At 66.1% G+C, this 56,283-nt stretch carries 53 protein-coding genes, 1 tRNA gene and 1 pseudogene (1 of these 55 only partly in view); 26 read left to right on the top strand and 29 right to left on the bottom strand.

The genetic code is table 11. The annotated features are described in order from the left end of the window. The 5 genes and pseudogenes from moeZ to nudC all read left to right on the top strand — a co-directional run. On the top strand, positions 1-717 hold the 3' portion of the coding sequence (gene moeZ / locus WKF39_RS13300; protein WP_340389182.1) for an adenylyltransferase/sulfurtransferase MoeZ. Its footprint begins 456 nt before the window's first position; 717 of the gene's 1,173 nt are visible here — the last part of the coding sequence; its start codon lies beyond the left edge, outside the window; its stop codon occupies positions 715-717. A gap of 89 nt (positions 718-806) precedes the next feature. Beyond that, positions 807-959: pseudogene (locus WKF39_RS13295) on the top strand (MGMT family protein); the annotation flags it as partial. Positions 960-1,134: 175 nt separating this feature from the next. Next, entirely contained in the window at positions 1,135-4,335 is a 3,201-nt protein-coding gene (locus tag WKF39_RS13290; RefSeq protein WP_340389180.1) for an ATP-dependent DNA helicase, read from the top strand. Next, entirely contained in the window at positions 4,332-7,505 is a 3,174-nt protein-coding gene (locus WKF39_RS13285) for an ATP-dependent DNA helicase (RefSeq protein WP_340389178.1), read from the top strand. Before WKF39_RS13290 ends, WKF39_RS13285 begins: the two co-directional genes overlap by 4 nt. Positions 7,506-7,515: 10 nt before the next feature. After that, positions 7,516-8,376, top strand: a complete 861-nt coding sequence (nudC, locus tag WKF39_RS13280) for an NAD(+) diphosphatase (protein ID WP_340389176.1) — start codon at positions 7,516-7,518, stop codon at positions 8,374-8,376. A gap of 175 nt (positions 8,377-8,551) precedes the next feature. On the opposite strand, the gene WKF39_RS13275 is transcribed toward nudC, so the two are convergent. Further along, complete coding sequence (locus tag WKF39_RS13275; RefSeq protein ID WP_340389174.1) at positions 8,552-8,794, bottom strand: mycoredoxin; 243 nt, start codon at positions 8,792-8,794, stop codon at positions 8,552-8,554. A gap of 85 nt (positions 8,795-8,879) precedes the next feature. Here WKF39_RS13275 and WKF39_RS13270 point away from each other — a divergent pair, with 85 nt between their 5' ends. After that, positions 8,880-10,928: an ATP-dependent DNA helicase UvrD2 gene (locus WKF39_RS13270; protein ID WP_340389172.1), complete on the top strand. Its 2,049-nt coding sequence runs from the start codon at positions 8,880-8,882 to the stop codon at positions 10,926-10,928. Here WKF39_RS13270 and WKF39_RS13265 read toward each other — a convergent pair. The 3 genes from WKF39_RS13265 to WKF39_RS13255 all read right to left on the bottom strand — a co-directional run bounded on the left by WKF39_RS13265 (position 10,896) and on the right by WKF39_RS13255 (position 13,517). Then, positions 10,896-12,290 carry an AarF/ABC1/UbiB kinase family protein gene (locus tag WKF39_RS13265; protein WP_340389170.1) on the bottom strand — a complete coding sequence of 465 codons (1,395 nt, stop codon included), beginning with the start codon at positions 12,288-12,290 and terminating at the stop codon, positions 10,896-10,898. The genes WKF39_RS13270 and WKF39_RS13265 overlap by 33 nt on opposite strands. A gap of 27 nt (positions 12,291-12,317) precedes the next feature. Continuing rightward, positions 12,318-13,205 (bottom strand): hypothetical protein, encoded by an 888-nt coding sequence (locus tag WKF39_RS13260; RefSeq protein WP_340389168.1) that lies wholly within the window; start codon positions 13,203-13,205, stop codon positions 12,318-12,320. 153 nt (positions 13,206-13,358) lie between these two features. Then, positions 13,359-13,517 (bottom strand): DUF5679 domain-containing protein, encoded by a 159-nt coding sequence (locus WKF39_RS13255; protein ID WP_162891075.1) that lies wholly within the window; start codon positions 13,515-13,517, stop codon positions 13,359-13,361. Positions 13,518-13,941: 424 nt separating this feature from the next. Here WKF39_RS13255 and WKF39_RS13250 point away from each other — a divergent pair, with 424 nt between their 5' ends. Continuing rightward, positions 13,942-14,433, top strand: coding sequence for a YgjP-like metallopeptidase domain-containing protein (locus WKF39_RS13250; protein ID WP_340389164.1), 492 nt, complete (start codon positions 13,942-13,944; stop codon positions 14,431-14,433). On the opposite strand, the gene WKF39_RS13245 is transcribed toward WKF39_RS13250, so the two are convergent. Then, a complete protein-coding gene (locus tag WKF39_RS13245) occupies positions 14,393-14,947 on the bottom strand; it encodes an NUDIX domain-containing protein (RefSeq protein WP_340389163.1) in 555 nt (184 codons plus the stop codon). The two genes, WKF39_RS13250 and WKF39_RS13245, sit on opposite strands and share 41 nt — an antisense overlap. Continuing rightward, a complete protein-coding gene (locus WKF39_RS13240) occupies positions 14,944-16,260 on the bottom strand; it encodes a zinc-dependent metalloprotease (protein WP_340389161.1) in 1,317 nt (438 codons plus the stop codon). The genes WKF39_RS13245 and WKF39_RS13240 overlap by 4 nt, the downstream gene beginning before the upstream one ends. Before the next feature lie 66 nt (positions 16,261-16,326). Here WKF39_RS13240 and WKF39_RS13235 point away from each other — a divergent pair, with 66 nt between their 5' ends. From WKF39_RS13235 to WKF39_RS13215, 5 genes are all read left to right on the top strand, one after another. Further along, positions 16,327-16,776, top strand: a complete 450-nt coding sequence (locus tag WKF39_RS13235; RefSeq protein ID WP_340389159.1) for a molybdenum cofactor biosynthesis protein MoaE — start codon at positions 16,327-16,329, stop codon at positions 16,774-16,776. 9 nt (positions 16,777-16,785) lie between these two features. Further along, entirely contained in the window at positions 16,786-17,856 is a 1,071-nt protein-coding gene (locus tag WKF39_RS13230) for a PDZ domain-containing protein (protein ID WP_340389157.1), read from the top strand. Further along, positions 17,856-18,356: a PPA1309 family protein gene (locus WKF39_RS13225; RefSeq protein WP_340389156.1), complete on the top strand. Its 501-nt coding sequence runs from the start codon at positions 17,856-17,858 to the stop codon at positions 18,354-18,356. Before WKF39_RS13230 ends, WKF39_RS13225 begins: the two co-directional genes overlap by 1 nt. Positions 18,357-18,386: 30 nt before the next feature. Then, positions 18,387-21,317 (top strand): UPF0182 family protein, encoded by a 2,931-nt coding sequence (locus WKF39_RS13220; protein WP_340389154.1) that lies wholly within the window; start codon positions 18,387-18,389, stop codon positions 21,315-21,317. A gap of 57 nt (positions 21,318-21,374) precedes the next feature. Then, positions 21,375-21,451, top strand: a tRNA-Met gene (locus tag WKF39_RS13215). Positions 21,452-21,565: 114 nt separating this feature from the next. Here the strand turns inward: WKF39_RS13215 and WKF39_RS13210 are convergent. Further along, complete coding sequence (locus WKF39_RS13210) at positions 21,566-22,507, bottom strand: helix-turn-helix domain-containing protein (RefSeq protein ID WP_340389152.1); 942 nt, start codon at positions 22,505-22,507, stop codon at positions 21,566-21,568. Positions 22,508-22,573: 66 nt separating this feature from the next. On the opposite strand from WKF39_RS13210, the gene WKF39_RS13205 reads away from it, so the two are divergent. After that, entirely contained in the window at positions 22,574-23,242 is a 669-nt protein-coding gene (locus tag WKF39_RS13205) for an isochorismatase family protein (RefSeq protein WP_340389150.1), read from the top strand. A 477-nt stretch (positions 23,243-23,719) separates the two neighbouring features. On the opposite strand, the gene WKF39_RS13200 is transcribed toward WKF39_RS13205, so the two are convergent. The 7 genes from WKF39_RS13200 to WKF39_RS13170 all read right to left on the bottom strand — a co-directional run bounded on the left by WKF39_RS13200 (position 23,720) and on the right by WKF39_RS13170 (position 29,848). Beyond that, positions 23,720-24,067, bottom strand: a complete 348-nt coding sequence (locus WKF39_RS13200) for a hypothetical protein (protein WP_340389148.1) — start codon at positions 24,065-24,067, stop codon at positions 23,720-23,722. Beyond that, positions 24,064-24,456, bottom strand: a complete 393-nt coding sequence (locus WKF39_RS13195; protein WP_340389146.1) for a VOC family protein — start codon at positions 24,454-24,456, stop codon at positions 24,064-24,066. Before WKF39_RS13195 ends, WKF39_RS13200 begins: the two co-directional genes overlap by 4 nt. Before the next feature lie 10 nt (positions 24,457-24,466). Beyond that, complete coding sequence (locus tag WKF39_RS13190) at positions 24,467-24,739, bottom strand: metalloregulator ArsR/SmtB family transcription factor (protein ID WP_340389144.1); 273 nt, start codon at positions 24,737-24,739, stop codon at positions 24,467-24,469. Between the two features lie 622 nt (positions 24,740-25,361). After that, positions 25,362-26,309, bottom strand: coding sequence for a class II glutamine amidotransferase (locus tag WKF39_RS13185; protein WP_340389142.1), 948 nt, complete (start codon positions 26,307-26,309; stop codon positions 25,362-25,364). A 352-nt stretch (positions 26,310-26,661) separates the two neighbouring features. Next, complete coding sequence (locus tag WKF39_RS13180; RefSeq protein ID WP_340388430.1) at positions 26,662-27,831, bottom strand: IS481 family transposase; 1,170 nt, start codon at positions 27,829-27,831, stop codon at positions 26,662-26,664. 542 nt (positions 27,832-28,373) lie between these two features. After that, positions 28,374-28,706 (bottom strand): NifU family protein, encoded by a 333-nt coding sequence (locus tag WKF39_RS13175; protein WP_340389140.1) that lies wholly within the window; start codon positions 28,704-28,706, stop codon positions 28,374-28,376. Next, on the bottom strand, positions 28,703-29,848 hold the full coding sequence (locus WKF39_RS13170) for an amidohydrolase family protein (RefSeq protein WP_340389138.1): 1,146 nt from the start codon (positions 29,846-29,848) through the stop codon (positions 28,703-28,705). Before WKF39_RS13170 ends, WKF39_RS13175 begins: the two co-directional genes overlap by 4 nt. Before the next feature lie 44 nt (positions 29,849-29,892). On the opposite strand from WKF39_RS13170, the gene WKF39_RS13165 reads away from it, so the two are divergent. Both WKF39_RS13165 and WKF39_RS13160 read left to right on the top strand, forming a co-directional pair. Then, entirely contained in the window at positions 29,893-30,675 is a 783-nt protein-coding gene (locus tag WKF39_RS13165; RefSeq protein WP_340389137.1) for an IclR family transcriptional regulator, read from the top strand. Next, a complete protein-coding gene (locus WKF39_RS13160) occupies positions 30,665-31,414 on the top strand; it encodes an IclR family transcriptional regulator (protein WP_340389135.1) in 750 nt (249 codons plus the stop codon). Before WKF39_RS13165 ends, WKF39_RS13160 begins: the two co-directional genes overlap by 11 nt. Here WKF39_RS13160 and WKF39_RS13155 read toward each other — a convergent pair. From WKF39_RS13155 to WKF39_RS13145, 3 genes are read right to left on the bottom strand one after another with little or no spacing between them, the layout of a single operon-like run. Continuing rightward, positions 31,403-32,407, bottom strand: a complete 1,005-nt coding sequence (locus tag WKF39_RS13155) for a transketolase C-terminal domain-containing protein (protein WP_340389133.1) — start codon at positions 32,405-32,407, stop codon at positions 31,403-31,405. The genes WKF39_RS13160 and WKF39_RS13155 overlap by 12 nt on opposite strands. Further along, positions 32,404-33,267 (bottom strand): transketolase, encoded by an 864-nt coding sequence (locus WKF39_RS13150; protein ID WP_340389131.1) that lies wholly within the window; start codon positions 33,265-33,267, stop codon positions 32,404-32,406. The genes WKF39_RS13155 and WKF39_RS13150 overlap by 4 nt, the downstream gene beginning before the upstream one ends. 55 nt (positions 33,268-33,322) lie before the next feature. Then, positions 33,323-33,607, bottom strand: a complete 285-nt coding sequence (locus WKF39_RS13145; RefSeq protein ID WP_340389129.1) for a Dabb family protein — start codon at positions 33,605-33,607, stop codon at positions 33,323-33,325. A 188-nt stretch (positions 33,608-33,795) separates the two neighbouring features. Here WKF39_RS13145 and WKF39_RS13140 point away from each other — a divergent pair, with 188 nt between their 5' ends. From WKF39_RS13140 to WKF39_RS13110, 7 genes are all read left to right on the top strand, one after another. Next, positions 33,796-34,719, top strand: coding sequence for a transketolase (locus WKF39_RS13140; RefSeq protein WP_340389127.1), 924 nt, complete (start codon positions 33,796-33,798; stop codon positions 34,717-34,719). Continuing rightward, positions 34,719-35,666 carry a transketolase C-terminal domain-containing protein gene (locus WKF39_RS13135; protein WP_340389125.1) on the top strand — a complete coding sequence of 316 codons (948 nt, stop codon included), beginning with the start codon at positions 34,719-34,721 and terminating at the stop codon, positions 35,664-35,666. Before WKF39_RS13140 ends, WKF39_RS13135 begins: the two co-directional genes overlap by 1 nt. After that, complete coding sequence (locus WKF39_RS13130; RefSeq protein WP_340389123.1) at positions 35,659-37,176, top strand: sugar ABC transporter ATP-binding protein; 1,518 nt, start codon at positions 35,659-35,661, stop codon at positions 37,174-37,176. The genes WKF39_RS13135 and WKF39_RS13130 overlap by 8 nt, the downstream gene beginning before the upstream one ends. A 127-nt stretch (positions 37,177-37,303) precedes the next feature. Then, a complete protein-coding gene (locus tag WKF39_RS13125) occupies positions 37,304-38,206 on the top strand; it encodes an ABC transporter permease (RefSeq protein WP_340389121.1) in 903 nt (300 codons plus the stop codon). A gap of 88 nt (positions 38,207-38,294) precedes the next feature. Further along, positions 38,295-39,311 carry a sugar ABC transporter substrate-binding protein gene (locus WKF39_RS13120; RefSeq protein WP_340389119.1) on the top strand — a complete coding sequence of 339 codons (1,017 nt, stop codon included), beginning with the start codon at positions 38,295-38,297 and terminating at the stop codon, positions 39,309-39,311. Between the two features lie 76 nt (positions 39,312-39,387). After that, positions 39,388-40,317, top strand: coding sequence for an NAD-dependent epimerase/dehydratase family protein (locus tag WKF39_RS13115; RefSeq protein WP_340389117.1), 930 nt, complete (start codon positions 39,388-39,390; stop codon positions 40,315-40,317). Between the two features lie 147 nt (positions 40,318-40,464). After that, positions 40,465-41,259, top strand: a complete 795-nt coding sequence (locus tag WKF39_RS13110) for an SDR family oxidoreductase (RefSeq protein ID WP_340389114.1) — start codon at positions 40,465-40,467, stop codon at positions 41,257-41,259. Positions 41,260-41,383: 124 nt separating this feature from the next. On the opposite strand, the gene WKF39_RS13105 is transcribed toward WKF39_RS13110, so the two are convergent. After that, the gene (locus tag WKF39_RS13105) at positions 41,384-41,980 is read right to left on the bottom strand and encodes an XRE family transcriptional regulator (RefSeq protein ID WP_340389113.1); all 597 of its coding nucleotides are present in this window, start codon (positions 41,978-41,980) and stop codon (positions 41,384-41,386) included. A 77-nt stretch (positions 41,981-42,057) separates the two neighbouring features. On the opposite strand from WKF39_RS13105, the gene WKF39_RS13100 reads away from it, so the two are divergent. Together WKF39_RS13100 and WKF39_RS13095 are read left to right on the top strand one after the other, a co-directional pair. After that, on the top strand, positions 42,058-43,260 hold the full coding sequence (locus WKF39_RS13100; protein WP_340389111.1) for an FAD-dependent oxidoreductase: 1,203 nt from the start codon (positions 42,058-42,060) through the stop codon (positions 43,258-43,260). Between the two features lie 120 nt (positions 43,261-43,380). Beyond that, positions 43,381-43,857: a VOC family protein gene (locus WKF39_RS13095; RefSeq protein WP_340389109.1), complete on the top strand. Its 477-nt coding sequence runs from the start codon at positions 43,381-43,383 to the stop codon at positions 43,855-43,857. Between the two features lie 104 nt (positions 43,858-43,961). Here WKF39_RS13095 and WKF39_RS13090 read toward each other — a convergent pair whose 3' ends face one another. From WKF39_RS13090 to WKF39_RS13045, 10 genes are all read right to left on the bottom strand, one after another. Next, a complete protein-coding gene (locus tag WKF39_RS13090) occupies positions 43,962-44,423 on the bottom strand; it encodes an SRPBCC domain-containing protein (RefSeq protein WP_340389108.1) in 462 nt (153 codons plus the stop codon). A 9-nt stretch (positions 44,424-44,432) separates the two neighbouring features. Then, positions 44,433-45,077, bottom strand: a complete 645-nt coding sequence (locus WKF39_RS13085) for a dihydrofolate reductase family protein (RefSeq protein WP_340389106.1) — start codon at positions 45,075-45,077, stop codon at positions 44,433-44,435. A gap of 28 nt (positions 45,078-45,105) precedes the next feature. Beyond that, a complete protein-coding gene (locus tag WKF39_RS13080; protein ID WP_340389104.1) occupies positions 45,106-45,432 on the bottom strand; it encodes a metalloregulator ArsR/SmtB family transcription factor in 327 nt (108 codons plus the stop codon). Positions 45,433-45,473: 41 nt separating this feature from the next. Next, the gene (locus WKF39_RS13075) at positions 45,474-46,730 is read right to left on the bottom strand and encodes a DUF222 domain-containing protein (RefSeq protein WP_340389102.1); all 1,257 of its coding nucleotides are present in this window, start codon (positions 46,728-46,730) and stop codon (positions 45,474-45,476) included. 98 nt (positions 46,731-46,828) lie between these two features. After that, complete coding sequence (locus WKF39_RS13070) at positions 46,829-47,683, bottom strand: metal-dependent hydrolase (protein WP_340389100.1); 855 nt, start codon at positions 47,681-47,683, stop codon at positions 46,829-46,831. 61 nt (positions 47,684-47,744) lie between these two features. Next, entirely contained in the window at positions 47,745-48,926 is a 1,182-nt protein-coding gene (locus WKF39_RS13065; RefSeq protein ID WP_340389098.1) for a lipase family protein, read from the bottom strand. A 214-nt stretch (positions 48,927-49,140) separates the two neighbouring features. Continuing rightward, entirely contained in the window at positions 49,141-50,292 is a 1,152-nt protein-coding gene (locus WKF39_RS13060) for a zinc-binding dehydrogenase (protein WP_340389096.1), read from the bottom strand. A 32-nt stretch (positions 50,293-50,324) separates the two neighbouring features. Next, positions 50,325-51,095 (bottom strand): SCO1664 family protein, encoded by a 771-nt coding sequence (locus WKF39_RS13055; protein WP_340389094.1) that lies wholly within the window; start codon positions 51,093-51,095, stop codon positions 50,325-50,327. Then, positions 51,092-51,643, bottom strand: a complete 552-nt coding sequence (locus WKF39_RS13050) for a DUF3090 domain-containing protein (RefSeq protein ID WP_340389092.1) — start codon at positions 51,641-51,643, stop codon at positions 51,092-51,094. The genes WKF39_RS13055 and WKF39_RS13050 overlap by 4 nt, the downstream gene beginning before the upstream one ends. Before the next feature lie 10 nt (positions 51,644-51,653). Further along, the gene (locus WKF39_RS13045) at positions 51,654-52,361 is read right to left on the bottom strand and encodes a histidine phosphatase family protein (protein WP_340389090.1); all 708 of its coding nucleotides are present in this window, start codon (positions 52,359-52,361) and stop codon (positions 51,654-51,656) included. Positions 52,362-52,506: 145 nt separating this feature from the next. Here WKF39_RS13045 and WKF39_RS13040 point away from each other — a divergent pair, with 145 nt between their 5' ends. Both WKF39_RS13040 and WKF39_RS13035 read left to right on the top strand, forming a co-directional pair. Continuing rightward, on the top strand, positions 52,507-52,761 hold the full coding sequence (locus WKF39_RS13040) for a hypothetical protein (protein ID WP_340389088.1): 255 nt from the start codon (positions 52,507-52,509) through the stop codon (positions 52,759-52,761). A 140-nt stretch (positions 52,762-52,901) separates the two neighbouring features. Then, positions 52,902-54,491, top strand: a complete 1,590-nt coding sequence (locus tag WKF39_RS13035; RefSeq protein ID WP_340389086.1) for a phospholipase D family protein — start codon at positions 52,902-52,904, stop codon at positions 54,489-54,491. A gap of 9 nt (positions 54,492-54,500) precedes the next feature. Here WKF39_RS13035 and WKF39_RS13030 read toward each other — a convergent pair whose 3' ends face one another. Continuing rightward, positions 54,501-56,132 carry a serine/threonine-protein kinase gene (locus WKF39_RS13030; protein ID WP_340389084.1) on the bottom strand — a complete coding sequence of 544 codons (1,632 nt, stop codon included), beginning with the start codon at positions 56,130-56,132 and terminating at the stop codon, positions 54,501-54,503. Positions 56,133-56,283 lie beyond the last annotated feature (151 nt).

Below are 56,283 nucleotides of genomic sequence, written 5' to 3'. Positions count from 1 at the left end.
CTCGGCAAGCCCTACGTCTGGGGCTCGATCTACCGTTTCGAGGGCCAGGTGTCGGTCTTCTGGGCGCAGGAGGGGCCGCAGTACCGCGATCTCTATCCCGAGCCGCCGCCGCCGGGCATGGTCCCGTCGTGCGCCGAGGGTGGCGTGCTGGGCGTCCTCTGCGCCTCGATCGGCTCGATCATGGTGACCGAGGCGATCAAGCTCATCACCGGCATCGGCGACCCGCTGATCGGGCGGTTGATGGTCTATGACGCGCTCGAGATGCGCTATTCGACCCTCAACATCCGCCGCGATCCCACCGGTGAGCCCATCACGGCGCTGATGAGCGACTACGAGGCGTTCTGCGGCGCGATCAGCGAGGAGGCCGCCGATGCGGCAGCCGACTCGACGATCTCGGTCACGACCCTCGACGGGTGGCTCAAGGAGCGAGGCGACGGCGGCCGTGACTTCGTGCTGGTCGACGTGCGCGAGCCGGGTGAGTACGAGATCAACCAGATCCCGGGCTCGGTCCTGATCCCCAAGGGCGAGTTCCTCAACGGCAAGGCACTCGAGCAGCTGCCCAGCGACAAGCAGATCGTCCTGCACTGCAAGTCAGGCGTACGTTCGGCCGAGGCGCTGGCGGTGCTCAAGGGCGCCGGCTACAAGGACTCGGTCCACGTCGGCGGCGGGGTCGTGGCATGGGTCAACCAGATCGACCCGAGCCAGCCCACGTACTGACATTTCCCTTGCGCTGGGAGTGACACTTTTGATGCGACACGCCGCACCCGGCCTCAAAAGCGTCACGCCCAGCGGGGAGGGTGGCTGGCATGAGGGGTGACTTCGCGGATCGGGTCCTGGACCTGGTGGAGCAGATCCCGCCCGGCCAGGTCCTGTCGTACGGGATCATCGCCGAGATTCTGGAGGACGGCGGCCCGCGACAGGTCGGCCGCGTCATGGCCCTCGAGGGTGGCGCCGTTGCGTGGTGGCGGGTCGTGCGGGCAGATGGCTCCTTGCCACTGTCGCACGGCGTGGGCGCCCAGGAGCACTACGCGCTGGAGGACACTCCGATGCGCAACAACGGCTCGGCTGTGGACATGTTCGAGCGCTCTGGCGGTTCGAGGACTGACTGTCCGCCCTGTCTGGTGGGATGGGGTCATGCCCGAGTACGTCCTGCGCCGGCCCGATGCCGCGTCGACCACCCCTCCGGTGCTCGACGACAGCCAGCAGGCCGTGCTCGATCACTTCGCCTCCGGTCCCGGTGGACCACTTCAGGTGCTGGCCGGTCCCGGCGCCGGCAAGACCACTGCACTCGTTGAGCTCGTGGTCGATCGGGTCGAGAACGGTGGCCTGAGTCCCGATCAGATCCTGGTCCTCACGTTCAGCCGCAAGGCGGCGCAGGAGATTCGCTCCCGCATCGCCCGTCGCCTCGCGCGCACGACGAGCACGACGCCGGCCATGACCTTCCACGCGTTCTGCTACGCCCTGCTTCGCGCCGAGCAGTCGCCCACCGACTTCGCCAACCCCATACGGCTGCTCAGCGCTCCCGAGAACGACGCGATGATCGCCGAGGTGCTCGCGGGGGTGGATGCCGAGCTGTGGCCTGCGGTGCTGCGACCGGCGCTGCGCACACTCGGACTGGCGTCGGAGCTCCGATCGCTCATCGCCTCGGCTCGCGCGCTGGGCATGGATGATGCCGATCTTGCCCACGTGGCAGCCAAGGTCGATCGGGACGACTGGAGGTCAGCCGCTCGGTTCTTCGACGAGGTCACCGCTGTGGCAGCCCTGGCCAACACGATCGACCACACTGATCTCATCTTCGCGGTGGTCAACACGCTCAAGGACCCCGAAGTCCGCGACCGCTGGCGATCCAAGCTCGCCCTGGTCGTGGTCGATGAATACCAGGACACTGACCCTCTCCAGGTCGAGCTCCTGCAAGCGCTGGCAGGCGATGGTCGCGACCTCGTGGTCGTGGGCGATCCCTACCAGTCGATCTACGGATTTCGTGGCGCCGATGTGCGCGGCATCGTCGACTTCCCCGAGATGTTCGGCACGGGTACAGCTCCGGCCCCGCGGCTCACTCTGGGCTACACCAATCGGTACGGCGCCAACATCGCTGCAGCGGTGCGGTCGATCGTCGACAACAGGGGTGCACTCGGCGCTGTCGACGGGACGGCATATGCCGCACTACGCAACCCCTCGAGCAAGGTGGACGACCCCGGTGTCGCAGACGTGCACACCTACTCGACGCCCACCGCCGAGTGCGAGCACATCGCATTGATGCTGCGCGAAGCACACCTGCACGACCACGTCCCGTGGCACGACATGGCTGTCCTGGTGCGCTCCGGTGCCCACCTCATGCGGCTGCAGCGGGCCATGGTCGCCGCGAGCGTGCCGGTAGAGATGGCCGGCGACGAGCTCCCGCTCGCGGTCGAACCGGCCGTACGTGCGCTGCTTTCTGCCCTGCACGCGGCAGACTCCCTGAGCCGTGGCGAGCAGCTCACCCCTGATGTCGCGCACTCTTTGCTCACCGGCCCACTGGGTCATCTGGATGCGGCCGGTGTGCGACGACTCGGCCGCACTCTCCGCCGGGCCGACGCCGCGGACGGAGAGACCCCGCGGGCTTCACGCATCCTCATCGCCGAGGCGCTGGGCGATCCGGTGCGCCTTGTGACCCTAGAGGTGCAGGGTCCGCCGGCCCGGGCTGCCGAGGCCGCGGCCAAGCTGAGCGATCTGCTGCGGATGGCCGCCGACCAGATCACGGCGGGTGAGCCCGCCGAACAGGTGCTGTGGACCGTCTGGGACGGCACGCGGTGGCCCACGCGGCTGCAGGCGGAGGCTGAGGGTGACGGGGACGGCAGCGCCCGGGCCAGTCACGATCTCGACGCGGTGTGCGCTCTGTTCGCGGAGGCGGCACGTGCCGAGGAGCGCGAGGCACACCGGTCCGTGGCCGAGGTCGCGCGGGCCCTGGAGGCGCAGCAGATCCCGGCCAGCTCGATCGCGCAGAGCGGCGACGCAGGCGAAGCGGTACAGCTGATGACCGCGCACCGATCCAAGGGGCTGGAGTGGCCTTTGGTGGTCGTTGCGGGCGTCCAGGACGGCGAGTGGCCGGACCTGCGAACCCGCGGCAGTCTGCTGCAAGGTGATCGTCTCTCAGCCGACGGTGTGCTGCCGCCTCCTTCGCCCTGGGCCGCGGTGGCGGAGGAGCGGCGCCTGTTCTACGTGGCTTGCAGCAGGGCCAAGGCTCGACTGGTCGTCACGGCGGTCGCCAGCGGCTCAGACGAGGGGGATCAGCCTTCCCGCTTCGTGGGTGAGCTGCACGCATTTCTCTCCGGTGCCACCATCCGCAGCCTCCCTGAGGCGCAGCCCCGGCCACAACGATCCCTCTCGGTCCGTGGCGCGATCGCCGAGCTGCGTCGGATCGGCGAGTCCACCGACGACCAGTTTGTACGTGAGCGAGTCGCGGCCCAGCTGGCCCGAGTGGCCGAGCATCCCGCAGGTCGGTCTGCTCACCCCGACCGCTGGTGGGGGCTGTCCGAACGCACCGCGACAGACATACCCGTGCGTGATCCGGCGGAGCCCTTGCGGTTGTCCGGCAGTCAGATGAACACGCTCAGCAAGTGCGCGCTGCAATGGTTCGCCGGCCACGAGGCCAAGGGCGACCGCGGCACATCGGCGGCGCAGGGCTTCGGATCCATCGTCCACGCACTTGCGGCCGAAGCCGTTCGCAGCGGAGTGGAGCCGGATGTCGATGAGCTGTCGTCGCATCTCGATGCCGTGTGGGACGCACTGGGGCTGGCGCCCTGGATCAGCCTGCGCGAACGTCGAGAAGCCGTCGAGGCGTTGGAGAAGTTCGCCCAATGGCATCGATCCAACCCCCGCGAGGTGCTTGCCGTCGAGCACGAGTTCGATGTCACGCTCGACGTCGACGGCAGAGAGGCCAGGTTCACGGGTTCGATGGACCGCGTGGAGCGCGCCGACGATGGCATACATGTCGTCGACTTCAAGACATCCAAGTCCGCCGTGACCGTCAAGGAAGCCGCCTCCAACGCGCAGCTGGGCGTCTACCAGCTGGCGGTTGAGGCCGGCGGTACCGATGACATCGCTCCGGCCGCCCGCTCGGCCGGTGCCGAACTGGTGTATCTCCGCACCGGCACCAAGACGGCAGCCATACGCACCCAGCCGGGCGCTCCTGAGGGCACCACCACAGCACTCGAGCAGGTGAGTGAGGCGGTCCGCCTGATCGGGGCTGAGGAGTTTGCCGCAACAGTCGGTGATGCGTGTGGCTATTGCGAGTTCAAACGGATCTGTCCGGCTCATGACGAGGGCGCGTCGATCCTGATCGAGGAGAAGTCATGATCGTGCCCTTGGTGCGCGACGAGCAGCATCTGGTCGACCTTCTCGACCGTCAGTTCTCGCGCGCCCAGCTCGATGCGATCACGTTGGGCCTCGATGCTCCGAGCGCGATCATCGCCGGCGCGGGCTCGGGCAAGACCACCGTCATGGCGGCGCGCGTGGTGTGGCTCGTCGGTCACCTCGGCATCCCGCCCGAGCGGATACTCGGCCTCACGTTCACCAATAAGGCCGCTGCCGAGCTGGGTCAGCGCATCAGGTCCAGCCTCGAGCTGCTGGGCGTCGACCATGCCGAGGCCGGCTGGGGTGAGGTCACGGCGTCGACGTATCACGCGTTCGCCGGTACGTTGATCGCGGAGCACGGACTGCGACTGGGCATCGAGCCCGACCTTCGCGTGGTCACCGACGCGTCGCGATTCCAACGCTTTGCTCGGGCGATCGAGTCGTTCGAGGGACCGCTCGACCTCGTGACCACCTACGTCCCGCGGCTCGTGCCCGATGCGATGAAGCTCGACTCCGAGCTCTCCGAACATCTCGTCACACCGGCAGCGCTACGGGCATACGACGAACTCATCACGGCGTTTGCCGACGGTGGGCTGTCCGACCAGAAGGTCGTGGCCACGGCGGCCGCCACAGCGCGCAAGCGATCGGAGCTGAGCCGGCTGGTGGACGCCTATCGGGCCGCCAAGCATGCAGACGGCGTCATGGACTTCTCCGACCAGATGGCGTGGGGCGCCGAGTTGGCGCTCCTGCCCGCAGTGCGTGACTCGATGCTCGAAAAGTACGACGTCGTCCTCCTCGACGAATACCAGGACACCTCGGTGGCGCAGCGTGACCTGCTGGTGGGCCTGTTCGCGGGTCTGCCGGTCACCGCTGTCGGCGATCCGGCCCAGGGGATCTACGGATGGCGTGGTGCCGCAACCGGCAATCTGGAGGATTTTCTTGACGACTTCGCGATCGAGGGTGTCCTCGGTCGCCGACTGACGTTGCGCCAGACCTATCGGTGCAGGCCCGAGATCATCGGCGCCGCCAACCACATCATCTCGGCGTTCTATGAGGACGCCAGGGTCACCAGGAGCGTCGAACCCCTGATGTCCGGCAAGGAGCCGGGCGGACGGGTCGAGGTCGCGCTGCACTCGACGGTGTCCCAGGAGATCGACGCCATGGTGCGCCAGATCGAGCAGATCCGCGAGGAGGGAGCCGTGCCATTGCGCAGCGTAGCGATCTTGGTGCGGGTGGCAGCCGAGAACGGCGAGATCGTGAAAGCCCTGCGCGACTCGCACATCCCGTTCGAGATAGTCGGTCTGCAGGGCCTGCTCGCACAGCCGGAGGTGCGAGACGTCGTTTCCTTGCTCGAGGTCGTCGATGACGTCACGGCCAACCCGGCGACCTTACGGCTCCTGACTGGTCCACGATGGAACATCGGCCCACGCGATCTCGCGCTGCTGGGTCGGCGAGCCTCGCAGCTGAGCCGATCGGTGGGATCCGAGGATGCCGCCGAGGCATCGCTGGCAGCGGACCTGGCGCATGCTGTCGAGGGCACCGACCCCACCGAGATCGTCGCGTTGGCCGATGCCCTAGAGGATCTTGGCGATCTTGCCTACTCCAGCGATGCCCGCCAACGATTCGCCGAGCTGTCCAGCATCATTACGTCCGTGCGCCGGCACAGTAGCGAGCCGTTGATTGACCTGGCACGACGAGCGGTCCGGGTGCTCGATCTCGACATCGAGCTGGAGGCCGGCGATGTCGAGGGTGCAGGCGACAACCTTGCCCTGTTCCTCGACGCTGTGGCCACATACGCCGAGAGTGATCGCTACGCCTCGCTAGCGGGCCTGCTGTCGTACTTCAACGCCGAGGAGGTCTACAACCAGGGCATGGAGGTGTTCACGCCCTCGGAGGCGGAGTCGGTCAAGCTCCTGACGATCCACCGCGCGAAGGGGCTCGAGTGGAACACCGTCTTCGTGCCATTCATGTCAGCCAATGTCTTTCCCACCGGACAGGGACGCGCCAACTGGATCACCACCGCGTCGGCGGTGCCGACAGCCCTGCGCGGCGATCGATCGAGCCTGCCTCAGATGGCTGATGGTCCGGGGGACTGGACCGACGAGTCCCGCTCCGTCCACGACAGCCTCAACAAGGGGCTCGGACACATGGAGGAGAGACGCCTGGCCTATGTGGCCTACACAAGGGCCGAGGAACGCTTGGTGCTGTCGGGTCATTGGTGGGGTCGCACCCAGATCAAACCGCGGGGCCCGTCGGAGTTCCTGCTGGCGACTCGTGAGTGGCTGGTCGTGAGTGGCTCCGACGCAACCACATGGGCACCCGCACCCGCTCCCGGTGCCACCAATCCGCATCTCGATACCGTGCAGCGGGCCGACTGGCCGGCGGCACCGCCTCAACTGGCGCGCCGCCGAGCGTTGGCCGCGGCGGTGCGTCAGGCCTTGGATCGGCCCGACCGACCTGCCGTCGACCAACCGCTGCTGGCGACGGACCGTCTCGACGAGCTGTGTGCAGACGTCGATCTCCTGCTCGCCGAAGCGGACGCCGTGGCCTCCCAGGAGCGCGTCGTGACGCTCCCAGGATCGTTCTCGACTACGTCGATGCTGGGGCTCGCAGACGACGAGGCGAAGTTCGCGCGCGAGCTGGCTCGCCCCATGCCTCGGCGCCCGTCCTCGGCTGCGAGATTTGGCACGCGGTTCCATGCCTGGGTGGAGGCGCACTACGGCCAGCAGGTGCTGCTCGACCCGGCCGAGCTGCCGGGGCAGGGAGATGTCGACCTCAACTCTGACGCCGAGCTCGACGAGGTCATCCGGCTGTTCAGTGAGGGCGAGTACGGCCAGCGAGATCCCTTCGCCATCGAGGCACCGTTCTCGATCATTCTCGCGGGTCAACAGGTGATCGGGCGCATCGACGCTGTGTTCGCCACGACCCTCGAGGACGGCCGCACTGGCTTCCAGGTGGTCGATTGGAAGACCAACAAGAAGGCCACAGCCGATCCGTTGCAGTTGTCGGTCTATCGGCTGGCCTGGGCTGAGCTCAACGGCGTCGCGCCGGAGGACGTCACCGGCGCCTTCTACTACGTGCGGCTGGGCAGGACGGTGCGCTACGGAGCCGCTCAGCTGCTGGACCGCCCCGCTCTCGAGGTGCTTCTCCGTGGCGGCGGAGGGCCGGACTAGCCTTGGCGACGTGAACTACGCCTTCGACCGCACCCAGCACGACCGGTCTGCGTACCTGCGCACGGACGATGCGTGGCGTACGCCTGATGTGCGGGTCATGGTGATCGGCGGCGAGCACGTCGCCACGGTGGGTGGTCGGGGCATCCGGTGGACCGGGATCGACGAGGCTCCGGATGGGGAGTGGTTGTTCCTCGGGGTCAAGGACGATGTCCGCTATGCCGCGGTGATGGTCGACCGGATCCCCACGGAGCTGGAGCCGGTCAGCCTGCGAGCGCTGGGGCCAACGATCGCTCCCGACGAGGCCTCGCTCGGGGTGCACGCGGTGGGAATCGCCCGCTGGCACCAGAACCACCGGTTCTGCGCGAAGTGTGGCCAGCCGTCGGAGGCGGCCCAGGCCGGTCACGTCCGGCGCTGTCCGGCGTGCGGGACGAACCACTTCCCGCGTACCGACCCGGCCGTCATCATGTTGATCACCGACGGCGACGACCGCGCCCTCCTCGGTCGGGCGCCGGCATGGCCGGAGGGTCGCTTCTCGACCCTGGCCGGGTTCGTCGAGCCGGGGGAGTCGCTCGACGACGCGGTGCGCCGCGAGGTCATGGAAGAGGTCGGCATCAGAGTCGGTGAGGTGTCGTATGCCGGCAGCCAGCCGTGGCCGTTCCCGTCGAGCCTCATGCTGGGGTTCTTCGGCGAGGCCCTGAGCTCGGACATCGTGATCGATGAGGACGAGATCGCCGAGGCTCGCTGGTTCACCCGCGACGACGTCACCGAGATGACCGGCTCGACCGAGCTGATGCTGCCGCCCACGGTGTCGATCTCCCGCTGGCTGATGCAGAAATGGCACGGCGGGACGATCCACGGCAAATGGACCTAAGAACCCTCCGCTGACGGGTCACTTCTTGTCCCCTGACGGGTCAGTTGTTGCACCGTGTGGCAACGGCTCGCGACAGGTTTGTGCCCTCGCCGGACGGCTTGTGACCCGTCAGCGGACGGTAGGTGACCCGTCAGGGGGCAAGAAGTGACCCGTCAGCGGGGGTGGTGGCGGGGGCCTACGAGGCGAGCTGGGCCTTGATCTGGGCCAAGGAGGGATTGGTCAGCGCGGTGCCGTCGGCGAACACGAGGGTCGGCACCGTCTGGTTGCCGTTGTTGGCCTTCTCGACGATCTGAACCGCCTCGGGGACCTGCTCGATGTCGACCTCGTCGAATGAGATGCCCTCGCGCTTGAGCTGACTCTTGAGGCGGTGGCAATAGCCACACCAGGGGGTGGAGTACATCGTGAACGTGCCCGACATGGAGTGTCTCCTTCGACGACTAGTCTGATCATCTCAACACAGATGCGAAGTCGCCCATTCCAACCCCCACTCCCGAGGAGCCCGTGTGCCCGACGCCGAGGACCTGCTGACGGGTCTCGACCCGGAGCAGCGCGAAGTCGCGCAGGCCCTGCGCGGTCCGGTCAGCGTCGTCGCAGGTGCGGGCACCGGCAAGACCAGGGCCATCACCCACCGCATGGCATATGGCGTGGCGACCGGCGTCTACAAGCCGACCGAGGTTCTCGCCGTGACCTTCACGACGCGCGCCGCCGGTGAAATGCGCACGCGGCTCCGGCAGCTCGGAGCAGATGGCGTCCAGGCGCGTACGTTCCACTCGGCGGCGCTGCGACAGGCTCGCTACTTCTGGCCACAGGTCTATGGTGGCGAGTTCCCGGAGGTCACGGCATCGAAGTTCGCGCTGGTCGCCGAGGCGGGTCGCCACGTCGGGATCCGCACCGACACCCCGCTGCTGCGCGACCTCTCGTCGGAGATCGAGTGGGCCAAGGTCTCCAACATCCGGCCCTCGGCCTATGTTGCGGCGGCCGGACCCGCGCGCCGCGAGGTCGCCGACCTCGACCACGGGACCGTCGCCAACCTCATGACGGCATATGAGGATGTCAAGCGCGATCGGGGGCGCATCGACATGGAGGACATCCTGCTCGTCACGGCCGCGATCCTCGCCGACGACGAGCGCATCGCCGCACAGGTGCGTCAGCAATATCGCTGGTTCGTGGTCGATGAGTTCCAGGACGTCAACCCGCTCCAGTCGACCCTGCTCGAGCTGTGGCTCGGTGGGCGCAGCGACATCTGCGTCGTCGGCGACCCGCGCCAGACGATCTATTCGTTCGCCGGCGCGTCGCCGGAGATCCTCACATCGTTCGCCCGTCGCCACCAGGGCGCCGAGCGCATCGAGCTGGTCCGCAACTATCGCTCCACCCCGCAGATCGTCGCTGCCGCCAATGCCGTGTTCAGCAGGAGTGGCAACACCGACGGCGTACGCCTGCAGTCCCAGCAGGAGCCGGGAGACCCGGTCAGCTACGTCGGGTTCCCCGACGAGCAGGCCGAGGCCAATGCCGTCGCCAGCGAGATCGCACTCCTGCACCGCCGGGGCGTCTCCTACAAGGAGATGGCGATCCTGTTCCGCATCAATGCCCAGTCCGAGGCTTTCGAGGAGGCGCTCGGTGAGCACGCCATCCCCTACGTCCTGCGGGGCGTGGAGGGCTTCTTCCGTCGGGCCGAAGTACGCCAGGCGGTCACGCTGCTGCGCGGGGCCGCGCGAGGCGGCGAGGGTGGCGGCGAGCTGGTCCAGGAGGTGCGCGCCATCTTCGCGGCCATGGGTCACACCGACGAGCCGCCAACCGGCGCAGGCGCCGTGCGCGATCGTTGGGAGTCGTTGCACGCGATCGTGTCGATGGCGGTCGATCTCATCGAGTCCGACCCAGCCGCCGACCTGACCGCACTGGTCGCAGACCTGGACCGGCGCGCCGACCAGGCCCACGCACCGGCCGCAGACGGCGTCACGCTGGCGACCCTCCACTCGGCCAAGGGCCTGGAGTGGGACGCGGTCTTCTGCATCGGCATGCACGAAGGCATGATGCCCAGCGTCCATGCCGACACCCCAGCTGCCGTCGAGGAGGAGCGCCGGCTCTTCTACGTCGGCCTGACCCGCGCCCGGCACGACCTGATGATCTCGTGGGCCGTCACGCGCAACCGTGGGGGCCGCGGCAATCGTCGGCCGACCCGGTTCCTCGACTCACTGCTGCCCGCCGATCACGAGGCCAGGCAGACGGCCCGCCAACCCCGCGAGCGCAAGGTCGCCAAGTGCCGCGTGTGCAACACGATCCTGGCGGTTGCCGATCGCAAGCGGGGTCGCTGCGAGGACTGCCCCGCGACCTACGACGAGGAGCTCTATGAGCTGCTGCGTGCGTGGCGCACCGAGCAGGCGACCGAGCAGGGCAAGCCAGCATACGTGATCTTCACCGACGCGACGCTGCAGTCGATCGCCGAGGTCAAGCCGGCCGATCCGGATGCCCTCGCCCGGGTGCCCGGCATCGGGCCGGCCAAGCTGGAGAAGTATGCCGATTCAGTGCTCGAGCTGATCGGCAAAGCCCGGTAGCGACTCCTCGAGGATCGACCTGAACGGTGCCGTCGCCCCGAGCTGGCTCAGCACGCCGATGCCGCCGATCCAGACCCGGTGGATCAGCAGATATTGCGGTGGGAGATTGATCTTCATCGCGGTGCCCATGCCCTCCGCGGTCGGTGCACTGACCCGCAACATCTGCTCGCGCATCCACTCCCGGCTGAACGTGAACCGCTCGACCCGCGCGGGCTCGACGAACGGTCCGATGTAGCGCGCGATGGTGTCAGCGTCGAGATCGGTCGTCTTCTTGAGGAAACCCTCGTCGCGCAGCCCCTCGAGCACGAGATCGAACTCATCGTCGACGGCGTGGCGCAGCAGCCGCCCCATCGACACGGGAAGACCCTCGGGCAAGCGGGCGACCGCTCCGAAGTCGACGACGCCGAGCCGTCCGTCGGGCATGATCCGGAAGTTGCCCGGATGCGGGTCGGCGTGCAGCATTCCGGCGCGAGTCGGCCCGGCGAACAGGAACCGGACGTACTCCTCGCCGTAGTGGTCCCGCTCCTCCTGGGTCCCGTCGGTGATGACCAGGGCCAGTGAGGAGTCGCTCTCGAGCCAGGACGAGACGAGGGCCCGCTCGGTGAATGCCAGCGCCTGCGGCACGACGATCTCCGCATCCCCGTCGAACTCGGCCGCGAAGACGCTCTGCGCACCCGCCTCGAGGCTGTAGTCGAGCTCTTCGGCCACCCGGTCCTGCAGCTCCTGCACCAGGGGCTTGACGTCGAGCCCCGGGGCGAGGGTGCCGAACAGGCGAGCGAGCCTGGCGATCTGCTTGAGGTCGGAGGTCAGCGCCTTGGCCGCGCCGGGATATTGCAGCTTGACCGCGACGGGTTGCCCATCGGCCCAGACCGCGCGATGGACCTGCCCGATCGAGGCCGATGCGGCCGGCTTGTCCTCGAATGAGATGAACTGCTGGCGCCAGTCGGGACCGAACTCCTCGGCCATGACCCGGTGCACGGTGCCCGGAGGCATGGGTGGAGCCGAGTCCTGCAGCTTGACCAGTGTCTCGCGGTAGGGGCCGATGAATTCTTCGGGCAGGGCGGCCTCGAAGATGCTCATCGCCTGACCGAACTTCATCGCGCCGCCCTTGAGCTGGCCCAGGACGCTGAAGATCTGGTCGGCCGTACGTCGCTGCACCTCGCTGAGCACCACGTTGGCCGGAGCGCCGACCATACGTTTGCCGAGGCCCATGGTCGTGCGGCCGGCGAATCCGACCGGCAGCGACGCGAGGCGAGCGGTGCGCATGAACGCACTGCCGGTGAGCGGGCGGTCCTTGGACGGGCGCTGGTCGGGCGGGCTGGCCTTGGCGGGCCGATCGGCCTTCTCGGGGGTGTCGGGCACCTGCTCAGGATAGTCGGGGCGTGGCGATCAAGCGGCGCGGAGCAGGTCGCACGTGCACGAGTGGTGAAAGGCGACCTGCCAGGTCATGCGGTCACCGGGTTCGGGGCCCACGGCCAGGCATCGCCCGAGAGTGCGGAGCGCCCTGCCGTCGGCGAGTGCCAGGACCTCGACCGCGAGCTCGAGTGCGGCGGCGTGCGACGTGACGGCGTCGACCGCCGGCGGAGTCATGCCTGCCGTATGGCGGCCGAGCTGGTGGACCAGCGCGGGCCAGGCCCGGTCCCAGTCGCCGCGATGCAGGTCGTGACAGGACACGCAGGGCGTATGTCCCGGCCGGACGAGCGGGCCGATCCGGACCCGATCCTCATCGATGACGACCGGCAAGTGGTCGAGGCCGAGCCGGACCGGTTGCTCGAACACGCCGCGAGAGGGCTCCGCGCGCGAGGCGATGACGAGCAGGTCCGGGTCAGGGGCGTCGAGGCGCGTGACGCCGGAGTCTGCGAGGACGGTCTGCGCGATGTCGACCAGTGACCGGGCGCCGGCATCGCAGTGGAACGCGAGACCGATGGCGGGCCTGCGGCTCAATCGGGCAGGATCGTCGCCGATGAGGTCGACGTGCCGGGCCTCGGCGTCGAGTCCGCGTCGTCGGGCGCCACTCCACCGGGTGGCGTCGAACACCGCCCCGAGGATGCGCAGCTCGGCCAGCACCTCGGCCACCGGGATCGCGAGATCCGGGATCGACTCGCGAGCGATCGCCGTGATCCGGTCGACATCCCGCGCGCCGTCGATGAGGCGCAGCAGCGGCAGCAGGCCGGGGCGATCGGCGATGACGATGCCCGGCGACGTGCCGACCTGCAGGTGCGTGGCATCGCGCCGGAGCAGGGGAGCGCCGGGACGGATCGCAGGTCGAAAGGTCATGCGTGCAGCGTGTCCGGCGAGGGCCGATCCGGCGAACCAGCCGTCCACAGCGCCCGACGACCTACCCCACACAAGCATCGAGGCCGACCCGCGTATGCGGACCGGCCACGACGAATGTTCGGGGAAGTGCGAGGCTCTCGCCCCGCGGGTGACTCAGGCCTTACCGAGGATCCGGTTCAGCTTGGTGCCACAGACCGGGCAGATGCCCTTGGCCATACGAGTGCCCTTGTCACTGACGTGGACCTCTCCAGACGTCTCGCGCTTTTCCTTGCACTTGACGCAGTAGAACTCGCCACTCCATGTTTCCGACATTGCGGCCTCCTTGCCGATGTGGTGCTAGTCACGCTCAGCCTACGCGTGACCGCGCAGGTTCACGCTCAGCCGGGCGTAATCGGCTCCGGCGAGTCGCGGCGGGCCTCATGCCTCTCAGGGCTCGAAAAGGAGGCTCCCGACGCAGCCTGCCTTCCCCTTGCGCACCCCGTCGGGAGCCTCGAATGGCCTTCACCGTAGGCGTGTGGACGGGTCCTGGCAACCACTTTGGCCATGCTGTTTTCCACGCCTGTGGATAACAATGGGGACAAGTTGTGGGGAACGCCGACCAGGTATGTGGACGGCGCGGTGCACAACCTGTGTGCCGGCCAGCGGATCGGCCCGGACTGCTCGGCTGACCAGCCGCGATGCACAGGCCGCGCTGTGGACGGATAAAAGGTGGGCCCCGGCCAGTAGATTCACCTGCATGAGTGAGGTCGAGATCCGGCGCAGCACGCGCCGCAAGCGCACGGTGCGCGCCTATCGCGAGGGTGACAAGACCATCGTCCTGATGCCGGCGCACCTGTCACCCGCTGAGGAGGAGCGGCACGTCCGCAGCCTCGTCGAGCGGCTCGACCGGCGCGAGCAGCGCGTACGGCCCAGCGATGACGACCTCCAGGCCCGCGCGACCGTGCTCTCACGCACGTGGCTCGATGGCCAGGCGGTTCCGGCGTCGGTGAGATGGGTCTCCAACCAGAACAGCCGATGGGGATCGTGCACGAGCGACGATCGCAGCATCCGGTTGTCCGACCGACTCAAGGGCATGCCCGAATGGGTCATCGACTACGTCCTGCTGCACGAGCTCGCGCACCTCATCGAGCCCAACCACAGCAAACGATTCTGGGCGCTCGTCGAGGCCTATCCCGAGACGGCGAAGGCTAAGGGGTTTCTCGAAGGCGTGTCGTGGCGGCAGCGATGAGGTCCTGGACGGACTGATCGGTTCCATCCGGCAGGGCGCTGACGTCGAACCAGGCGAGGTCGTCGGACTCGTCGCTGATGACGAGCTGGCCTCCGGGTGGAGCCACCGCGACATATTGCACGTCGAGATGGTGCGATGGCCGGATCGGTCCACACGACGGGACCTCGTGACGCGACAGCAGCACCGGCACAGGATCGATCGTCAGGTCTGGGATGCCGCTCTCCTCACGGCCCTCCCGCAGTGCGGCATCGGCGAGCGTCGAGTCGTCGGGCTCGCAGTGGCCACCGGTCTGCAGCCACCGCTTGATGACGCGGTGCAGGGTCAGCAGGACGCGCCGGTGATCGGCGGAGAAGATGATGGCGCTCGCGGTCAGGTGATCGGGGTGGCAGCCCTTGCTCCATGCGTCGTCGCGTGCCGCGATGTGGGAGAGATAGAGCGCGCGCAGGCGCTCCTGCTCAGGGCCCGGGGGCGACCAGTCGGCGAGCACGGCCTGCGCGTCGTCGCGCAGCGTCACTCCCGAGGGCCGTCGGGCGCAGCGTCACCGGTCTCGTCGCCGGGGTCGGTATGGCCGTCGAGCAGCTCGCCGAGGGCCGCATCGAAGTCGTCATCGCCCTGGGTGCGGGACTCACCCTGAGCGAAGCCCAGAGGATCGTCGAGATCTGCGGCCGTCGGCATGAGATCGGGATGGCTCCAGACCGTGTCGCGGGCATCCGGACCTTGCCGGTCACGCAGCGCCGCCCACAAGGTGGTGGCCTCGCGGAGCTTGCGCGGTCGCAGCTCGAGCCCCACGAGGGAGGCGAAGGTCTGCTCGGCCGGACCCCCGGCTGCGCGACGCCGACGCATCGCCTCGGCGAGGGGGCCCGCAGCGGGCATCCGCTCCTTGGTCGCCTCGGAGACGACCTCGTCCACCCAGCCCTCGATCAATGCCAACAAGGTCTCCAGCCGGTCGAGCGCCTTCTGCTGCTCGGGGGTGCGCTCGGGCTCGAACAGCCCTCCGGCGAGCGCCTCCTGGATCTCCTCGGGACGCGACGGGTCGAGGCCATGGAGCTGGGACTCGATCGCAGAGACATCGATGCGGGTGCCGCGACCGAACTCCTCGATCGCGCCGACCACTGCCGGACGCAGCCAGGGGGAGTGGTGGAACAGCCGGTGGTGCGCGCTCTCGCGCAGCATGATGTAGAGGAGCACGTCGGAGGCCGATTGCTCGAGGCCTTCGCCGAACGCCTCGACACCGGCCGGCAGCACGGCGGCGATCCGTTCGGTGCCGAGCGGGATGCCGATGTCGGTGGACGAGGTGACCTCGCCGGCGAGACCACCGAGGGCTTGGCCGATCTGCTGGCCGAACATCGCCCCACCGGCCTGCGACAGCATGCCCATGAGCGGCCCGGCCATGGCCTTGGCCTGCTCCGGCAGGGCTTCACTCATGGCGCTCACGACGTGCTGGGCGATCGGCTCGACGAGCTGCTGCCAGGTGTCAGCCGTGGCCTCGATCCACTCGGCCTTGCTCCAGGCTGTCGCGGTCGTGGCTCCGGCGGGGATCGTGGTGATGGTGTCGAGCCAGGACTCGGCAAGGCGGGCGGCGTCGTCGACGGCGCCCTGCTGGGCCGAGTTGGGCGTGGGGTCGGGGCCTGCGGCGGCGAGGGTGTGCCGAGCGACGTCCTTCGCCAGGTCGAAGTTGACGCTGCCCTCGTGCGGCGCGAACATCTTCTGCATCTGGCCCATGATCTCGCTCATGTCCATCTGGCCGCCCGAGAACGCACCGAACAGCTGCTCCATGGGCGTTCCCTTGAAGGGGTTGTCGGGCTCTTCGTTCTCATTCTCGGCCATACGTCAACAGTAGCGAGTCGCTCCGCGGGTCCCACGGGATCTGTGTTCGCTTTACGATGAATCACCATGACTGCCGTCCGCCTCATCGACATCCGCGACGTCCCGCTGAGCCTCGACGAGGTGTATGCCGCGGTGACCGATCCCCTGGCCGGCGGCATCTGCGTCTTCGTCGGGACTGTTCGTGACCACGACGAGGGTCGAGACGTTGCTGCACTCGGCTATTCCTCGCATCCTACGGCGCGGGACCGCTTGCGTGACGTCGCCGATCGCATCGCGGTCGAGTGCGACGTCGTCGCGCTGGCCGGGGTTCACCGCACGGGTGACCTCGCGGTGGGGGACCTGGCTGTCGTCGTCGCGGCGTCGGCCGCGCACCGGGCACAGGCGTTCGAGGCCTGCCGGCGGCTGATAGACGAGCTCAAGACCGATGTCCCGGTCTGGAAGCACCAGACATACGTCTCGGGCGACGCCGCGTGGGTCGGGTCGGGCGAGGACACGCGGGTTGCCGGGACTGACTAGGCTCACGGTGTGTCCGACCCGCATCAGTTGAGCCGTCGCTACACGACCTTGGTCGTGGCAGCGATCTCCCTCATCGTGATCACGTGCGTCGCCTGGTTGGTGCCGGTGCCCTACGTCACGCTGAAGCCTGGGCCGGCCATCGACACCCTCGGCAAGTTCGAGGACAAGCCGGTGTTCACCTTCGGCAAGGACGTCAAGACCTATCCGACCTCCGGCTCGCTGGACTTCACGACGGTCTCGGTCACCCGACCCGACGGGCGCGTCTCGTTGGTCGGCGCGATGACAGCCTTCTTCGACCCTGATGTCGCCGTGGTCCCCAAGACGCAGGTCTATCCCGAGGACGAGACGGCCGAGCAGTCCAGTGCCGCTTCCGCAGCCCAGCTGTTGGGATCCAAGGACTCATCGCGGGTCGCCGCGCTGCGGGCCGCCGGCTACACCGTGACCGGCCGGGCCTCGGTGGCTGGTCTGGTCAAGGGCGGCGCGGCCGCGAAGCTCCTGAAAGTGGGCGACATCGTCACGGCCGTAGACGGCTCGAAGGTCGCCACACCCGACGCCGCGGTCAAGGGTGTCGGTGCGCACCGGCCCGGTGAGACCGTCAGCCTGACGATCGAGCGCAAGGGCGAGACCAAAGATGTCCCGATCGTGACGCGCGCAGATCCCAAGGACAAGGCCATCCCGCGTATCGGCGTCACGCTCGGCGTGAAGTACCGCTTCCCGTTCAAGATCGACAACACGGTTGGCAGCTCGATCGGCGGGCCGAGTGCCGGCTCGATGTTCGCCCTCGCGATCTACGACAAGCTGACGGCCGGTCAGCTGACCGGCGGCAAGAGGATCGCCGGTACCGGCGAGATCGGACCTGATGGCACGGTCGGACCGATCGGCGGCGTTCGGCAGAAGATGGCCGGCGCCTCGGACGACGGAGCGACGATCTTCCTGGTGCCCGCGGCCAACTGCGCCGAGGCCGTCGATGGCGACGACCACGGCCTCAAGCTGGTCAAGGTCACGAAGCTCTCCGACGCGATCTCCTCGCTGGAGGCGCTCGCCACCAATCCGAAGGCTTCGGTGCCCTCATGCAGCTGATGCCCGACTCGCCCCTGCGACGGGTCGCCCTCGAGGTCGAGTCCCACGTCGCAGCGCAGGGCTGGGACCAGCCGCCCCGCCTTTTCGCGCTCGTCCCGACCGCTGACCTGGTGGCCCGCGAGCCGGGCCTCGCCGGTCAGCTGTCCGATGATCCGGTGGGCATCACCCCGGTCGAGCAGGAGCTGCCGCAGGACCGCGAGCTCGAGGACCTGCTGACCGAGATCGTGTGGCCCGATGCCGTCGCTGGCTGCGCTGCCGTCGTCGAGCGCATCATGCTGCCGCCGGAGGCCGAAGCATCACTTCCCGACGACCCGGACGAGCTGCTCGCCGCCGCCGCGGCTCACCCCGACCGCCGCGAGGTGCGACTCGTCGCGGCAGTCATCCGCGACGGCGCAGCGCACAGCGCCGTACGCGCCAAAGAACCCCTCGATGCTGAGCTGCTCGAAGGTCCCGATCTGGTCCCCGGACTGATCGAGCACCTTCGGCGCACACTGGCATAGAGTCTTGTCACCCCCACCACCTGGAGCCACGTGAGCGACATCTTCGGAACACCCGCACCCCGCCGGCCGCCAGGGCGCGCTCCCGAGCGGCGCCAGCGGGTGCTCGTGCCCACCCTCATCACGCTCGCGGCACTGCTGTTCCTCGGATCGATCTTCACCAACGTCTGGACCGATCGCCTGTGGTTCCAGTCGGTCGGCTACGGCGACGTGTTCCGCAGCGTGCTGCTCACTCGGGTGACCCTGTTCCTCGTGATGGGCCTGATCTTCGGCCTGTTCGTCGTCGCCAACCTCTACATCGCCTACCGGACGCGTCCCGACGCCGCGCCGATGCGACGCGACGACCCGGCATACCGCTATCGGCTGGCGCTGACCCCGCTCCTGCGCCCCGTCACGATCGGTCTTGGCGTCGTGCTGACCGGTTTCGCCGGATCTGTCGCCCAAGCCCACTGGGACACCTACAAGATGTGGCGCAACGGCAGCTCGTTCGGCATCAAGGACCCGCAGTTCAACAAGGACGTCGGCTTCTACGTCTTCGACTATCCGTGGTGGCGCTTCCTGTCGTCGTTCTCGTTCGCGCTGATCGTCATCACGGTGCTCGCCGTCCTGTTCCTCAACTATGTCTATGGCGGCATCCGCATCGCGGGGCGCGGGCCCAAGCTGACCCGGGCTGCGCAGATGCACCTCTCGGTGCTGGTCGGCCTCGGCGTCCTGCTCAAGGCGGTGTCCTACTACCTCGACCGGTTCGGTCTGATGATCAGCTCGGGCAAGCTGATCGACGGCGGCACATACACCGACATCAACGCCCGCATCCCCAGCAAGAACATCCTGATCGGCGTCGCGATCGTGTGCGCGCTTCTGTTCTTCGCGGCGATATTCATCCGCTCCTGGGCGTTGCCGGCGATCGGTCTCGGCTTGCTCGCGCTGACCTCGATCCTGATCGGTGCGATCTGGCCAGCGGTCATGCAGGGCTTCCAGGTCAAGCCGTCCGAGCCGGACAAGGAAGCGCCGTTCATCAAGCGCAACATCGAGGCGACCCGTCAGGCATACGACGTCGACAGCACCAAGGTCGAGTCCTACTCCGCCAAGACGGCCCTGACACCGGCCGAGCTGGCCTCATCTGCGGAGTCGCGAGTCAGCACCCGACTGCTGGATCCGACGCTCATCGCCGACGCCTTCGAGCAGCTCCAGCAGGTGCGTGGCTACTACACCGTGCCCAAGACGCTGGATGTCGATCGCTACAAGCTCGGCGACGAGACCCAGCCGCAGGACACGATCATCGCGGCGCGTGAGCTCAACCTGTCGGGCCTGCAGTCCAGTCAGCGCAACTGGGCCAACGACCACACGATCTACACGCACGGCTATGGCATCGTCGCGGCGCGCGGCAACGAGCGTGGACCCAATGGCGAGCCGGTGTTCGTCGCGCGGGACATCCCGCTGGTCGGTGAGATCGAGACCACGACGCCCCCGCGGATCTATTTCGGCGAGCAGTCGCCGTCCTACTCGATCGTCGGACGCCCCAAGGGTGCGCAGCCGATCGAGGTCGACATCCCCCGCGGTGGCGCAGCGACCGACGACGCGGGCAAGGCCAACGCGACCCAGAACACGTACGACGGCAAGGGCGGTGTGCCCATCGGTGGCCTGTTCAACAAGGCCCTGTATGCCTTCAAGTTCGCCGAGCCCAACATCGTCCTGTCGAGCCGGGTCAACTCCGCCTCGAAGATCCTCTACGACCGTGAGCCGCGTGAGCGGGTCAAGAAGGTCGCACCGTGGCTGACGGCCGACGGCGACTCCTATCCTGCTGTCGTCGACGGTCGCGTGGTGTGGATCGTCGATGCCTACACGACGAGCAACTCCTATCCATACTCTGAGCACCGCTCGCTGCGGGACTCCACGGCCGACACCCTGACCGACGGCCAGTCACAGGCCGCGCTGCCGACCGATCAGGTCAACTACATGCGCAACTCGGTCAAGGCCGTGGTCGATGCCTACGACGGCTCGGTCAAGCTCTATCAGTGGGACACGAAGGACCCGATCCTGAAGACGTGGATGAAGGTCTTCCCCAACGTCGTCGAGCCCAAGGCCAACATCAGCAGCGCGCTCCTGGAGCACTTGCGCTATCCGGTCGATCTGTTCAAGGTGCAGCGCGATGTCTTGCAGCGCTATCACGTGACCGACGCACAGACGTTCTATGAGGACGGTGAGCGCTGGAAGGTGCCGGAGGACCCGACGGCACCGACAGGCTCCAACGCACTGCAGCCGCCCTATTATCTGTCCACGGCCCGCCCCGGCGAGGACAACCCGCAGTTCTCCGTGACCAGCGTCTATCTGCCCAACAGCAGACAGAACCTCGCGTCATTCGTGTCGGTCAACTCCGAGGCGACGGACACTGCGAACTACGGCAAGATGCAGATCCTGCAGCTGCCGAGCGAGACGCAGATACCCGGTCCGAGCCAGATCGCCAACGACTTCCAGACCGACAAGGGAGTCACCCAGGCGTTGCTGCAGTTCGAGCAGTCGAAACAGGCCAACATCCTGCGCGGCAACCTGCTCACCCTGCCTGTCGGTGACGGGTTGCTGTATGTCCAGCCGGTCTACATCCAGCGGAGCGCGGTCGAGGGCTCCTATCCGGTGCTGCAGTTCGTCATCGCGTCATTCGGCAAGGATGTCGGCTTCGGTCAGACGCTCGATGAGGCCTTGCGCGTAGCACTCGGTCTCGAGGCCGGCTCGACGCCAGACGAGCTCGACGACCCGAGCGATCCGACAACTCCGGGTGAGGAGACACCTGCGTCCAAGACCGCGTCGGCCCTCCTCGACGACGCAACCGGCTTCTACGAGGATGCGCAGAAGGCGCTCAAGGACGGCGACCTGTCGACATACCAGCGCCGGATCGCCCAGATGGCCGACGCGATCGAAGCAGCTCAAAAGGCTGTCGAGGATGAGGCGGCGGCCAAGAAGAAGTAGGTGCGGGGACCCCGGATTTGATCCGCGGGTCCCGGCCCCGTAAAGTAGTCGAAGCGACGCGGGGTGGAGCAGCTCGGTAGCTCGCTGGGCTCATAACCCAGAGGTCACAGGTTCAAATCCTGTCCCCGCTACCAAATGAAGGCCCCTGACCAGCAGAGATGCCGGTCAGGGGCCTTTGTCATGCCTTCAGGTCAGTACCGGAACGACCGCGCACCACGTACGCCGGCTGATCGGCCCCGTGCCAGGCGCTAGTTGGCGAAGCGCCGCCTGTAGGAGGAGGGGGTTGTGCCGTAGGTGGACGCGAATCGTTGTCGAAACGTCACCACGCTGTTGAAACCGCAGTCGCGGGCGACCTTGTCGATCGGCAATGACGTACGTTCCAGCAGGCGGCGGGACTCGTCGAGTCGGCGGCTGAGGATCCAGGCAGCCGGGCTGGAGCCGGTGGTCTCGGCGAAGCGTCGCGTGAAGTTGCGCCTGCTCATCCCGGCGTGCTCCGACATCGCGTCGACCGTGAGCGGTTCGTCCAGGCGGGCGAGCGCCCAGTCGATCGTCCTGCCGAGCTGCGCGGATCCGGCGTGCTCAGGCACCGGTCGCAAGACGTACTGGGACTGCCCGCCGTCGCGGTGGGGTGCGACGACCAGGTGTCGCGCGACGGTCGCTGCAGCGTCTGAGCCAAGGAGTGTTCGCACCACGTGCAGGCATGCGTCGATGGCCGAAGCGGTCCCGGCCGAGGTGAGGACGTCACCGTGGTCGACGTAGATGGCGTCTGCGTTCACGGTCACATTTTCACGACGCGAGGACAGAGCGGCCGCCGCGCCCCAGTGCGTCACGGCCTCTCGACCGTCGAGCACCCCGGAGTCAACAACGGGGAAGGCTCCGAGGCACAGCCCTGCCACTCGGACCCCGCGACCATGCGCCGTGTGGATCAGGTTGATCATTTCCGGGCCCGTCGCGCGGAGATCGCTGTGCCATGACGGGAAGACCAGCACATCAGCACCGGATGCGTCGGCAGGGCTGCTCAGGTCGGAGAGAAGGACTCCGTCGACGGTCCGCACGTGGGAGGACTCGGACCAGACGATGGTCTGCCAGGTCGGCGCAAGACCCAGCCGGGCGACTTCGCCGAACACCAGCGAGGGTGCCGCGAGGTGAAACAGGCTCATGCCGTCGAAGGCGTGAATGGCGATCTTCATCTTGTCCCAAACTCATCGTAAGTGTGCCTCTGAGCCACTCACGATAGCCGATCGAAAGGCTGCACGATGGATGAGCAACCCTCGATCAAGGAGAACACCATGACTGCACCGCGTAGAGCCCTCTTCGTCGTCGACGTGCAACAGGAGTACTTCGACGGCCCCCTGACCGTGCAGCACCCGCCAGTCGAGCAGTCGCTCGCGAACATCACTCGGGCGATGGATATCGCCGCCGATCTCAACATGCCTGTCGTGGTCGTGCAGCACGAGCTGCCCGAGGGCGCTCCCGTGTTCGCCGTCAACTCCGCGAGCTGGGAGCTCCACCCGGACGTGGCCAAGCGCGTGCGCCCGGAGTGGAAGCGCGCGACGAAGAGCTTCGGCAGCGTCTTCGCTGGTACGGACGTGGGGGAGTGGCTGCACGAGCAGGGTGTCGACACGATCGTCATTGCTGGCTACATGACCAACAACTGTGACATTGCAACGGCTGTCGAGGCGGAAGGCCGTGGGCTCGCCACTGAGATCCTCTCCGACGCCACCGGAGCCATCCACCTGTCCAACGAGGCCGGATCGGCGTCCGCGGAGCAGTTGCACAGCACGCTCATGACGCTGCTGCACTCGAACTTCGCAGCAGTCGCCGACACCGAGACCTGGATCGCAGCGACGAGGAACGGCGTCGCCCTGCCTAAGAGCGATCTCGGGACTTCCGCGGTGCAGGGCCTCGCCGAGTTCGGCGCGTGACACAAGGCGAGCCGGTGTTGGTGCAAGCTTCGTCCTGAGCAGCACCAGTCTCTTGTTGGTTGAAGGCTCGAGCGTCAGCGACCAGCTGGCGGAACACGGCATCAGAGATCCGGCGCTTGAGACAGCGCATCGCTTCCATCCTGGTTTGCTGGCCGCGAGCTTGCGTTGGTAGTAGGCCCGTCCTTCGGTATCGAGCCAGATCTGGGTGGTCGCGGCGATGTGGATCATCCGGTTCATCCGACGTTCCCGGCCAGGGAGAGACGATGGCTTGTCTGCTCACCCGATGATTCGTCAAGCGGCGCCGTGCCAGTCCAGGACGCGAACCGGTTGCGGTCAGCGAATCTGACGACGTCGCCGCGGCATGCGCGGCATCCAGCCGGGCGAGTAGGGCTTGGCCATCAGAGTTGGCCTCGCGGAGCATCTGCGCAGCCTCGACCGGGCGCGGACAACAGCGTCCTGTAGCAGGGTGGGTGGCTTTCAGGATTTCGGCTTGTGTCTGCGTCCCTTCTTCCACCAGGTGGTATCAAGGTGGTTGCCCTGTGGGTCCCATCGTTCCCAGGCGCCGTCCTTTACGCCCTGGTCGAAGGTGCCCTTCTGACGGAGGACGCCGTTGGCTCGGTACCAGATCCAGGCTCCGTGGAGCTCACCCCGGTCGTATCCACCTTCGGAGCGAAGGCGACCATCGCCAGCGAAGTGTCGCCAGTGCCCGGCACGGTCGCCGTCGAGATATTCCCCGGTCATGGTGCCGCCATGGGGGTCGGGTTCGGACCACAGCCCTGACTTGCGTCCTTCGGCGTCGAAGGAGTTGAGGTGGTCCGAGCTCATGAGCCGCTGACAAGCTGGATCAGGTTGCCGCAGGTGTCGTCCAGGATCGCCGTGACCATTTCGCCCATCGCCGTCGGGGGTTGGGTAAATCGGACGCCGCGCTGTTCGAGCTCGCGGTGTGCGACGTGGACATCCTCGACCGCGAAGGACGTGCAGGGGATGCCGTCGGCGAACAGCGCCTCCTTGAAGGATCTCGCGGCAGGGTGCTCGTCCGGCTCCAGAAGCAGCTCGACGCTGTGAGCAGCGTCGGGCTCGGCGACCGTGAGCCAGCGATGCTGCCCCAAGGGCACGTCGGTCTTCAGGACGAAGCCGAGCTGGTCGGTGTAGAAGGCGAGAGCCTTTTCCTGGTCGTCGACCAAGACGTTTGTGACATGCAGTCGTGCGTGCAAGGTATTGCTCCTATCTCGATGTCGGCCACCGCTGCGAGATCTCAAGTAGCGGCTGAGTGTTCAGGTGGTGGACTTTCGTTCGACCCTCGCGATGCGAACGGACGAGGTCCGCGTCCTCAAGGACCGAGAGGTGCTGGGAGATCGCTTGTCGACTCGATGCGCTTCCATGCTTCATGGCCAAGCGGGTGCAGACATCGAAGAGCGTCAGGCCGTCCCGATCGAACAGCTCATCCAAGATCTGACGTCGCGTGGCATCTGCCAGCGCCCGGTACACGCCTCCCATCCCTCGATAATATGCAAGTGTCTGCTTGCCTGTCCAGGGGATTTAGCAGGCGGGGCTAGAGTCGCGCCGTCACGTTCGCGCATGGCCCCGGATCGACACAGGGTGCAAACCGAGCAGATCCCGGCTATGACGCGCGCCCAGGCCGTGCCAGACAAGGACGCCCGGCTTCTCCGGAGGCGCCTTGAAGACGACTCCCCGAGTCGTCATTGTGGCAATCTGGGGCCGGTGATCATCATCGCTGGCCATCTCCTCGCGGCCGCCTCTGAGCGCAGCCGCCCGTCAGGCGCCCGAGTGCCAGGACTTCGTCCAGTCGGCCGACCCGATGGACCCAGAGCGCATCGACACTTGCGAGCACTGGGACAGTGACGAAGTGCTGATGTCCTTCCGCACCGCAGGGGACGAGGACGAACACCCACTGCTGACGCCAGAGCTTCCTGGTGCTGAGGTCGCGAAATATCGGATCTCAGCCGTCGAGAGTCGGTACACCGATCGTCACGCGGAGCGTGACCAGTAGCGCGTCTTTTCGCCGCATCAGGACACTTCTGCGTGCGAAGACACGAGATTCAGAGCCACACCTTTGCCCTCCCGGCGGTGACTGCTCGCAGGTCGGTGGGAAGCGCCGCTAGACCTTCAATCTGGCGACGCTTCTCGTGATGCTCTCGCCCTTCTTCTCGAGGAAGGCGATCTCACCAAACTCCAAGTTCAACCAGGCGTCGTGCTCAGTCAGGGGCTCGGAGGCGAAGATGACGGACGTCGCCTCCTCCTCCGTGCAATCTTCGAAGTCGTAGGTCGTCTCGTGATGCTCGAAGTTGCGACCCATCAGCAGATACATCGGCTCCAGGAGCATGGAGAGAGCGAAATCATCCGTACCCGGGCCGGACTTTCGCAGTTCTCTCCACTCCCCCGCAGGATCAGTCTCGCCCTTGTGTCCTACGCCGAAGTTGACTCCGATGATGCGGTTCGGGGAGACCAAGGCCATCTTCAACTTGGTCAGGCTCACGAGCTCGAGACTGTTCATTGCCTGAACGATGAGCTTCATCATCTCTTCGAATCCGCGCTGGACACCTTCGTCGCTGTCGTCCTCGAGGAGGGAGAGCAGGAGCACGTAGAGGAACTCCGTATCGGTGTTGCCGCGCATCTGCTTCAGGAACCCGTCCTTGCAGTGCTGGAGCAGCTCCCGTTGCAACAGCTTCCAGTTCGGCAGGTCACCATTTTGGGCAATGATCCAGGGGGTGCCCTGATATGAGTACGGGTGGCAGTTCTCGTCGACCAGGACCGTGGCCGAGTTGTAGTCGGCAGCTCTCACATGAGCAAGCAGCGTGCTGGTCTGAAGACTTGGCACGATGCCGGCAACATTGTCGTCGTAGAACGCAGCCATCGGTCGGTGGTAGAGCAGGGGCTCATCCGGCTTCAGCAGATGTTCACTCCAGATCCCGAATCCCCAGCCTGCCAGCTGAAGCTGCGGATGACGCTCTGGGTCGAGGGTCTGGTTAATGAGACTGTTCTCGGGCTTGAGCAGCAGATTCTCCACAGGTATCTCTGGCCCGATGTAGGCGAGAACTCGGCACATGCGTTTCCCTCACTGTCGGGTCTGCTGTCTGGAGCGTGATCTTTGGCGCGGATGCTCCCTGCGCTTACCGGGGACCACGCGTATCTGCAGCCTATGGGCCCGGGCGGCGCCACGTTCGACGCCGGTGCTGTTCATCCAGAGCGGCGTCATCCGAGGGGCCTGGTCCCCGTGCCCATCTGCCCGTCTGGGGGTGTCTCGCTGGTGCTGCCTATCACCGCTAACGTACGTGGCAGACACCTGTTCGCTGGGCTCATAACCCAGATGTCACAGGTTCAAATCCTGGCCCCGCTACCATTGTGATGTCTCAAGAGATAGGCAAGTCCCGAACCTGCGGAAGCGGGTTCGGGACTTGCTATTTGCGCGGTTGGTAGTCGCGTTCTGGGTCGATGGTCAGCTCGCGGAGCAGTTCGCCGGTGACGGCATTGATGATCCTCACTTCGAGGTCCTGAACGAGCAGGATGATGTGGGTTCGGGCGTGGGTTCGGCCGACGCCGATGTGGTGGAGTTTGCCGTTGACCCGCAGGGTCACGGCGCCTGTTTTGTCGATGCGGTCGTGACGGATCCGGTCATGGGTTTCGCGGTCTCGGCTGTCGCCTGGCAGAGCTTTCGGCATGGTGTCGAACAGGGCCGCTGGGGTTGCTTGGTGCGGCAATGAGCGATGAGGTCGGCGGTGGTTGTATTCGTCGACGAACGCGTCGAGCAGAGTCTGCAGTTGCTCGATTGTTTCCGGGCGGAAACTTTGCGCGCGGAGCCACTTCTTGAGTGTCTGCTGGAATCTCTCGACTTTGCCCTGGGTCGTGGGGTGGTTGGGTCGGCCGTTCTTCTGGACCACGTGCAGTCGTCTGAGTTCGTGCTCGAAGGCATTGCGGCCGCCTTGGCGTCCGAGGCCGGCGAGTCTGACGGTGAACACCATCCCGTTGTCGGTCAGCGTTGAGGCTGGAATTCCGGCGGTTTTGACAGCTGCTCGGAACTTGGCCAGCACGATCGGTGTGGTGACCCTTCGGTGGGCGGTGACGCTAATGGCGTAGCGGGTGCAGTCGTCGAGCCAGCTCAGGATCTCAACATCGACGCCGTCGATGAGGCGGTAGTGGGTGAAGTCTGATTGCCAGGTCTCGTTGGGCATCGCGGCTTGGAAGCGGACGTAGGAGGACTTGGGGCGCTTCTTCGGCTCAGGGACCACGAGGCCGGCTTTGGTCAGGTGTCGGCTGATCGTGGCGGCCGAGACTGTGATGTTGTGGTGATGTGTGAGGTGCCACTTGATGGTGTCGGGGCCGGCGTCCAGACCTGCCGCGGAGAGGTCTTGTCGCAGTCTGACGATCAGTTCGACAGTCGTCGCTGGTGTCGCGGCTGGCGCCGTCTTGGGTCGTCTCGAGCGGGGCTCGAACGCGGCCTCGCCGTCGACCCGGTAGCGGGCCATGAGGCGTGAGACCCAGGCCTCAGACAGTCCATAGGTGCGGGCGGCTTGGGCTTGCGACAGGCCTTGGACGGTGATCGCGGTGATGACGAGGCGGGCTTTGGACACCTCCGAAAGGGTGGCCGGGAGTCTTGCCTATGTCTTGAGAGATCTCTTGCCTATGTCCTGAACCAGCACACTGTCCCCGCTACCAATGTGATGTCTCAGGACATCGGAAACTCCCGGACCTGCATTTTGCAGGTTCGGGAGTTTTTTCATGTGGTTTTGCGTCGCGGCTGGGGTCGATGTATAGGTCGCGGAGGAGTTTTCCGGTGATTGCGTTGATGATGCGGACGTGTAGGTCGTCGATGAGCAGGATGACGTGGGTTCGGGCGTGGGTTCGGCCGACGCCGATGTGGTGGAGGCGGCCGTTGACGCGTAGCGTGACGGCGCCGGTTTTGTCGATGCGGTCGTGCCGGAAGCGGAAGCGGAAGCGGATGTGGGTGTGGGGGTCTCGGCTGTTGCCGGGCAGGGCTTTGGGCATGGTGTCGAACAGGGCTGCCGGGGTCGCCTGGTGGGGCAGGGAGCGGTGGGGTCGGCGGTGGTTGCACTCATCGACGAACGTGTCGAGGAGTCGTTGGAGCTGTTCGATGGCCGCGGTCGTCGGCAGCTCAGCTACGTTGCGCCTCAGGCGCGGGGGACTCCACGTCCACGACTCGTCCGCCCAGGGCTTTGGCGATGCGGTTCAAGGACCTACCGGACGCATGGACCTGCGACGCCTTCACAGTCTGGACCCCAGCAACCGCGAGAAGCTCCGTGCGAACCAGCCCGGCGTACGTCACCGCCATCGCCGGACACGTCTCGCACGCTCCCTCGAAAGTCACAGCCACAACGCCCGGCGCGGCAATTTCGGCCGTCATGTCGCCGGCGTGCCCCCTGAGACGGGGACGAATGGTCTCCAGCGCCCGCTCGAGCTCCTCGAGGACGATCTGCTGTCCGCTCACGAGAGGCCGAGCTCCCGTTTCTTGGCCTCCAGATCAACGCCCAGGGCGTTTGCGAAGTTGAGGCCGAAGACGCGTTCCTTGGTCTCGCGGGTGAGCTCTGGATAGCCGTACCTGTCCTGAAGCTCCTCGGGCATCTCCATCTTTGCCCACAGGTTGATGTAGGCCTGGATGTCGGGCCAGATGAAGCCCTCAGAGCCGTAGGAGAGGCGCTCGTTGCCAACACTCAGCAGCGCCTGCCCGAGCCGGTGGTACATCGGGTAGGGCTGAAGGAAGAATTGGTTGAACCACAGCGGAAGCATCAAGTGGATGTTCGGGAAGCGTCCGGCGATGCTGATGGTCTCATCGACATAGGGGTCTCCCATGTGGTGAATTCCGAAGTTCAGGTCCGGGAAGTCGTAGGCGGCCATCTGCAGGTCGTTGGGCTTGAACGCTTCGACGGGGTGCATGCCAAGGGGGTATCCCTTGTGGAACTGCACGAGCTTGATGCCCAGCTCGAGCGCCTTCTCATACAGTGGGTACGCCAACTCACGGCTGTCGGCGGCCCAGGAGTGAGCGCGATCTTGGTAGCCGTAGAACTTGAAGCTCACTGCGCCCCACTCGACTACCTGCCGCTCCATTTCCTCCAGGGCGAAGTCAAGCCCCTGCCAAGAAGGGTCAACCCCTCCGGTGAAGAGGAGTCGGCTCGGGTTGGAGGCGGCCAGCTCGTGGCACAACCGTGCGGGGCCGAGGGAGTCCTTCCACGGCCCGAACAATGGCACCGTCTGCACCATTGCCAGGTCCGTGTCCGAACGCTCGAACAGCTGCGCATTTGCCCAAGCAGGGGCGACCGGGTCGTAGAAGTCTTCCTTGTCAGCCGGTCCCCCCTTGCTTGCCATCAGCTTGTTGAAGGCCGCTTGATTGGTCCGATGGGCCACGACGTTGCGACCAGTGCGTCCGGGCGCAATTTGACGGTCGGTGAAGTCCTGCGTATGGACCACACAGTCGAAGACGAACATGCCGTCCTTCACGAGGCCTCCTTCGAAAGTAGCTACCGAGTTGACCGCAGCGTACCTTATGCAGGCATAAAGTAGCCATAAAATGGACAATCTGTTCGAGATATGGTTAATGTGGGCCGTTCGATTACCCCGGAACGGGTCTGACACGGGCTAGGGTGGTGGCACTGTCCAGCGAACGAGAGGAAGTTCGTATGCCACCCGAAGACCCGGAACTCGGCACGAGCATCATCTCCAAAGCTTCGCGGGCGCTTGCAGTGCTGGAGACGCACAACCAGCTGAGTGCATCCCAGCTGGCTACCGAACTCGGCGAGCCGGTGAGCTCGGTCTACCGCCTCATTCGCAACCTCGAACAGGTCGAATGGATCGAGCGTGCCGACCGCCGCGGTCAGTATCGACTGGGCGCTGACGTTGCGCGGCTCGGCCAGTCCGTCGCGGACTCGCTGGACATACGTGCTCTGGCCCTTCCGATTCTTCGCGCGATGCGTGAGCAGTCTCAGGAGACGTCCTACCTTTGTGTGCGGCGGGACAGCGTTGCGGTATGCATCGAGCGAATCGACGGGGCACAGGTCCAAGCGGTCGAGCTGCCGCTGGGCGGCTCCATTGCGCTCCATCGCAGCGCCGCCGCCAGAGCAATACTGGCTTTCGAGTCGCCGTCGCGTCGGCTTGCGTACCTCGATGCGATCTCATCGGGTGGGCCTAACCCCTTCCTGCCAGGCGACCGCCAGCGCCTCGAGAACGATCTCGCCGCCATCCGCTCGGCTGGCATCGCCGTCTCGGAGGGAGACGTGACCCCGGGAGTGTTGACGGCATCCGCGCCGGTCTTCGACCATCGAGGTGTCGTCCAGGCATCTGTGTCCCTGAGCGCTCTCGAGGCGCGCATCGCTGACTCAGATGAGGGGATCGAGCCTCTGGTGCTTCGAAGCGCAGCCGAACTCACGGCCGCGCTCGGTGGAGGTGCTGAAGATGCCCACTGACTCCACCAACAAGGTCCTTCAACAAGCCTCGCGGGCGCTGACGGCCTTCGCTCAACAGGGACCACTGACGGCGCCAGAGCTGGCCCAGGTCATCGGCATTCCGCGCCCCAGCGGCTACCGGTTGCTCGGAGCACTACTACAGGCCGACTTCGTCACTCAAGCTCCGGACGGCAAGGCTTCGCTGAGCACCACCTGGTTGCAACTGGGCGACGCAGCGATTGCCAGCATGTCCAGCCGGTTCGACTCCGACGACCTGCTGGACGACATCAGGGAGGCCACCGGGCTCACGGTGTACCTGTGCGTGCTGAGGGGCGACCACGCTGTGTGCGTTCGACAGCTCCACGGTGCCAACTTCCAGGTGCTCGCGCTGAAGCCCGGCGGCAACTTGCCACTCAACTTGGGTGCGGTCGGTCGGGCACTCCTGGCTTTCGGCCCAGTTGACCACGATGCGTTCCTCGCCAAGGCTCCGTTCGAGAAGGTCACTCCATTCACCCTCGCCGATGCGGAAGCTCTCGAAGCGGACATGGCGACGACCCGTGAACGCGGCTACGCGCTGTCCGATCAAGACGTGACCATCGGCGTCGGAGCGATAGGCGTTCCAGTGCGTGACAGTGACGGCACCGTCCTCGCCGCGTTGTCGGTCGCAGGCCTACGACATCAGATCATCGCCGGCCAACACCATCTGTCGACTCTGCTGAATGGTGCGGCCGATCGGATGGCTGAACGCCTACTGGGGTGAACCGCCGCGGCGATTGATGAAATCGCGTGCAGTGGTGGCGATGCCGGCCGAGTCGAGGTGATAGTGGCGGTAGAGATGGGTCGGGGGGCCAATGAGCGCATATTCGTCCTTGAGCCCATGGCGGTGCAGCCTCGTCCCGAGGCCCCGCTCTGTTAGGACTTCGGCGACGGCGCCACCCAGACCACCGGTGGTGCTGTGCTCCTCCACCGTCATGAGGGCACCCGAATGGGCGGCTGCGGCCATGATGGCCTCCTCGTCGAGAGGCTTGATCGTGTGCATGTCGATCACGCCGACTGACAGTCCCTCGCCCCTCAGTTCCTCGGCCGCACACAGGGTCGGATGGACCATCGAGCCGGTGGCAATGATGGTCAGGTCCGCGCCCCGACCGTGCTGGATGGAGCGGCCGATGATGAACTCGCTCTGCGATGAGTAGATGTCAGGGTCCTGACCGCGGCCGATCCGGAAGTAAATCGGTCCGTCGTATGTCGAAGCCGCTCTCAGCGCAAGACCCAGCTGCGCGGTGTCGGCTGGCGCGATGACCGCCAGACCCGGAATGCTTCGCATCATCGCCAGGTCCTCTGTCGCGTGGTGAGACGTTCCGTAGAAGCCCAACGTGATGCCTGCGTGGTGGCCGATGAGTCGCACGTTCTGCTTCGTGTAGGCGACATCGGTCCGGATCTGCTCGCACGCGAGGAGCGCCATGAACGATGCGAACGTGGCAACGTAGGGCTGCAGACCGGTGGTAGCCAGACCGGCCGCGGCGGACACCATGTGCTGCTCAGAGATGCCGAACTGCACGTACCGGTCGGGGTGCCTGTTCTGGAATCGGATGAGTCCGTTGGAGTACTTCAAGTCGGCGGTACCCGCCACGATCGGGTGTCCCTCATCGACCAGATCAGCCAAGGTGTCGGCGAGGATGTGGAGTCCGGGCGCGCGCTCCAGGAGGGTCAAGAGGTGCCAGGACTCGGGCTGCAGCCCAGGCGCGATGCTCATGCGTTGTTCCTCAGTTCTTCGATTGCGTTCAGCTCGTCCTGCTCGGCCAACCAGCCGAGGTGCCAGCCGAATTCTGACTCCATATATGAGATGCCTTTGCCCTTGACCGTCTTTGCGATGACCGCGACGGGGCGAGTTCGAGCGGTGTCGGACGCGATTCCGCGCAGCAACGTCAGCAGTGCCGGGACGTCGTGGCCATCCACTTCGTGAACATCCCATCCGAACGCTGTCCACTTGTCGGCCAGGGGTTCGATGCCGGTCACGCCGCCAATGTGACCGTCCAGCGAATGGTCGTTGCGGTCGACGATGGCGATGAGGTTGGAGACGTCGTGGTGGGCAGCACCCAGTGCGGCTTCCCAGATTTGACCCTCGTGCAGCTCACCGTCGCCAAGGAGCACAAAGACGTTGGCGGAGTTGCCCTGCATACGGGTGCCCATCGCCACCCCGGCACCGGTCGAGAGGGCATGGCCAAGAGAGCCGCTGCTGAAGTCGATACCGGGAATTTTGGTCATGTCCGGGTGGTCACCGAAGGCGCTTCCGAGCCGCGTGTAGTCATCAAGCTCGGCGGCATCGAAGAAGCCCCAGTCTGCCAGAAGCGGATAGAGGGTGGCTGCTGCGTGACCCTTGCCGAACAGGAAGCGATCACGTGCCGGCCAGTCAGGTTCACCCTGACGAAGACGCATGACGCCGTAGTAGAGCGTTGCGAGGATCTCGGCGCAGGAGAATCCTGACGCGTAGTGGCCCGTCTTCGCGATCGAGATGAGGCGCACGGTCTCCAGGCGGGCGAACAGGGCTCGCTCTTCGATGTGCCGGATCAGGTCCGCGTCCTGCGTTGGGTTGGCGGAGGGGAAATCATTCATGGGCAAGAATTATCAGAAAACCGACACAAAGTCCATTAGATGAGAATCAAGTTGGTCATGTGCGCGCCGTCAGGATGCGGTCGATGTGGGCGCAGATGCGTTCTGCCTCCACCCCGACCGGCTGGTGCGCAGGGTGGTCAAGGTAGGTCTCGAAGCCCTCCCTGTCTTCGAAGTTTGAGATGTAGACGGTCGATTCACTGTTGGACTCGTCAGGGCCGACGTGCACCTGGAGCATCGATGGAATGCGACTGGGAAGGTCGTCGATTGTTGACTCGAAGGCGTTGCGCTCGGCCGGTGACGTACGAGCGGCGTAGTGAAAAGTGACGATTTGCCAGAACATGGCAGTCCTCTCTGTGGCGGATGGAACTCTCGGCGGATGAACAAGAGGTCGCTGGGGCGCGATTCTCGACTCACTAACGAGCAATATAGTTGATCAATTCTCTTTCAGTGGACAAAATGTCAGTACTATGACAATGTAGCCGACGTCACACTCAGGAGCGATGGTCTCCGCAACGTAAGAGGCGAATCATGACGAGCAAGCATGTGGACATCGACACGATGTCTCGCGCCCCTCTGGGGGGCGAGTCCCGTCGTTCTTTTGCAGCACTCGAGCGAGTCGCTGCAACTGCCCGCTGGTTGTCGATCTCGACCGTCGCAGCCAGCCAGGCAGGTCATGTCGGCGGCCCGCTCTCCGCGATGGACCTCATCACCGCGCTCTACTTCGATCAGATGCGTATCGACCCCGCTGAACCCGACCGCATCGAGCGGGACCGATTCGTCCTGTCGAAGGGTCACTCATCGATCGCGCTCTACTCGGTCATGGCCCTGCGCGGCTACTTTGACGTGCTCGAGCTCGCAACATTCGACAAGATCGACTCCCGTCTCCAGGGCCACCCGGATCGAACTCGTCTACCGGGCCTGGACGCGTCTTCAGGCTCGCTCGGCCAAGGGCTCTCATTCGGAATGGGGCTTGCTCTGGGTGCTCGTATGGCGGGCCGGGACTCGCACACCTGGGTCATGCTCGGCGACGGGGAAATTCAAGAGGGCATGGTCTGGGAGGCCGTGCACGTCGCCGCCCGCTATCGGCTGGCAAATTTGACGGCGATTGTGGACCACAATGGACTTCAGCAGTACGGATGGGAGCCGGACGGGAACGATCGAGGCGACCGCGGTGATCCTTGGCGCGGTATCGACCTAGGTGCGGTCTTCAGAAGTTTCGGATGGCGTGTCATCGAGATCGATGGTCACGACTTCCCGCAGATCCTCGCAGCCTATGAGCTGGCCAGGGGCGCGAATCAGACCCGACCGACGGTCATCCTGGCGTCCACGATCAAGGGCAAAGGCATCTCCTACGCCGAGCACCAACACGCGTGGCACAACGGCATTGCGTCGCAAGAGCAGCTCGACCGGGCGCGAGTGGACTTGGGACTCGATGACATCGGGGAGATGTGATGACGTCCTTGCGCGTGGCGTGGGCCGACACGCTGGTCGCCGATGCCCGCCGCAACGAACGCATCGTCCTGCTGGATGCGGACCTGGCCACCTCAACCAAAGGCGACACATTCGCTGCTGCCCTGCCCGGCCAGTTCATGCAGATGGGTATCGCAGAGCAGAACATGGTCGCAGCAGCAGCTGGCCTCTCCGATCACGGATTCATCCCCTGGATGTCGTCGTTCGCTGTGTTCTTCACACACCGTGCCCTCGATCCGATCAGAATGCTCGTGGCCCAGACTCGAGCGAACGTCAAGATTGCTGCCGGCTACTCAGGCGTTCTGACCGGACTCACTGGCAAGACCCATCAAGACGTGCAGGACCTCGCAATCATGCGAGCGATGCCGGGCATGGTCGTGCTCAGTCCGGGCGATGCCATGGAGTGTGCTCAGATGGTTCGCTGGGCCAACGAGTATGACGGCCCGGTGTACCTGCGGCTCGCCCGGGACGCTGCGCCCGCTCTGCCGGCGGCCGCGGCGTTCCACGTTGGGGCTGTGTCACGGCTCGTCGAAGGCGGGACCGTTGTGCTGGTCTCAACCGGAGTGCAGAGCGTACGAACCGTCGAGGCGGCAGCCCTCGTCACGGCGAGCACCGGAGTCACACCACGGGTGGTCCATGTGCCGACGATCAAGCCCCTGGACGAGGAATCGTTGTGCGCGCAGCTGGCCGGCGTCGACCTTGTTGTTGTCGTTGAGGAGCACTCGGTCATCGGGGGGTTGGGTGGATTGGTCTCTGAAGTGCTCTGCTCTCGGGCGCCATCCCCGCGGGTGGTGCGCCTCGGGCTGCAGGACCACTGGGGGGAGTCGGCGCCCAATGCCGACCTGCTCGACAAGTACGGGCTATCACCCGCTGCCCTCGCGCAGTCAATTGCGAGCTACCTGAACATTGATGGAGCGAACAATGGTTGAGGCACTTCCGGCCGAAGCGGTCCTGCGGTTGACGGGAATCCAGCGCCATTATCCCGGCACGAAAGCACTTGACTGGTTACCCCAGACGACCGTCGAGTTCGGTCGCGGACGCATCCACGCATTGCTCGGCGAGAACGGCGCCGGCAAATCGACCCTCCTCAACGTCGTCGCTGGGCTGGTCCAACCCACAGGCGGATCCATGGAGCTGTGCGGCGAGTCGTACGCGCCCGCGTCCGTCCATGCCGCACGCAGCAGCGGCGTCGAAATTGTTCTCCAGGAGCCGGGGCTCGTCCCGTCCCTCACCGTGGCCGAGAACTTCCTCCTCGGGCGCGGCCGTATCGCGACGTGGGGCGGGGTCATCATCCCCGGGCGAACCGTTGCCGCGGTCGGCGACGCCCTCACCGAGATCGCTCCGCACATTCGTCCCAGTCGGTTGGCCGGCGACCTCAGTCTCGAGGACCGCAAGCTGGTGGAGCTGGCACGCGCCGTGCACTTCGATCCAGAGGTTCTGCTGGTCGACGAAATGAGCGCATGCCTCAGCCACACACGTCTCGACGTGCTGTTCTCGGTCATGCAACGGCTGCGTGACGCGGGCAAGGCCATCGTCTACATCTCCCACTACCTGGAGGAGATCGCCAGCTTGTGCGATGTCGTGACGGTGCTCAAGGACGGCCGGGTCGTCGACACGTTGCCGGCCGATACCAGCACCGAGGAGCTCACGCGCCTCATGGTCGGCCGCATCCCGACCAGCTCGCTCTATCGCGCCGACTCCACGTCGATTTCCGGCTCCGACCAAGTCCTGGACGTGCGCGAACTGGCCGTCGACGGCATGTTCTCCGGTCTCAGCTTCTCAGTGAAGGCCGGCGAGATTGTGGGCCTCGGGGGCCTCGTCGGGTGTGGTACGGAGCAGGTGGGCCGTTCGCTGTTCGGGGACGTACGAGCGGCATCCGGCACGATCACGCTGGATGGCGCGCCGTATGCGCCGGCCAACCCGCGACAGGCCATCCGGCGAGGGGTTGCTTACGTTCCACCGGATCGCGACCGCGAGGGCGTCATCCTCAGGGCGAGCATTGCCGACAACATCGCGCTCCCGACGCTGGGCATGCGCTCTCGGCTGGGCACCTACTCCGGACGCGCCGATGCAAAGATCGCCGCCTCCATGGTCGAGACCATGGGCATCCACACCACGAGCACGGCCGCGCTTCCGTTCAATCTCTCAGGAGGCAACCGGCAGAAGGTCGCGCTTGCCAAGTGGCTGGTGGATCCCCCCCGGGTGCTGGTCATGCACAACCCCACTCGCGGGATCGACGTGGGTGCGAAGGCGGAGATCTACCTGATGATCGAGCGTCTGGCGGCCGATGGTGCGGCGATCGTCCTGATCTCGGACGAGCTGCCAGAGCTCATCGGCATGTGTGACCGCATCATCGTATTCCGCCGGGGCCACGCCACGTACGAGGCGAACCGGAACGACACCCCAACCGAAGAACTTCTCGTATCTCACATGATCTGACGGTCAGGAGCACACCATGAACAACGTCTTTTCTCGCCTAGCCGAGCCGAGTTCCGGTCTGGACGGTGATCCGCAACCCCTGCTCGATGTGGGAGAGGCTTCTGGTCCGCGCCGAAGACTGCACCTGATGAGGCTGCTTCCGCTGGCCGGGTTGTTCGGACTTGTCGTGTTCTACACGGCGATCGCCGGAGACCGGTTCATGACAAGCAGCAACATGGCCAACTTGATCCAGCAGGCCAGCGTGGTCGCGATCATCGGCTTCGGGCTCACGTTCGTGGTGGTTTCGGGTTCGATCGATCTGTCCGTCGGCTCGGTGGCAGCGCTCGCCGGAATGTCCGGGGGCCTCGTCGCGGTCGATCACGGAAGCGCGGCCGGCATTGCTGCCGGCATCGCGATCGGCGGCCTGTGCGGCGCCGTCAACGGCGTGCTGTTCGCGGTGTTCAAGGTGCCGTCCTTCATCGTGACCCTCGGGATGTTGTCGGTGGCCAGGGGGCTGACGATCGTCGTCTCCGGCACTCAGTCGGCGCAGGTCGACGGAACTCTTGGTGCCATGGGCACGACTCCCGGGATCTACATCGTGCTGGGCGCGGCCCTGATCATCACGACGGCCCTGATGAACCAGACCGTCTTCGGCCGCCACACGAGGTCGATCGGCGGCGAGGAACGGGTCTCGGGACTCTCGGGCGTACCAGTCACGCGGGTCAAGGTCATGGTGTTCGTCGTCTGCGGCCTCATGGCAGGTCTCGGAGGACTGGTCCTCGACGGTCAGCTCGGAGTGGCGACGGCGCAGGCCGCAACAGGCTTCGAGCTCACCGCGATCGCTGCCGTCGTGCTCGGCGGCACGCCCCTGACGGGCGGCATTGGCAACATCTGGAACACCGCGGTAGGCGCACTGATCATCGTCGTCCTCAACAACGGTCTGGTCATCTTGGGTGTCGCACCGGAGATCCAGCAGATCATCCAGGGCGCGATCCTCGTGCTCGCAGTCTTCGTCGCGCTCGACCGATCCAAGATCGGAGTCATCAAGTGACGACGCCTCAAGTCTCGGACTCATCAGTGAAAGGAACACGGATATGTTGAAGACAACGTCACTCTTAGCGGCCGGGCTCACGCTCGCCATGACGCTGACTGGATGTGGCTCGTCATCTGACGACAAGGGCGGCGGCGGGGGTGGCGACCTCACGATCGGTTTCGCCGTCCCGGTGCTCGCCAACCCGTATTGGAAGGCCAATGCCGACTTCGCGAAGGACATCGGCAAGCAGCTCGGCGTCAAGGTCGTCGTCGCGGATGCCCAGGAGCAAGAGACCAATCAGCTCAAGAACGTCCAGGACCTCATCGCCCAGGGTGTCGATGGCATCGTATTCGGTCCGATCACGGCCGAGATCGGGCCGCGGCTGCTGGACGAGTGCAAGAGGGCCAAGATCGTCTGCGCCGCCGCGGCGCGCAAGCCCGGGGTCGAGCCGAGCGCCGAGTCTGCGGACTACTACGCGGGCTACGTGGTCGGCGATGACGCCGGAGACGGCGCAGTAGGGGCCAAGGCGCTCGTAGATGCAGGGTGCTCGAAGGTCGTCGCGATGAGCGGCCTGCAGGGCAACTCCGTCGCTGACGCCCGGCTCGATGGATTCGTCAAGGAGGCAGAGGCCGGCGGCCTGACCATCCTTGGGAAGCCTCAGCGTCCCGTCGAGCTCCCCGAGGCGGGGCTCAAGGCAACCCAGAACTTCCTCGCGAAGTTCCCCGGACCTGGATTCGATTGTCTCTTCGCCTTCAATGACTCGTCAGCAGTCGGCGCCATCCAAGCCCTCGGGTCTGCCGGCCAGAACGGCAAGGTCAAGGTTGCGAGCATCGACGGCACGGCGGACGGGGTCAAGGCGATCCAGGACGGCGACATGCTGGTCAGTCCGGGCGGCGAGTTCATCAACGGTGGCATGGCCTTGATCCTGGCTTACGACGCGATCAACGGATCCGCTCGTGACAATGGCGCGGTCGTGCTGAACTCCTTGCCTGTGACGAATGAGAACGTCGAGGCCTACAAGGCGCAGTTTGTCGACAGGCTCCCGCAGTACGACGCGAAAAGCCTCTCGTTGGCAAGCAATCCTTCAGCGGACCAGGACGGGCTGAAGATCGTCATCAAGTAGTTTCACCACCATCGTGGGCGGGTGGCGTCGGTCCTAGCCGGCGCTACCCGCACATCCGAGCAGAAGACAGGGAAACATGAAGATTCTCATCACCGGGGCGAATGGCTACATCGGACTGGCAGTCGCCACCCGCATGCAGATCGCTGGCCACGACGTACGGGGCCTGGTGCGGGCTCGGTCCGCCGCAGACGGACTCCGCGCCCGCGGTCTGACGCCAGTCCTCGGCGATCTCGATGACAGCGCGATGCTCGCAGCCGCCGCCAAGGATGCCGACATCGTGATGGACACAGCGAGCGCAGATCATGCCAACTCGACCCGGGTGTTCCTCGAGGCCCTCGAGGGGACCGGCAAGACGTACATCCGCACCAGCGGCACGGGCGTCTACACCGATCTCGCACAAGGCAGTCGAAATGAGACGGTCTACACCGAGACGACGAGTCACCGTCCAGCCGACGTCGTCGCCACGCGATACGCCACAGATCAGGCAGTGGTCGAAGCGGCCGGTCGTGGAATCCGCACGGTCGTCCTTCGGCCGTCGATGATCTTCGGTGAAGGAGCCAGCGAACAGATTCCCCTTCTGATCCGCACCGCGATCTCGACGGGACGCAGCCTGTACGTGGGTGCCGGCGACAACATCTGGGGCAACGTCTTCATTGCTGACCTTGCCGAGGCGTACCTGTTGGCAGCTCAGCACGCCGAAGCGGGCAGCGTCTACAACCTGGCGTCGGGGGAGTGTGGGATGAGAGACATCGCCGCAGCCGTGGCCACCCTGGTCGGGCTTCCCACCGCCGAGTCGTGTCCTCCAGAGGTGGCCTATGCGGCCTTCGGTCAGCGGTGGGTCGACGTCGCACTCTCGAGCAACAGTCGTGTGGACTCGTCCCTGGCACGCAAGGAGCTCGGATGGGCTCCGTGCGGACCGTCGCTGCTCGACGAAATCGTCCAAGGTTCGTACCGGCGGGTGTGGGCCGCCAAGGGCGATCCCCACGATCATGTGACGACGAATTAGGTCGCAGACATCCATACGACGGCATGGTCCATGGCTTCTTCCTCATGGACGGAGTGCCCGACTCGGCCGCGGACCGTCTGACGACTCCGGCTTCGTTCTCCGTTCTCACCTAAACCACTCACTGACCTCCGCACCCGAAGGAACATGATGGACCTCCACCTCGCCGGCAAGCTCGCACTCGTGACCGCGTCCACGGGAGGAATAGGACGTGAGATCGCGACCTCGCTCGCCCGCGAGGGCGCCACGGTCATCGTGAATGGACGCACAGAGGAGTCCGTCGCCGCGGCGATCGAGCACATCCAGTCGGACGTCGTCGACGCCAACCTCCGACCTCTTGTTGCTGACAACGGGACCGCCGAGGGCGCCGGGATGACGGTCAACGCCTTTCCCTCGGTCGACATCCTCGTCAACAACCTCGGTGTGTATGAAGCGGCCGCCTTCGCCGATGAGACTGACGAAGACTGGGCACGGATGTTCGAGATCAACTTGATGAGTGTGGTGCGGCTCTCCCGCCACTACCTGCCGGTCATGCTTGGGTTGGATCACGGCAGAATCCTGATGCTCGCCAGCGAAGCTGCGTTGATGCCCGCGCCGGAGATGGCGCACTACTCGGCATCGAAGGCGGCGATTCTCTCGCTCTCGCGCAGTCTCGCCGAGATGACGAAGGGTTCAAGGGTTACGGTCAATTCGATCGTTGCCGGGTCAACCAAGACCGAGGGCGTCATCGACTTCATCTCAAGCATTTACCCTGACCAAACCTTCGACGAGGCTGAGGCAATCTTCATGGGCCCGGGTGGCGGACGCTTCACGTCACTAATCCAACGCTTGATCCTCCCTGAGGAGATCGCCGATCTCGTGGCATTCGTGGCAAGCCCGCTTGCGTCGGCGATCAACGGTTCAGCGTTGCGGTGCGACGGTGGATTGGTAAGGAGCATGGTGTGAGGCGGCCGGGTAGGACGAGACCCGAGTGAGTCGAGAGCCTCAACCGCGAATGTTGTAGCTCGCTGGGCTCATAGCCCAGAAGTCATAGGCTCCAATCCTGTCCTCGCGACCAGGGCCGTCGCCCTCACGTCTCCCGCGACGTGGCGTGAACATGGATGCGTTCGCCGGGGCGGCCGAAGATGCTCAGGACCTCAGCTGGCCCCTCGCCAGTGCTCCCGAACCAGTGCGGCGTCTGGGTGTCGAACTCGGCTGCCTCACCGGCACCAAGCACCAGGTCCCGCTCACCCTGGATCAGGCGCATCCGTCCGGTCAGTACGTACAGCCATTCGTAGCCGTCGTGAGTGCGGAGCTTCGGCGTCGACTGGCTGACAGGGATGATGATCTTCCACGCTTGGATTCCGTCCGGATGCCGGGTCAGCGGCAGGACCGTGCGCCCGTTCACCCGCCGGGGCTTGAGCTGGATACGTGGGTCGCCCACTTCGGGCGCGCCCACAAGGTCGTCGAGCGGAACTCGATAGACCTCCGCCAGCGGGAGGAGCAACTCCAGACTGGGTTTGCGCTGGCCGTTCTCCAGTCGCGACAACGTGCTCTTGGAGATCCCGGTTCGCTCGGCCACCACGGTCAGGGTCACGCCGCGCTGCTCGCGCACCTTCCGTAGCCGTGGTCCGACCAGGTCCAAGGTGGAGCCGATGGTTGCTGAGGGGTTCGATGCGGGATCCATCTTCATATTGCACCGCAAGATTCCCAATAACAGCAACATTTGTTGTCGCGGGAGCTGGTGAGGGCGATTCTCGACTCATGAACAACTACGACGTGGCAATCATCGGCGGCGGAGCGGCCGGTCTCTCGGCAGCCCTTGTCCTCACCCGCGCCCGCCGGCGAGTCGTCGTCATCGACGCCGGCGAGCATCGCAACGCGCCCGCCGCGCACATGCAGGGCTTTCTCTCACGCGACGGCATGGCACCCGCAGAGCTGCTCGAGGTCGGTCGCCAGGAGGTGGCGTCCTATGGCGGCCACCTGGTCCGCGGCACCGTCACCTCGATCCGCCGATGCGATGACGCAGGATTTGCGGTCTCGGTCGACAACAACGACACATTGTCCGCCCGCCGAATCCTTGTCACGACCGGGCTGCGCGACGAGATCCCCGACGTCTCTGGTGTCCGGGAACGCTGGGGCCGAGACCTCCTTCACTGCCCTTACTGCCACGGGCACGAGGTCAAAGACCAACGGCTCGGCGTCCTTGGGGGCACGCCCGAAGCGATCCAGCACGCCCTGATCATTCGCCAGTGGTCCCACGATGTCGTCTACTTCAATCACACCTTCACCTTGCCGCCGATCGAGCGCGAGCAGCTGCTCGCCCGGGCCATCGGCATCATGGAGGGAACAGTAAGTCGGCTGGTGATCAAGGACGACCGCCTCGTCGGCGTCGAGCTCGAAGGCGGCCGCGTCGTACCCCGAGACGCAGTCTTCGTCCGGCCAAATTTTGTCCCCCATGGCAACCTGCTGACCGAACTCGGCTGCGCCACCCACGAAACCGGCTGGGTCGTCGCTGACGGCACAGGCCGCACCAGCGTGCCCGGGGTCTGGGCCGCTGGCAACGTCGCCAACCCGCGGGCCCAGGTCATCACCGCTGCCGGCGAAGGTTCTGCGGCAGCCATCGCCATCAACAACGACCTCGTGGACGAGGACGTACGTCTCGCCGTCCACGACTTCGCGTCCGGCTCCCCGCCTGACTCGACCATTGCTCAATCGAGCTCAAAGGAGAACACCATGAGCACCATCCCGCCGCCCACCAAACATCAGCTCGCACTCATGATCTGGATCGCGGTCTTCCCGACCCTGACCGCGCTCAACCTGGCCCTCGGCGACACCCTCGCCCACCTGCCCAGCGTGCTGAGAACCTTCGTGCTCGCCACGGTCGCGGTCCCGATCGTGATCTATGGATTCATGCCCAGCTTGCACAAGCTGCGCGCTCGGATCCTCACCCGCGCTACGGCCTGACCGCACGGCTCCGTGAAACCGGCTCGTCTCCAGATCGGGCTTCGCCCGCGAACGACCGGATCTGCCGATGACCGGGGCGTGTTCCGCCGGTGGCGGGGACGCCTTTGACACACTGCTGTTGTGAAGCTCCCGATCATCGGTGTCCGCCAGATCAAACTGCCTGTGAGTGACCTGGCGATCAGCGCCCGGTGGTACGCAGACCTCTTCGATCTGGAACTGGCCAACGAGTTCTTCGAGGCCGCCGGAGTCAGAGGTGTCGTCCTTGCCGATCATGAAGCGGGGTTTGTGATCGGGCTGCGCGAGCGTGAATATTGCGCCAGCAGCCCGGTCCTGGACGGCTTCGATGTATGTGCGTTCATGCTCCGGACGGCAGAGGACGTGTCCGCGGTCATCGAACGCTGCGCCGAGCTCGGTATCGAACACGGCGAGGTCCATGACCGCGGAGACTTTGGAATCGCGATGGACATCACCGACCCGGACGGGACGGTGCTGCGCTTCGTGGCCGGCGCGCATACCGGGCCACCAGGCGCCTTCGTCGGAATCGAGTTTGGATCCGGGTCGCCGATCACCTATGACGAGCCCCGACTCCGCTTCTAGCTCCAGCCGAGCCTGCCTGACCCGTGAACCGCTCCCGAGGCAGTGGAACGCGAATGACTCCGGGTGCGAGGTGGCCAAGGATCCACCTGTGGACGGACAGTGCGTTACGCGAAGTGGTTGGCCAGAGCCTCGAGCAGGCCCCGGCTGCCTTCCTCGCGACTCGGTCCGTCGGCCCAGAACTGGTCGAGGAAGACGCCGTGCTCGACGTGCGTGAATCGGGTGCCCTGGTCGATCGGTTCGAACTCGAACGACGCGACCGACGTCGACATGTGAACCTCATCGAGCCACATGTCGTACGTCGTGACGATGCGGACGTGCTCGACAATATCGGTGTATGTGGCTTCGTACCGCGAGACCGGACCGTCGTGGAACGTCCCCTCGGCGACGTCGCGTCCGCCGACGCGGAAGTCGAATAGCCAGTCGCCAGCCTCAAAGGTCTCGCCGGCACCGAACCAGGCCAGCTTCTGGTCCTCCTCGGCGAATGCGTCCCACGCGCGCTCGGGGGGAACGGGATAGTCGCGGGTCAGGGTGAACCCGGCGCGGGCGAGTCGGCGTTCGATCGTCATGTGTACGTCCTATCGCGTGAAGGTGACGTGGGTCGTGCCACTCTCGGCCACTTCCGTCGTCACCTTGTGGGTGAGTTCGAGGCCGCGCAGGTCGTCCCACAGCCGATTGCCTCGACCCAGCAGGACCGGGGCGATCGCGACGTGCAAGTGGTCGACCAGCCCGGCGCGTAAGAAGGCGCGCGCGGTGCTGATCCCACCGCCGACGCGCACGTCGAGGCCACTGGCGGCCTCGACGGCCTCGGCGAGCACGTCCTCGATCGCGGCGCTGCGGAAGTGGAACGTCGTCCCGCCCAGCATCGGTATCGACGGACGCGGTGCAGTGTGGGTGAGGACGTAGACCGGCATGCCGAATGGCGGCTCGTCACCCCACCAGCCCTTCCAGTCCGGATCGTCGAGGACCGTGTGCAGGCCGAACATGGCCGCGCCCATGATCTCGGCGCCGACACCCTCGAGGTGCGCCGCGGCATAGGAGTCGTCGATGCCGGTCGTGCCGGCGCCGCTGGTGTTGCCGAAGACGCGCTCCTGCATCGTGCGGGTCGCGGTGTAGGACGCCATGAGCTTCCCCCAGTCCTCACCCATCAGATTCTCCGTGGTCTGGCCGCCTGAGGTGTAGCCGTCCAGCGAGATGTTCAGGTCGATGTGTACGCGGGTCATGTCACGTTCCCTTCGGGGGTGGTGCGGGTCAGGTGGCTCTGTTCAGGTGGATGGCGAGCCGGTCGGCTTGGTGTTCTGCGGGGGTTCGTTGCTCGCCGAGCCACACGTGCAGGACGTCGAGGGCGCCCGGCCGCAGGCTCACGGTGCGGACGCGTCCGTGCTTCTCGGACGTGACCAGTCCCGCGTCCTCGAGGACGCGCAGGTGCTGCATCAGTGACGGCAGTGCCATCGAGAACGGTGCTGCGAGCTCGGACACCACGGCCGGGGACTTCGCCAACCGTTCCACGACGGCCCGGCGCGTCGGATCCGCGACTGCGCGGAGCACGGCGTCGAGCTCGTCGTAATAGTTAGGCACAGGCCTAACTATGATGCGCCGGCATGGATTCGTCAACCGGGTCAGGCGGCTGGGCGGTAGTGGGTTCGTCGTCGGCGGCGTAGTGGTCTACCGGTGCTGTTGGTGAAGGTGAATCCGTCCACGGCGTTGCCGGTGATGTGGAGCCGCCCGCGGTGAAGCAAATGGTGGCATCGGGTGCAGAGTCCGACCAGGAGGTCGAGGTCGGTCGGTCCGCCATTGGACCACCAGATCGAATGGTGAATCTCCAGGTGAGTGTGGTTGCAGCCTGGGGTGGCGCACACACCGGTCTGGCGGGCGATGACAGCACGCCTCTGGGTGAGGTTGGGCTGGTATTTGGTGGTGCCGGCGTTGAGGATCTGCGCCTGGCGGTTGCGGTCGCCGTCTTTCATGAGGAATGCGGTGAAATCACTGACGCATTGCAAATACATCAGCAGGTTGGGGCCGATGGCACCGTGGCCGGCCAGTGTGGCGGGTTCGACCGGTGGCATGGGGTCGGGGCCCAGGAAGGACCGCTCGGCGCCGGCCTTGACGTGGGTGGCGGCGGCTTGCAATGTGTCGGCGTCCACGAACACCGACAGGTGGGGTCGGACACCTTTGTCCGAGGGCAACCCGTTGGCCAGCACGGAGGACAGCAGGTCGTCGAGGCCTTGGACCCGGCGCTCCGAGCCTGGTCGGGTGTCTTCCTTGTCGACCGGTGCTGCCACCGAGTCGAGGACCTTCTTGAGCTTCGCGCCGGTGATGGTGTTGAGGAACCCGGCCACGTGCCAGCCGTCGGGGACGGCGTTGACGCAGAAGTCTTGCTTGTCCATCCCGCGTTCCCAGGCGTCGTCGAGGTCTTCGGGATGGACCTTGTCCTTCAAGTGTTTGACCGCTTCGAACAACTCGCTCGGTTCGCATTCGCGGGCGACGTCGACGAACACGTCCTGGAACTGGCGCATCGGCTCCAGGCCGACGTGGGCCAGGCCGTAGACGAAGACCCGGACGTGGGCGGCGCTGATCTGACCGGTCATCGCGGCCTCACCCACCAACGGCAGGTCCCGAAGAGCCGAAACGTTGCGGACCAGGGCGGTGGCTTGCCCGGCGTTGAGCCGCAGCTGGTTACGGACCCACATGTTCAACGTCGACGCACCGTCGAGCTCGAAGTCCTTGGACACCTCCAGCTCAGCCAGCAGCGACGCCTTCGCAGCATCCAACGCGTCCTGCGCGGTCTGAACCGCCCTGATCTTGTCCCGCACATCACCAGAGCGCAACGTGCGTGCAGCGGTGCGCATCGCCTCGATCGTGGGCCCCGGATCCATACCCTCATACTACTCGAACAGACGTTCGAATACCAGGAGAAAGCCTTGCAAAATAGGCGAGAAAGATAGTTAGCTCTCACGGAACTCGCGGTCGAATGTCAACCCAGGTGGTCGGCCAGTTTTCCCTCGGGACCGAAGAGCTCGACCGTCCACCGCTCCAGCAGGTCGGTGCTGTCGATGTCGTCCGGGTGGAACCCCTTTCGGGTGTACGCGCGGAGGTGTCGAATCACGTCGCGCTCCAGGAAGGGCGAGTGCCGGATTGCGGCAAGGCTGCGGACCAGGCGGATCGGGTTGTATGTGGACCGGTCGGTGAGCATCATCGACAGCGCTGTCGCGATCACGACGAGACCGAGCAGTCCGAAGCTCATGATGCGAAAACCCCAGATACGCATCCGTTCCGTGCCGCCAGCCGCCCGGTAGACGTCGAACGCCACGGCCTTGTGCTCGGACTCCTCGAGCGCGTGCCAGAGCAGGATGGAGCGGACCTCGGTGTCGCCGAGCAGTCGCTGTGCCTCCGGCTTGCGAAGCAGCGCTTCGGCGATCGTGGCGGTGTAGTGCTCGAGCGCTGCGGTGTAGGCGAGGCAGAGCATGCGCGGCATGCGCTTCTCGGCGTCCGACAGCGCCCACTTCACGAACCGGGCGATCCTGTGAGTGGGGTATCCCATCTCCTGCAGCCGCCGGTTCAGCTCGCGGTGCTCGCGGCCGTGGGTGACCTCCTGGCCGATGAAGCCGCCGACCTGCCGGTTCAGCTCCGGGTCGGTCACCCGGTCGCGGAAGTTTCGAACCGAGCGGACGAAGAAATCCTCACCCGGCGGGAAGGTGGCCGACAGGACCGCGATGACGTGACTCATCACCAAGTCACCGTCGACGCAGTGCCGCTGCAAGCTCCCCTCGGGGTATGAGAAGCGGATCCGGCGCGTCCGGACGTCGCGATGGGGGACTGGGCTGCTCATGCCGTCAACCTAAGCGTGCTCTTGGGTGGAAACAAGGCGTGCCGCCTGCCGCTCCCCATGCTCAGCAGGTACCGGTGACGGGCTTGCCGGCGTAGCGGTCGAGCAGGAACGGCAGAGCGTCGTTGAGCCAGATCACGGCACCGAGGTTGTGCTCAGTGAAACGATTCGTCACGAGCTTCACCTTCGTGCCTTGTGAGCACCACTTGTCCCTGAGTGCCGGAGCCAACCGATAGGGAATCAGCTCGTCCAGCGTCGCGTGCCACAGCATCACCGGTGCGGTCGGGGCCAAGGCGCCCATCTTGTTGTCACCCAGGACCCTTTTCGTCACAGGTTCGGCCAGCGGGTCGGGCGAGTCACTGAATCGCTTGATGGACTGAAACGCGTTCAGGACGAGCTCGTTGACGCAGGCGTTCTTGACACGCTGCTCAAAACGGAGGCCTTCGGCGTTGAGGAGCGAACGCAGCTCCGGATACTCGCGCATCACGCCGAGCGCCGCGCCGAGGAACAGTCCACTGAACAGGCCACCGTCGAGGTTGCGACCGGCCACCTCCAGGTCGGCCGGGGTGCCACCGGAGGCAACCCCCACCAGATTGATGTCCGGGGCGTACGAGGGGTGCAGCTGCGCTGCCCAGCCGGTAGCGATGGCGCCGCCGGAGTAGCCGACCATGCCCACCTTCGTAGAGGCCCCGGCGAGGTTCGCTTCAGGAAATCTCGTGGCAGCGCGCACGGCGTCGAGCGTGGCGTGACCGGCCATCCTGCCGGCGGCGTAAGCGTGCCGTGGACCTTGGTGGTCGGGCACCACCACGGTGAGCCCCTTGCTGAGACCCTGCGCGATCAGCGCTGCCTCCTTTTCGCTGCCGGTCTGCAGGGCGTAGGAGGGCTCACATTTCGCCCCGAGGCTGTCAGTTGCGGGCTGATAGGCGAGCAGCTGCTTCTTCGTCGCGTTGCGGGGAACGATGATCGTGGCCGTCACCGCGGCTGGACGATCCTTGGCGTCATTGCTCCGGAGCAGGATCTGGTAGGACTTCCCACCCAGGGGAATGCCCGGGATCAGCTTCGTCGAGACCGGCCGCGATCTGATCACGGTGCCGGGGTCCAGCGTGCCGAGGTTTGCCGGCGCGGCGAAGAACGGATCGGTGCTGGGGTCGGCCGGTGCTGCACTCGCAGAGCTCGTCGGCGTGACGAGGATGAGCGCCATCGCTGCGGCGATGAGGGTCATGATCTGACGGGGGGCGCGGGCCATGAGATCTCCAAGTGAAAGTGTCGATTTTCAATATCGACTCACTGTAGTGCGGGGACCATCGGTCGGCAAGGCCAATGCGGCAGCGGCCTGAGCGACCACCACCGGGCGGCGACCGTGGTTTTCGTGTTCGACCACGGGTTGGTACAGCCCGGAGGGATCCGCTAGAGCCTCGGTCTTTCGGGGGGCTGGAGGACGAGGTTGTATGTGAGCAGGATCAGGCGAGGGCGGGGTCGACCAGGATCTTGGCGTGGAGCTCGGGATCTCCGAGCTGGTCGAACGCCGTCGCGACGCCGTCGAGGCCGACGGTCCCGGTGACCAACGGGGTGGGGTCGACCTTGCCGCTCGAGGTCAGCATCAACGCACGATGGAACTCCGCGGGATCGTAGCCGAGCGCAAATCGCAGCTCGATCTCCTTGTTGATCGCCATGACGGGCCGGAACGTGTCGGGCTCCATGCACACGCCGACCACGACGACGCGCGACAGCAGCGGCGCACTGGTGACGATGTGCTCGATGACTCCTGGCATCCCGACGCACTCGAAGACGACCGGCCCGCGCGGCCCGGCACCGAGCTTCTGCGCGGTCTCGAGCACCCGGTTCCACGGCAGCAGCGGCACGGATCGGAGCTTGGTCATGGAGTCCACTGCCAGCTCGAACAGGGAGCTGGCCTGAGTCAGGTATGTCTTGCTGTCCGCAAACGTCGACCACGGCGACTCGGCGCCCGGGTCGACGATGACATCAGCGCCGCAGCGACGCGCGAGCTCTCGGCGACCGACTGAGTAGTCACTCGCGATCACGGTGCGGACGCCCTTGGCCTTGAGCATCAGGATCACGGCAAGGCCGATCGGGCCGCAGCCGATGACGACCGCGGTGTCCTTGGCGCCCACGTCCCCCCGGTTGACGGCGTGGAGCGCAACGGCGAGCGGCTCGGTCAGGGCCGCCACGTCGGGGGAGAGTCCGCCAGGGACGGGGAAGGTCAACGCCTCCGACACGAGCACCTGCTCGGCATACGCACCGGGCGCGAGCTCGGACAACCCGACGAGATGGACCCCCCGGCCGGTGTCCAGGATCGGCATCGCCACGACGCTCGACCCGGTGGGCCACTTCTTGCGGGTGCCCGGACCATACTCGGCGATCGTGCCGGTGAACTCGTGGCCCATCACCACGCGCTGGTCCGACCTCATGAACTGGTCGTAGCCGATCTCGGCTGCGGCGTCCGCCGTGGCGTCGCCGTGCACACGGGCGTGCAGGTCCGATCCGCAGATGCCGCACCGGGTCACGTCGATCAGCACCTGGCCCTTCGCGGGTCGAAGATCAGGAATGTCCTGGACCTCGAGCTGTCCTTGGTGCAGAGTCACGGCGCGCATGCCGGAAGTGTAGGGGGAGTGGCGGGGGTTGGTCAGAACGGCGGCCAGGGGACCGCAGGCAGGTGACCCTGCGGCGCGGGGAATCTGGCCTCACGCCGCAGCAGGTCGCACCGAGCGGCCAGGGCTGCGATCTCGACAGGGCTGACCAGCGTCGCGAGGGTGTCACCGAGATCGCTGGCGAGCGCCGAGCAGACTCGATCGATCCCCTCCAGCTCATCGGGACGGAGGTCCTGATCGACCCAGCCCCACAGGACCGTGCGCAGCTTGTGCTCGGTGTGGAAGGTCAGCCCGTGGTCGATGCCGTGACGGTGTCCGCCGACCATCTCGAGGACGTGGCCACCCTTGCGGTCGGCGTTGTTGACGACGATGTCGAACACCGCCATGCGGCGCAGCGCGGCAGAGTCCTCGTGGACCAGGGACACCCGATGATCCTGGGCGTCGAGTCCGTCGAGGACATGGCACCACCCCTCGGCGGGAAGGGCCGCCGGGGCAACCAGGTCGACAGCGCGCTGTTCAGGGTCAGACTCCTGCCAGAGCTGGGCCATCCCGATGCCCATCGGCCCGTCGCGCAGCCACGTGTGAGGGACCACGCCCCAGCCGAGAGCCTCCGAGATCGCGTATGCCGCCACCTCGCGACGAGCGAGGTTGCCATCGGGGAAGTCCCAGAGCGGGCGCTCGCCGGCCACCGGCTTGTAGACGACGGTGACGTCGCCGATCTGGCCGATGAACGTCGCGTTCGACGCAGGCATGATCCGACCCGACAGCTCGAGATCACCGTCGAGGAGATCAGTCCCGAGTGTCACCGGAACCCGTCGGGCAGCTCGCACACGTGGTCCTCGGAGTCCATCGGCACCCGGCAGAGAGGGCAGATGGGCCGGCCGGCCCCCACCACCTCGCGGGTGCGTTTGGCGAAGGCCCGCGCCGTGCCGACCGGAATGCGTACGAGGAGGACCTCGTCGGGCTCGACCTCGAGTGGATCGAAGGACTCGTCGTCGGCCTCCAGGATGGGGAATGCCTCGATCACGATCTGCGCCGTCGACGGATCCCAGCCCAGGCCCATCGCGCCGGCACGGAACTGCTCCTCGACGGGCTGCTCCAGCGGATCGTTGTCCACGAGCCCCTCTGGCGTCAGGGGCGGGACGCTGAACGGGTTGCCTTCCTCGGCCATCAAGTCGTCGAGCACCTCCTCGATCCGTTCGGCGAGTGCGGCCGACTGCTCCTTCTCGAGGGCGACACTGATCAGTTCGGGACCACTTCGGGCCTGGAGATAGAACGTACGCGATCCGGGTTGGCCGACAGTGCCGACGACGAGTCGGTCGGGCCAGTCGAATCCATGGACGAGGGGTGCCATGGGGTCAATGTTAGGAGTGAGGTGTGGCTGGCGCCCGATGGCCTGCGCCGCCGCCGACCGGCGCCCCGTCTGCGCTGGGCTCGGCGCCGAGCCAGGACAGGTCTCCTGCCTCGGTGTTGGTGGCGATGACGTCTGGTCGGGTGGACCCATATCGCACGATCGAGATCGACGCGGGGTCGACGTTGATGCGCTGGAACAGATCGAGGTGCATGCCGAGTGCATCGGCCAGGATCGCCTTGATGACGTCGCCGTGACTCACCGCGACCCATACGGCACCCGGCCCGTGCTCCATCTCGAACGCCGCGTCATGGCGTCTGATCGCGGCGACCGATCGGGACTGCATCGCGGCCATCGACTCACCACCGGGAAACACCGCGGCCGAAGGCTGTGCCTGCACCACCGACCACAGGTCTTCCTTGGCCAGCTCGCCGAAACCCCGGCCCTGCCATTGCCCGTAGTCGCACTCGGTGATGCCCTTCTCGATCGGCGTGGCCGGGGAGCCAGCCTGCCGGTCGAGGATCGCCCGTGACGTCTGTCGGCAGCGCTCCAACGGGCTCGAGACGACTGCAACCAGGGGGACGACCCCGAGTCGTTCGCCGGTGCGGGCCACCTGATTCCGGCCGGCCTCGTCGAGCTTGATGCCGGCGGTCCGACCGGCCAGCACCCCGCTGGCGTTGGCTGTGGTGCGACCGTGCCGAACCAGGAGGACTGTGGCCATGGCCACGAGCCTAGTGGTCGGCCGCGACGAGCTGGCGCTCCTGCTCGCGGGCAGACCCGGATCGGCTCCGTTGTCCACACTCGATCGGCGCGAACCGGGGGAGCGACATAAAGTGACGTAGATCACCCAACCCCACGGAGGCATCATGCGTTCCACACTCGCCAAGAGCATCGCGGTCGCCGCGATGGTTGCCGGTTCGATCGCGTTCAGCTCAGGTGGCGCCTCGGCGGCGCACTGCGTCGAGGGCGACACCCCGGGCTTCTCCTACTTCGGTACCGTGCACGTCGCCGGACCTGCCCACGACAGCGAAGGCAAGGGCAAGCACATGGGGACCGCAGGAGCGTCCAACTGCCGCGACACCACTGGCAGCCCGTCGGAGCGCGCACCCGGCAAGGGATAACACCTGATCCCCAGGAGTGGCGCTCACAGCATGGTGGGCGCCACTTTTGGGTTGCGCATCGCCAGACGCCAGCGGGTGTGTGGCCTCGGCACCCGGCCCCGGGGCTGGTGGGCGCGGCCGGATGGGGGCAGGGTGGACGAGTGGCCGTTGATGGGGAGGATCCGACGAGCTGGCTGCTGACCCCGGACGAGCGGGGCAACGCCGGGACGCGCATCGACGCGGCACATCCCGGACGCGCCTGGTCGACAGGCAATCACGTTCGGCCGTTGGTCCACGGCAAGACCTACTTCGCGGAGCTGTTCGAGCGGATCGAGGCGACCCGCGACGGCGACCTGGTGTTCTTCACCGACTGGCAGGGTGACGCCGACGAGCGGCTGACGGGGGAGCCCGGCAGCGAGGTCGCCGAAGTGCTCGGCCGCGCCGACGAGCGAGGGGTCGACGTCCGGGGACTGGTGTGGCGATCGCACTGGGAAGGCTTCGGGTTCACGGCTGGGGAGAACCGCCGCCTGGGCAAGGAGCTGCAGGATCGAGGCGCCGAGGCGCTGCTCGACATGCGGGTGCGGATGGGCGGCTCCCATCATCAGAAGATGGTCGTCATCCGCCATCAGGACGACCCCTCCCGCGACATCGCCTACGTCGGAGGGATCGACCTGTGTCACTCGCGGCGAGATGACTCCGATCACCACGGTGATCCACAACCGTTGAGCATGGCCGACGAGTATGGTCCGACACCGCCGTGGCACGACATCCAGGCAGCCATCAGCGGCCCTGCCGTGCATGACGTCGAGACGGTCTTCAGGGAGCGGTGGGAGGATCCGACGCCGCTGAGCCGCAGCCCCGTCAATGTCCTATCCGACATGATCCACCGGCTCGACCGCAGTCCGGACCCGCTCCCGGCACAGTCTCCGCCCCCGCCGGAGGTGCCGGACGGCTCACACGTGGTGCAGCTCCTGCGGACATACCCCGATCTGCGGGCCAATCGTGACTACGACTTCGCCCATGGTGGCGAGCGCAGTGTCGCGCGCGGCTATTCCAAGGCGCTGGCCAAGGCGCGGCGGATCGTCTACATCGAGGACCAATATCTCTGGGGCACCCACGTCGGCGGTGTCTTCACCGACGCACTGCGCCAGCACGAGGACCTCCACGTCATCGCAGTCGTGCCGCTGCACCCCGATCTCGAGGGGGCGTCGCGGACGGCGCAGCTGCTGGGTCGGCGTCGGGCCATGCGTGAGATGATCCGCGCGGCTCCAGAACGGGTGGCGATCTTCGGCATCGAGAACCACGCCGGGACCCCGGTCTACGTCCACGCCAAGACCTGCATCATCGACGACGTCTGGGCGACGGTCGGGTCGGACAACTTCAACCGCCGTTCGTGGACCCATGACTCCGAGCTGTCGGCGGTCGTGGTCGATCTGGCCGGCGAAGAGGCGACGTCGACATACGCGCGCCGACTCCGGCTGACGCTGGCGGCTGAGCACCTCGACCGGACCGACAGCCTCGACGACTGTGTCGAGGGAGTGGACATGCTCGCGGCATACACCGAGAGCGCGGACCGCCTCGACAGCTGGTACGCCGGGGGCTGTGTCGGTCCGCGGCCGGCCGGCCGCCTCCGCCGGATGTTTCCCCCGGAGATCGGGCCGTTGCGCCGAGCCATGGCGCTCGTGCCCTATCTGTTGTTGCACGACCCTGATGGCCGCCCGCGCCGGCTGAGGGGAACCGACGAGTTCTGAGTCGGCGTCTCAGACCACTTGGTCGCCGGCGATCAGGAAGGTGTCGCCGTTCTTCTCGAGCCGGACTCGCCGGGTCTCGGACTCCGTACCACCGTCGCTCGTGTAGGTCAGCTTGACGTCGACCACGCCCTCTGAGACTGCAGTCGTGCCGTTGACCTGGACCTTGCTGATCGTGCCCCAGAATCCGGCGTAGGTGTTGTAGCCGCCGATCTGGCTCTGCCTGGCGGGAGAGATGAGCGACCACGCAGTCTCGGTGTCAGACGGTAGTAGGGCGTAGTAGTCGCCGATGAACTGGTCGGCGGCCGTCGCGCCGGTGTTGTCGGAGGGTGCTGGGGTGGGTGAGTCGGGATCGGCGGACTCGGCCTCTTCGCCGCTGCCCGAGTCATCCGATCCGGTGGTCGCGGAGCTTTTGGGCTTGTCGGCCACGGGAGTGTCGCCACCATCGCGGTTCTGCAGCAGAAGGGCCCCGACTGCGGCAAGGGCCACGAGCAGGACCACTGCCGCGAGCGCAAAGCGGCGGCCGCCGTTGCGTTCGTCGGACCTGGGCGGGAGGTCCGACCCGCTGGTGCCGACGGGCGGGAGAGGGGTGGGGGCCTCGGTGGCCTCGGTCTCGGTCTGGGTCTGGGTCTCGGTCTGGGGTGTGGGCGCCGCGATGGCCTCGGTGGCAAGGCCCTCGCCGGTCTCGGTCTCGGTCGTGGGTGCCGAGATCGCCTCGGTGACCGGCCCGCCATCGGACTCGAACTGACTCTCGGGCTCGGCCTCTGCACTGCTGCGCGCTGCAGCCTCGACTAACGCCGCCGTGAGCGACACGGTGCTCGGGCCCGACCCCTTGATGCCGTGCTGGCCGTGCAGCCGATGCAGCGTGTGAGCCACGTCGGACATCGTCCACCGGGTGCTCGGATCAGGGTCCATCATGCGTGCGATCGGCTCGGTCAGGAACTCCGCTCGCTCGGTCGACCGGGGAGGCCCGTTGGCGATCTGCGTCAGAAGCGCGATCGCGTTGGCCTGATCCGGATAGGGCAGTCGTCCCTCGACAGCTGAGTAGAGGGACGCACCCAGCGCCCATACGTCCGCGGCGACGGTCGGCTCTTGGCCCTTGGCGAGCTCGGGCGCGAAGAAGGCGGGGGTTCCGGTCACGATTCCCGACCGAGTCAGCTGGGCGTCCCCGTGCGTGCGGGCGATCCCGAAGTCGGCGATCTTCACCTGGTCCTCGTCGGTGACCAGGATGTTGCCGGGCTTGACGTCGCGGTGCATCGTGCCGCGCTGGTGGGCGGCAGCCAGACCGTCGGCGGCCTGGGCACCGATCCAGACGACCCGCTCAGGAGACAGGGGCCCTTCCTGCGCGACCATCTCGGACAGGTTCCTTGAGGGGACGTACTCCATGACGAGCCAGTTGTGATCGCCGTCCTCGACCGCGTCGAATATCGACACGACGTTGCGGTGATTGAGGGCCGCGGAGTTGCGAGCCTCGCGGAGGGCGCGAGCCAGATCCGACGTCGAGGTGCCCGGCATGCTGCCGACTTCCTTGACGGCCACGCTGCGACCAAGTACCTCGTCACGGCACAGCCACACCGTGCCCATTCCGCCGTGACCGACAGCCCGCTCCACGACATAGCGGCCGGCGATCGTGCTCGGTGGCATGCTGGGTCCTCTCGATGGTCTTCTCGATGGTCCGTGAGGGCTGTACCCCCACCGTGCGATGGTACGCAGCGAGAACCGCGGACTCCTGTCGTCGGTGGGGGCCTGAGTTCCTCGCCTCAGAGGTGGCCCGGCTCGGCCACATGGTCTCCCT

The sequence above is a fragment of the Aeromicrobium sp. genome, assembly GCF_037719875.1.
Lineage (GTDB): Bacteria > Actinomycetota > Actinomycetes > Propionibacteriales > Nocardioidaceae > Aeromicrobium.
Note: the sequence above shows the minus strand (reverse complement) of the source record. Positions and strands in the feature narration are given on the sequence as shown.

Excerpts from the sequence above, each read along its gene's own strand:
- WKF39_RS13290 (WP_340389180.1), top strand. The coding sequence starts at position 1,135 with ATGCCCGAGTACGTCCTGCGCCGGCCCGATGCCGCGTCGACCACCCCT.
- WKF39_RS13285 (WP_340389178.1), top strand. The coding sequence starts at position 4,332 with ATGATCGTGCCCTTGGTGCGCGACGAGCAGCATCTGGTCGACCTTCTC.
- WKF39_RS13275 (WP_340389174.1), bottom strand. The coding sequence starts at position 8,794 with ATGTCGGGCACGTTCACGATGTACTCCACCCCCTGGTGTGGCTATTGC.
- WKF39_RS13260 (WP_340389168.1), bottom strand. The coding sequence starts at position 13,205 with ATGACCTTTCGACCTGCGATCCGTCCCGGCGCTCCCCTGCTCCGGCGC.
- WKF39_RS13255 (WP_162891075.1), bottom strand. The coding sequence starts at position 13,517 with ATGTCGGAAACATGGAGTGGCGAGTTCTACTGCGTCAAGTGCAAGGAA.
- WKF39_RS13250 (WP_340389164.1), top strand. The coding sequence starts at position 13,942 with ATGAGTGAGGTCGAGATCCGGCGCAGCACGCGCCGCAAGCGCACGGTG.
- WKF39_RS13240 (WP_340389161.1), bottom strand. The coding sequence starts at position 16,260 with ATGGCCGAGAATGAGAACGAAGAGCCCGACAACCCCTTCAAGGGAACG.
- WKF39_RS13235 (WP_340389159.1), top strand. The coding sequence starts at position 16,327 with ATGACTGCCGTCCGCCTCATCGACATCCGCGACGTCCCGCTGAGCCTC.
- WKF39_RS13225 (WP_340389156.1), top strand. The coding sequence starts at position 17,856 with ATGCCCGACTCGCCCCTGCGACGGGTCGCCCTCGAGGTCGAGTCCCAC.
- WKF39_RS13210 (WP_340389152.1), bottom strand. The coding sequence starts at position 22,507 with ATGAAGATCGCCATTCACGCCTTCGACGGCATGAGCCTGTTTCACCTC.
- WKF39_RS13205 (WP_340389150.1), top strand. The coding sequence starts at position 22,574 with ATGGATGAGCAACCCTCGATCAAGGAGAACACCATGACTGCACCGCGT.
- WKF39_RS13200 (WP_340389148.1), bottom strand. The coding sequence starts at position 24,067 with ATGAGCTCGGACCACCTCAACTCCTTCGACGCCGAAGGACGCAAGTCA.
- WKF39_RS13190 (WP_340389144.1), bottom strand. The coding sequence starts at position 24,739 with ATGGGAGGCGTGTACCGGGCGCTGGCAGATGCCACGCGACGTCAGATC.
- WKF39_RS13185 (WP_340389142.1), bottom strand. The coding sequence starts at position 26,309 with ATGTGCCGAGTTCTCGCCTACATCGGGCCAGAGATACCTGTGGAGAAT.
- WKF39_RS13165 (WP_340389137.1), top strand. The coding sequence starts at position 29,893 with ATGCCACCCGAAGACCCGGAACTCGGCACGAGCATCATCTCCAAAGCT.
- WKF39_RS13160 (WP_340389135.1), top strand. The coding sequence starts at position 30,665 with ATGCCCACTGACTCCACCAACAAGGTCCTTCAACAAGCCTCGCGGGCG.
- WKF39_RS13155 (WP_340389133.1), bottom strand. The coding sequence starts at position 32,407 with ATGAGCATCGCGCCTGGGCTGCAGCCCGAGTCCTGGCACCTCTTGACC.
- WKF39_RS13150 (WP_340389131.1), bottom strand. The coding sequence starts at position 33,267 with ATGAATGATTTCCCCTCCGCCAACCCAACGCAGGACGCGGACCTGATC.
- WKF39_RS13145 (WP_340389129.1), bottom strand. The coding sequence starts at position 33,607 with ATGTTCTGGCAAATCGTCACTTTTCACTACGCCGCTCGTACGTCACCG.
- WKF39_RS13140 (WP_340389127.1), top strand. The coding sequence starts at position 33,796 with ATGACGAGCAAGCATGTGGACATCGACACGATGTCTCGCGCCCCTCTG.
- WKF39_RS13135 (WP_340389125.1), top strand. The coding sequence starts at position 34,719 with ATGACGTCCTTGCGCGTGGCGTGGGCCGACACGCTGGTCGCCGATGCC.
- WKF39_RS13130 (WP_340389123.1), top strand. The coding sequence starts at position 35,659 with ATGGTTGAGGCACTTCCGGCCGAAGCGGTCCTGCGGTTGACGGGAATC.
- WKF39_RS13125 (WP_340389121.1), top strand. The coding sequence starts at position 37,304 with ATGAGGCTGCTTCCGCTGGCCGGGTTGTTCGGACTTGTCGTGTTCTAC.
- WKF39_RS13120 (WP_340389119.1), top strand. The coding sequence starts at position 38,295 with ATGACGCTGACTGGATGTGGCTCGTCATCTGACGACAAGGGCGGCGGC.
- WKF39_RS13115 (WP_340389117.1), top strand. The coding sequence starts at position 39,388 with ATGAAGATTCTCATCACCGGGGCGAATGGCTACATCGGACTGGCAGTC.
- WKF39_RS13110 (WP_340389114.1), top strand. The coding sequence starts at position 40,465 with ATGGACCTCCACCTCGCCGGCAAGCTCGCACTCGTGACCGCGTCCACG.
- WKF39_RS13105 (WP_340389113.1), bottom strand. The coding sequence starts at position 41,980 with ATGGATCCCGCATCGAACCCCTCAGCAACCATCGGCTCCACCTTGGAC.
- WKF39_RS13100 (WP_340389111.1), top strand. The coding sequence starts at position 42,058 with ATGAACAACTACGACGTGGCAATCATCGGCGGCGGAGCGGCCGGTCTC.
- WKF39_RS13090 (WP_340389108.1), bottom strand. The coding sequence starts at position 44,423 with ATGACGATCGAACGCCGACTCGCCCGCGCCGGGTTCACCCTGACCCGC.
- WKF39_RS13085 (WP_340389106.1), bottom strand. The coding sequence starts at position 45,077 with ATGACCCGCGTACACATCGACCTGAACATCTCGCTGGACGGCTACACC.
- WKF39_RS13075 (WP_340389102.1), bottom strand. The coding sequence starts at position 46,730 with ATGGATCCGGGGCCCACGATCGAGGCGATGCGCACCGCTGCACGCACG.
- WKF39_RS13070 (WP_340389100.1), bottom strand. The coding sequence starts at position 47,683 with ATGAGCAGCCCAGTCCCCCATCGCGACGTCCGGACGCGCCGGATCCGC.
- WKF39_RS13065 (WP_340389098.1), bottom strand. The coding sequence starts at position 48,926 with ATGGCCCGCGCCCCCCGTCAGATCATGACCCTCATCGCCGCAGCGATG.
- WKF39_RS13060 (WP_340389096.1), bottom strand. The coding sequence starts at position 50,292 with ATGCGCGCCGTGACTCTGCACCAAGGACAGCTCGAGGTCCAGGACATT.
- WKF39_RS13050 (WP_340389092.1), bottom strand. The coding sequence starts at position 51,643 with ATGGCACCCCTCGTCCATGGATTCGACTGGCCCGACCGACTCGTCGTC.
- WKF39_RS13045 (WP_340389090.1), bottom strand. The coding sequence starts at position 52,361 with ATGGCCACAGTCCTCCTGGTTCGGCACGGTCGCACCACAGCCAACGCC.
- WKF39_RS13040 (WP_340389088.1), top strand. The coding sequence starts at position 52,507 with ATGCGTTCCACACTCGCCAAGAGCATCGCGGTCGCCGCGATGGTTGCC.
- WKF39_RS13030 (WP_340389084.1), bottom strand. The coding sequence starts at position 56,132 with ATGCCACCGAGCACGATCGCCGGCCGCTATGTCGTGGAGCGGGCTGTC.